Origin of the sequence: Kitasatospora sp. NPDC098663 (assembly GCF_044760075.1) — a bacterium.
Lineage (GTDB): Bacteria > Actinomycetota > Actinomycetes > Streptomycetales > Streptomycetaceae > Kitasatospora.
In genome coordinates this window covers 1-56696 of the sequence record NZ_JBIWAP010000028.1, presented here as the reverse complement: position 1 = coordinate 56696, position 56696 = coordinate 1, and the positions used below count along the sequence as shown (strand labels likewise).

46 protein-coding genes and 5 pseudogenes (1 of these 51 running past the window's edge) are annotated in these 56696 nt (G+C 72.4%); 29 read left to right on the top strand and 22 right to left on the bottom strand.

Translation table 11 applies throughout. The annotated features are described in order from the left end of the window. Positions 1-2381, bottom strand: partial view of a LamG-like jellyroll fold domain-containing protein gene (locus tag ACIQVZ_RS27495; RefSeq protein ID WP_402453449.1) — the 5' portion only. 4543 nt of this gene lie to the left of the window's left edge; only the first 2381 of its 6924 coding nucleotides appear in the window; it begins with the start codon at positions 2379-2381; its stop codon lies off the left edge, out of view. A 439-nt stretch (positions 2382-2820) separates the two neighbouring features. Beyond that, positions 2821-3855 carry a winged helix-turn-helix domain-containing protein gene (locus tag ACIQVZ_RS27490; RefSeq protein WP_402453448.1) on the bottom strand — a complete coding sequence of 345 codons (1035 nt, stop codon included), beginning with the start codon at positions 3853-3855 and terminating at the stop codon, positions 2821-2823. A gap of 224 nt (positions 3856-4079) precedes the next feature. Here ACIQVZ_RS27490 and ACIQVZ_RS27485 point away from each other — a divergent pair, with 224 nt between their 5' ends. Beyond that, positions 4080-4511: a hypothetical protein gene (locus ACIQVZ_RS27485; protein WP_350878683.1), complete on the top strand. Its 432-nt coding sequence runs from the start codon at positions 4080-4082 to the stop codon at positions 4509-4511. A 43-nt stretch (positions 4512-4554) separates the two neighbouring features. Further along, entirely contained in the window at positions 4555-5019 is a 465-nt protein-coding gene (locus ACIQVZ_RS27480; RefSeq protein WP_402453445.1) for a hypothetical protein, read from the top strand. A 301-nt stretch (positions 5020-5320) separates the two neighbouring features. On the opposite strand, the gene ACIQVZ_RS27475 is transcribed toward ACIQVZ_RS27480, so the two are convergent. Both ACIQVZ_RS27475 and ACIQVZ_RS27470 read right to left on the bottom strand, forming a co-directional pair. Then, the gene (locus ACIQVZ_RS27475; protein ID WP_402453444.1) at positions 5321-7195 is read right to left on the bottom strand and encodes an ATP-binding cassette domain-containing protein; all 1875 of its coding nucleotides are present in this window, start codon (positions 7193-7195) and stop codon (positions 5321-5323) included. Positions 7196-7883: 688 nt separating this feature from the next. After that, positions 7884-8921, bottom strand: a complete 1038-nt coding sequence (locus ACIQVZ_RS27470; RefSeq protein ID WP_402453442.1) for an NAD(P)-dependent alcohol dehydrogenase — start codon at positions 8919-8921, stop codon at positions 7884-7886. Between the two features lie 115 nt (positions 8922-9036). Between ACIQVZ_RS27470 and ACIQVZ_RS27465 the strand changes: the two genes are divergently transcribed. From ACIQVZ_RS27465 to ACIQVZ_RS27435, 7 genes are all read left to right on the top strand, one after another. Next, positions 9037-9744: a TetR/AcrR family transcriptional regulator gene (locus ACIQVZ_RS27465; RefSeq protein ID WP_402453441.1), complete on the top strand. Its 708-nt coding sequence runs from the start codon at positions 9037-9039 to the stop codon at positions 9742-9744. Positions 9745-9931: 187 nt separating this feature from the next. After that, a complete protein-coding gene (locus ACIQVZ_RS27460; protein ID WP_402453440.1) occupies positions 9932-10678 on the top strand; it encodes a tRNA-dependent cyclodipeptide synthase in 747 nt (248 codons plus the stop codon). Between the two features lie 134 nt (positions 10679-10812). Then, entirely contained in the window at positions 10813-12993 is a 2181-nt protein-coding gene (locus ACIQVZ_RS27455) for a glycoside hydrolase (RefSeq protein ID WP_402453438.1), read from the top strand. Between the two features lie 226 nt (positions 12994-13219). Continuing rightward, the gene (locus ACIQVZ_RS27450; RefSeq protein WP_402453436.1) at positions 13220-14521 is read left to right on the top strand and encodes a glycosyltransferase; all 1302 of its coding nucleotides are present in this window, start codon (positions 13220-13222) and stop codon (positions 14519-14521) included. 295 nt (positions 14522-14816) lie between these two features. Continuing rightward, entirely contained in the window at positions 14817-16751 is a 1935-nt protein-coding gene (locus ACIQVZ_RS27445; RefSeq protein WP_402453435.1) for a PIG-L family deacetylase, read from the top strand. A gap of 217 nt (positions 16752-16968) precedes the next feature. Beyond that, positions 16969-17607 (top strand): ATP-dependent Clp protease proteolytic subunit, encoded by a 639-nt coding sequence (locus ACIQVZ_RS27440; protein WP_350878667.1) that lies wholly within the window; start codon positions 16969-16971, stop codon positions 17605-17607. 1 nt (position 17608) lies between these two features. Next, on the top strand, positions 17609-18211 hold the full coding sequence (locus ACIQVZ_RS27435) for a ClpP family protease (RefSeq protein ID WP_402453433.1): 603 nt from the start codon (positions 17609-17611) through the stop codon (positions 18209-18211). 91 nt (positions 18212-18302) lie between these two features. On the opposite strand, the gene ACIQVZ_RS27430 is transcribed toward ACIQVZ_RS27435, so the two are convergent. The 3 genes from ACIQVZ_RS27430 to ACIQVZ_RS27420 all read right to left on the bottom strand — a co-directional run bounded on the left by ACIQVZ_RS27430 (position 18303) and on the right by ACIQVZ_RS27420 (position 22444). Next, complete coding sequence (locus tag ACIQVZ_RS27430) at positions 18303-18812, bottom strand: helix-turn-helix domain-containing protein (RefSeq protein WP_402453432.1); 510 nt, start codon at positions 18810-18812, stop codon at positions 18303-18305. 124 nt (positions 18813-18936) lie between these two features. Then, complete coding sequence (locus ACIQVZ_RS27425) at positions 18937-21753, bottom strand: SdrD B-like domain-containing protein (RefSeq protein WP_402453430.1); 2817 nt, start codon at positions 21751-21753, stop codon at positions 18937-18939. Positions 21754-22003: 250 nt separating this feature from the next. Next, complete coding sequence (locus ACIQVZ_RS27420) at positions 22004-22444, bottom strand: hypothetical protein (protein WP_402453429.1); 441 nt, start codon at positions 22442-22444, stop codon at positions 22004-22006. Between ACIQVZ_RS27420 and ACIQVZ_RS27415 the strand changes: the two are divergent. Then, positions 22400-22693 (top strand): annotated as a pseudogene (locus tag ACIQVZ_RS27415) (TetR family transcriptional regulator); the annotation flags it as partial. The gene ACIQVZ_RS27420 and the pseudogene ACIQVZ_RS27415 overlap by 45 nt on opposite strands. Before the next feature lie 133 nt (positions 22694-22826). Here the strand turns inward: ACIQVZ_RS27415 and ACIQVZ_RS27410 are convergent. The 3 genes and pseudogenes from ACIQVZ_RS27410 to ACIQVZ_RS27400 all read right to left on the bottom strand — a co-directional run. Beyond that, positions 22827-23126: pseudogene (locus ACIQVZ_RS27410) on the bottom strand (DUF4291 family protein); the annotation flags it as partial. 242 nt (positions 23127-23368) lie between these two features. After that, on the bottom strand, positions 23369-23854 hold the full coding sequence (locus ACIQVZ_RS27405) for a hypothetical protein (RefSeq protein WP_402453428.1): 486 nt from the start codon (positions 23852-23854) through the stop codon (positions 23369-23371). Between the two features lie 215 nt (positions 23855-24069). Beyond that, complete coding sequence (locus tag ACIQVZ_RS27400; protein ID WP_350878659.1) at positions 24070-24444, bottom strand: hypothetical protein; 375 nt, start codon at positions 24442-24444, stop codon at positions 24070-24072. Positions 24445-24528: 84 nt separating this feature from the next. Between ACIQVZ_RS27400 and ACIQVZ_RS27395 the strand changes: the two are divergent. The 3 genes and pseudogenes from ACIQVZ_RS27395 to ACIQVZ_RS27385 form a co-directional block, all read left to right on the top strand. Next, a pseudogene (locus ACIQVZ_RS27395) lies at positions 24529-24737 on the top strand (XRE family transcriptional regulator); the annotation flags it as partial. Next, positions 24733-24969, top strand: a pseudogene (locus tag ACIQVZ_RS27390) (GNAT family N-acetyltransferase); the annotation flags it as partial. The pseudogenes ACIQVZ_RS27395 and ACIQVZ_RS27390, both read left to right, overlap by 5 nt. Before the next feature lie 174 nt (positions 24970-25143). Further along, positions 25144-26190 (top strand): glycosyltransferase, encoded by a 1047-nt coding sequence (locus ACIQVZ_RS27385; RefSeq protein ID WP_402453426.1) that lies wholly within the window; start codon positions 25144-25146, stop codon positions 26188-26190. Positions 26191-26410: 220 nt separating this feature from the next. On the opposite strand, the gene ACIQVZ_RS27380 is transcribed toward ACIQVZ_RS27385, so the two are convergent. Together ACIQVZ_RS27380 and ACIQVZ_RS27375 are read right to left on the bottom strand one after the other, a co-directional pair. Beyond that, positions 26411-27016, bottom strand: a complete 606-nt coding sequence (locus tag ACIQVZ_RS27380) for an NIPSNAP family protein (protein ID WP_402453424.1) — start codon at positions 27014-27016, stop codon at positions 26411-26413. Further along, the gene (locus ACIQVZ_RS27375; protein WP_402453423.1) at positions 27013-27186 is read right to left on the bottom strand and encodes a hypothetical protein; all 174 of its coding nucleotides are present in this window, start codon (positions 27184-27186) and stop codon (positions 27013-27015) included. Before ACIQVZ_RS27375 ends, ACIQVZ_RS27380 begins: the two co-directional genes overlap by 4 nt. 55 nt (positions 27187-27241) lie before the next feature. Between ACIQVZ_RS27375 and ACIQVZ_RS27370 the strand changes: the two genes are divergently transcribed. The 7 genes from ACIQVZ_RS27370 (at position 27242) to ACIQVZ_RS27340 (ending at position 33937) form a co-directional block, all read left to right on the top strand. After that, the gene (locus ACIQVZ_RS27370) at positions 27242-28216 is read left to right on the top strand and encodes a helix-turn-helix transcriptional regulator (protein WP_402453421.1); all 975 of its coding nucleotides are present in this window, start codon (positions 27242-27244) and stop codon (positions 28214-28216) included. Between the two features lie 189 nt (positions 28217-28405). Further along, positions 28406-29653 (top strand): acyltransferase family protein, encoded by a 1248-nt coding sequence (locus ACIQVZ_RS27365; protein WP_402453420.1) that lies wholly within the window; start codon positions 28406-28408, stop codon positions 29651-29653. Next, positions 29634-30896 (top strand): cytochrome P450, encoded by a 1263-nt coding sequence (locus ACIQVZ_RS27360; protein ID WP_402453418.1) that lies wholly within the window; start codon positions 29634-29636, stop codon positions 30894-30896. Before ACIQVZ_RS27365 ends, ACIQVZ_RS27360 begins: the two co-directional genes overlap by 20 nt. A 295-nt stretch (positions 30897-31191) precedes the next feature. Continuing rightward, the gene (locus tag ACIQVZ_RS27355; protein ID WP_350878647.1) at positions 31192-31332 is read left to right on the top strand and encodes a lasso RiPP family leader peptide-containing protein; all 141 of its coding nucleotides are present in this window, start codon (positions 31192-31194) and stop codon (positions 31330-31332) included. Between the two features lie 11 nt (positions 31333-31343). Further along, complete coding sequence (locus tag ACIQVZ_RS27350; protein WP_402453417.1) at positions 31344-33176, top strand: asparagine synthase-related protein; 1833 nt, start codon at positions 31344-31346, stop codon at positions 33174-33176. Then, a complete protein-coding gene (locus ACIQVZ_RS27345) occupies positions 33177-33434 on the top strand; it encodes a lasso peptide biosynthesis PqqD family chaperone (RefSeq protein WP_350878644.1) in 258 nt (85 codons plus the stop codon). After that, complete coding sequence (locus ACIQVZ_RS27340) at positions 33431-33937, top strand: lasso peptide biosynthesis B2 protein (RefSeq protein ID WP_402453416.1); 507 nt, start codon at positions 33431-33433, stop codon at positions 33935-33937. Before ACIQVZ_RS27345 ends, ACIQVZ_RS27340 begins: the two co-directional genes overlap by 4 nt. On the opposite strand, the gene ACIQVZ_RS27335 is transcribed toward ACIQVZ_RS27340, so the two are convergent. After that, positions 33909-34643 carry a DUF4232 domain-containing protein gene (locus ACIQVZ_RS27335; protein WP_402453415.1) on the bottom strand — a complete coding sequence of 245 codons (735 nt, stop codon included), beginning with the start codon at positions 34641-34643 and terminating at the stop codon, positions 33909-33911. The two genes, ACIQVZ_RS27340 and ACIQVZ_RS27335, sit on opposite strands and share 29 nt — an antisense overlap. 501 nt (positions 34644-35144) lie before the next feature. After that, a complete protein-coding gene (locus ACIQVZ_RS27330; RefSeq protein ID WP_402453414.1) occupies positions 35145-36827 on the bottom strand; it encodes an FAD-dependent monooxygenase in 1683 nt (560 codons plus the stop codon). 93 nt (positions 36828-36920) lie between these two features. Between ACIQVZ_RS27330 and ACIQVZ_RS27325 the strand changes: the two genes are divergently transcribed. Together ACIQVZ_RS27325 and ACIQVZ_RS27320 are read left to right on the top strand one after the other, a co-directional pair. After that, positions 36921-37529 (top strand): TetR/AcrR family transcriptional regulator, encoded by a 609-nt coding sequence (locus ACIQVZ_RS27325; RefSeq protein WP_402453412.1) that lies wholly within the window; start codon positions 36921-36923, stop codon positions 37527-37529. A gap of 257 nt (positions 37530-37786) precedes the next feature. After that, positions 37787-38341, top strand: a complete 555-nt coding sequence (locus ACIQVZ_RS27320) for a hypothetical protein (RefSeq protein ID WP_402453410.1) — start codon at positions 37787-37789, stop codon at positions 38339-38341. Between the two features lie 146 nt (positions 38342-38487). On the opposite strand, the gene ACIQVZ_RS27315 is transcribed toward ACIQVZ_RS27320, so the two are convergent. Both ACIQVZ_RS27315 and ACIQVZ_RS27310 read right to left on the bottom strand, forming a co-directional pair. Further along, on the bottom strand, positions 38488-39207 hold the full coding sequence (locus ACIQVZ_RS27315) for a hypothetical protein (RefSeq protein WP_402453408.1): 720 nt from the start codon (positions 39205-39207) through the stop codon (positions 38488-38490). A 197-nt stretch (positions 39208-39404) separates the two neighbouring features. Continuing rightward, a complete protein-coding gene (locus ACIQVZ_RS27310; RefSeq protein WP_402453406.1) occupies positions 39405-39920 on the bottom strand; it encodes an AAA family ATPase in 516 nt (171 codons plus the stop codon). A gap of 315 nt (positions 39921-40235) precedes the next feature. Here ACIQVZ_RS27310 and ACIQVZ_RS27305 point away from each other — a divergent pair, with 315 nt between their 5' ends. The 3 genes from ACIQVZ_RS27305 (at position 40236) to ACIQVZ_RS27295 (ending at position 44197) form a co-directional block, all read left to right on the top strand. Continuing rightward, the gene (locus tag ACIQVZ_RS27305) at positions 40236-41456 is read left to right on the top strand and encodes a hypothetical protein (protein ID WP_402453405.1); all 1221 of its coding nucleotides are present in this window, start codon (positions 40236-40238) and stop codon (positions 41454-41456) included. A gap of 178 nt (positions 41457-41634) precedes the next feature. Further along, a complete protein-coding gene (locus ACIQVZ_RS27300; RefSeq protein ID WP_402453404.1) occupies positions 41635-43392 on the top strand; it encodes an amidohydrolase in 1758 nt (585 codons plus the stop codon). A 28-nt stretch (positions 43393-43420) separates the two neighbouring features. Next, positions 43421-44197 (top strand): LuxR C-terminal-related transcriptional regulator, encoded by a 777-nt coding sequence (locus ACIQVZ_RS27295; RefSeq protein WP_350878631.1) that lies wholly within the window; start codon positions 43421-43423, stop codon positions 44195-44197. Between the two features lie 157 nt (positions 44198-44354). Here the strand turns inward: ACIQVZ_RS27295 and ACIQVZ_RS27290 are convergent, their stop codons facing one another. Together ACIQVZ_RS27290 and ACIQVZ_RS27285 are read right to left on the bottom strand one after the other, a co-directional pair. After that, positions 44355-45302 (bottom strand): amidohydrolase family protein, encoded by a 948-nt coding sequence (locus ACIQVZ_RS27290; protein WP_402453401.1) that lies wholly within the window; start codon positions 45300-45302, stop codon positions 44355-44357. Positions 45303-45492: 190 nt separating this feature from the next. Continuing rightward, on the bottom strand, positions 45493-46110 hold the full coding sequence (locus ACIQVZ_RS27285) for a TetR/AcrR family transcriptional regulator C-terminal domain-containing protein (RefSeq protein ID WP_402453400.1): 618 nt from the start codon (positions 46108-46110) through the stop codon (positions 45493-45495). A gap of 66 nt (positions 46111-46176) precedes the next feature. Here ACIQVZ_RS27285 and ACIQVZ_RS27280 point away from each other — a divergent pair, with 66 nt between their 5' ends. Then, entirely contained in the window at positions 46177-47439 is a 1263-nt protein-coding gene (locus ACIQVZ_RS27280; RefSeq protein WP_402453398.1) for a beta-ketoacyl-[acyl-carrier-protein] synthase family protein, read from the top strand. A 331-nt stretch (positions 47440-47770) separates the two neighbouring features. On the opposite strand, the pseudogene ACIQVZ_RS27275 reads toward ACIQVZ_RS27280, so the two are convergent. Continuing rightward, positions 47771-47935 (bottom strand): annotated as a pseudogene (locus tag ACIQVZ_RS27275) (methyltransferase); the annotation flags it as partial. Between the two features lie 229 nt (positions 47936-48164). Next, entirely contained in the window at positions 48165-48368 is a 204-nt protein-coding gene (locus tag ACIQVZ_RS27270) for a cold-shock protein (protein WP_184941582.1), read from the bottom strand. A gap of 982 nt (positions 48369-49350) precedes the next feature. Here ACIQVZ_RS27270 and ACIQVZ_RS27265 point away from each other — a divergent pair. Then, the gene (locus tag ACIQVZ_RS27265) at positions 49351-51453 is read left to right on the top strand and encodes a tetratricopeptide repeat protein (protein ID WP_402453397.1); all 2103 of its coding nucleotides are present in this window, start codon (positions 49351-49353) and stop codon (positions 51451-51453) included. 170 nt (positions 51454-51623) lie between these two features. Continuing rightward, entirely contained in the window at positions 51624-52661 is a 1038-nt protein-coding gene (locus tag ACIQVZ_RS27260; protein WP_402453396.1) for an NAD-dependent epimerase/dehydratase family protein, read from the top strand. Positions 52662-52811: 150 nt separating this feature from the next. On the opposite strand, the gene ACIQVZ_RS27255 is transcribed toward ACIQVZ_RS27260, so the two are convergent. Continuing rightward, the gene (locus ACIQVZ_RS27255; protein ID WP_402453394.1) at positions 52812-54488 is read right to left on the bottom strand and encodes a phospholipase; all 1677 of its coding nucleotides are present in this window, start codon (positions 54486-54488) and stop codon (positions 52812-52814) included. A 392-nt stretch (positions 54489-54880) separates the two neighbouring features. Here ACIQVZ_RS27255 and ACIQVZ_RS27250 point away from each other — a divergent pair, with 392 nt between their 5' ends. After that, positions 54881-56350 carry an ISL3 family transposase gene (locus ACIQVZ_RS27250; RefSeq protein WP_402453393.1) on the top strand — a complete coding sequence of 490 codons (1470 nt, stop codon included), beginning with the start codon at positions 54881-54883 and terminating at the stop codon, positions 56348-56350. A 107-nt stretch (positions 56351-56457) separates the two neighbouring features. Here the strand turns inward: ACIQVZ_RS27250 and ACIQVZ_RS27245 are convergent, their stop codons facing one another. Next, positions 56458-56622 (bottom strand): ATP-binding protein, encoded by a 165-nt coding sequence (locus tag ACIQVZ_RS27245; RefSeq protein ID WP_402453392.1) that lies wholly within the window; start codon positions 56620-56622, stop codon positions 56458-56460. Positions 56623-56696 lie beyond the last annotated feature (74 nt).

The window sequence follows — 56696 nt, the reverse complement described above, 5'->3', positions numbered from 1 at the left end:
TGACCGGTCAGGCTCTTGCCGGCCTTGACGCTCTTCAGCGTCTTGCCGTTGAACACCCACTGCGTGGCGGTGTTCCCGGCCGCCGGCGCGCCCTTCGACAGCGAGGGGCGGTAGCCGCCCTTCCCGTCGGGCACGACGGTCAGCACCGACACGACGTCACTGCGCCTGCTGGCGGTGTACTCGCGGCCGACGTAGGCGTAGGCGTAGGCGTAGGCGTCGGCGTCGGCGTAGGCGTAGGCGTAGGCGTCGGCGTAGGCGGTGGCGAAGTAGGTGGCGTAGAGCACGCAGGTGGTTCCCTGCGGGTCGGCGGTTTTCCCCGTCACCGCGGCCCTGCGCAGGGCGGCGGACAACGCCTTCTCCGCGTTATCCGGGTTGGCCCGGTCCTTCTTCAGCTGGGCCTTGCCCTGCCGGGCCGCCTTCAGCAGCGCCTTGTCGCGGAGGATGTCCGCCTTCAGCTGGTTCTGCCGGGCCGGATCGACCGCCTCGACGCTCGTGCCGATCACCGGCAGGTCGACCACATCGGTCAGCTGGGCCAGGCGGCCGTCCCGGCCGACCGCCACGTCCAGGGCCGCGATCCGCCCCTTGGTGTCACCGGCCGTGCTCGCGGTCCAGGTCAGCAGCACCCGGGCCTGGCGCTTGAGGGGCCGCACCGAACCGCTGCCGACGAGCCCCTCCTCCTGCTGGTGGTGCAGCACCGCCGACAGTCCGCCCACGACGGTACGCCCGGTGACCCGGAACGCGTCACGCCGGATGCCGGGGTGGTCGGCGACCGGGGCGTCGGAGGCCACCCAGCTGGTGGTGCCCTTCAGCGCGGCGTGGGCGGCACTGGGACTCTGGTCGTACGCGGTGCTCCCGAGGCCCTCGTCGAAGCGGTAGTACGCCACGAGCTCGGGCTCGTCGCCGACCAGACGCTCGCCGCGGGTCTGCGCCACGCGCGGCAGGCGCCGGGCCCGGGACCACACCCTGACCTCGTCCAGCACGCCCGCGAAGTGCCCGGCCGTCGTACTCGTCGTACTCGGCTCGCTCGCCGCGTCCGCCTCGCTCGCCGCATCCACCTCACTCGCCTCGCTCGCCGCATCCGTCGCGCCGAGCAGCAGCCTGCCGTCCTGGCCGGGCGTGGCGGCGACGGCCAGATCGCCGGTGGCGACGCGCGCGCCGTCGACGAGCAGGGTGGCCCGGGTGCCGTCGTACACGGCGGCGACATGGGTGAACACGCCGGCGCCGACCAGTCCGTCGTCCGTGTCCAGCGTGTCGGTGCCGTGCGCGAGGACCAGTGCCCCCTCGGCGCTCACCGACAGCGTCACACCGTCGGCACCGGTCGACAGGACCGTCCCGCCGGCCGCCTGCGGCTCGACCCACGCCTCGACCGTGTACGCAGCGGCGCCGAACCCGCTCGGTGCGGCGGCCTCGCCGTAACCCTGCCCGGACGCGCCCGGCAGGCCGAGCGCCGATTCGGCGAACTCCGTCCTCGGCGCGACGGGCACGAGCGGCTGCTGCGTGAACGGGCAGGTGCCCGGGGCGCGTTCGAGGACCGAATCGCGGTACTGCGGGTCCGGGCTGGTCCACAGCCGGCTGCCCTGCGTGTGGAAGAGGCCGTCCTCGCCCTGCTCGACGTTGATCGCCTCGATGCTCCGCGACTGCGCGTTGTGGACGAACAACTGCCAGCGGCTCGTCCCCGCGATCCCGGTCGGCACGAGCAGCACCGCGAACCGGCCCGCCTCGGGGCGGCCCGCGAAGCCCAGTTCCAGTGTCGGCTCGTGGAACGGGACGCCGTTCATGTCCTTGATGCCGAGGCCGTCCTTGGCCGAGTCCGGCCGGGTCCGGTGCCGGCTGCGCCGGTAGCGCACCTCGACGACCGGCCGCAGCTCCCCGCCCGCGAGGACGAACCGGTCGCACAGCAGCGCCCCCGGCGCGACGGCGGTGACCTCGCCGGACGCGCCGGCTCCGGTCAGCGCGCCCGCACGGGTGCGGACCAGCGCGTCGGGGTCCCCTGCGGCGACGGCCTGACGGAAGACGAAGACGTGCTTGCCGTCCGACACGGCCTGGAACGGCACCGCGGCGGTGAGCCGGGCCGTGCTCGACAGGAACGGGTCGATCTCGTCGCCCCGGAAGACGTCGTCGGGGCCCTCCTCGGCCCGCGCGCCCTGCCGCACCCGGGGCAGCCGGTCCGCGCCCAGCAGCGCGAACCCGGCGCGCGTCAGCTCGCGCGGGAAGGCCAGCTCCTTGGGGTCCTCGGACCAGTGCTGCACATCGAGGTCGGCCGCACCGCCCTCCGTGCCGCGCTGCGACGCGGTGACAGCGGAGTTCAGGTCGAGGACGCTGTAGAAGATGCGGCGGGTGTCGTCGAGCGCGAGGGCGACCGTGGTGCCCTGGTGCCGCACGAGGGTGGTGTGCAGGTAGGTGCGGTCGCTGTAGGTCTTGAGCCTGCCGCCGGCCGGGCGTTCTGCGGACTCGTGGGAGTCTTCCTTCCGGCGAGGGCGCCTTCGGCCCGTCGCGCCCGGTTCACTCCCCGACGGGTCCGCCCCGAACCCCCGAAGTGATCATATTGGCGGGATGTGGATCACGACGTGGGCCACTCCCCGTGAAGAAGGAGCAGGCGGGGAGGTTCGCGGACGACGGGACGCGGGAAACCGTCCGCTCACCTCTCGGCCGAAACACCCGTCACCCGAAAGAGTGAACGGTGAGCGTCGGCGCGCCCGTCGGCCTCCGCCAGGTACCGCGCCGCCGGGCCCAGGGCCGGCATTCCGCCGTGCCACCGCCTGCCGTGCCACCACCTCGTGCCACCGCCTGCCGCACCACCGAACCGCGCACCAGCCGGCGTCAGAGCGGGTTGGCTGTGAGCAGCCCGGTCCCGAGGGAGGTGAGGGCGTGGGCGACGCGTTGGCCGTCGCGGATCGAGGTGATCATTCCGGCCGCGCGCAGACTGGAGGCGTGCTGAGAAGCGGCAGGGGCGCTCACCCCGAGGCGGAGGGCGAGTTCGGTGGTGGTGCATCCCGTGCCGATCGCCCGCAGCGCGGCGGCCTTTCCTCTGCCGATGAGCGCGGTCAGGCCGTCGACGTCGGCGGGCGGCGGCAGGAGGGTCTCGGAAGCGGTGTAGGCGAAGAGGGGCTGCTGCCACGGGCTGGCGATCGCGGGGGAGAGCATGCCGCCGAGGAACAGGTTGGGGGACAGGACGAGCCCGGCGTCGGCGGTGCGTTCCAGATGCTCCGGAACGGTTGGGGCGAGGCCCAAGAGGGTGAGTTCGAAGCGGGTGGGGTCGCTGAAGGCCCTGTGGATGCCGGCCAGCATCCTGCCTGTGCCCTGGTCCCCCAGGATGGTTCGGCGCATGCTGATGTCGGCGTAGAGCAGCTTGGCCATGCCGGGCCAGTCGTCGGCCAGGCAGGTGCTGTAGAGGGCGTGGACTGCGTCTAACAGGCGGTTCATCTGCACGGTGCCGCCGTCGAGCAGCTGTGCCACAGGCTTCGGTAGGGGGCCCAACTCGGCGTACCGGGCCAGCTCTCCCTGGACCTGCTCGGTGCTGACCGCGCTGATGGCGTCCAGTTCGTCGGCGATCGACACGCCGCCCGGGACCAGCGGTATCGGGGGAGTGAGGAAGTCCGGGATGCAGAGCCGGTTGGCCGTGACCAGTTCGATCAGGGGCAGGGCACGGGCCGGTACGCGGGAGCGGACCGCGCGCCACCACCGGCGGGCCGGCAGCGGAGCCGCGCCGTCCTGGTGGAGCCCGATCAGCCACCGACAGGCCGGCAGTGGAGCCCCGTTGTCCTGCTGGAGCCCGACCAGCAGGTGCTGAATCGGTGAGATCGCGAACCGTACGTTGGCCAAGTCCCGTGCCCCGAACGCCACAGCCACGCGCATGCTTCCCGATCCCCTCGGTCCGCTTAAGGCCAGGGCTTAATAGCTGTCCGTCCAGGCAAGCGTCAAACAGCATCTATCACAGACGCCACCGAGGCGGACGCCCGCAGGTTTCGCGGGCGAGCGGTGGCGCTCGCACGTTCGCACCGGGCCGCCACCCGGTGCCGCGGGCGCCGCTGCGCGGACAGGCCCGGGAGCCCGTGTGCCCCGGCCGGAGAGGAAGAGAAATGCGGAAGATGAACGCCAGGTCGAAAGCGGCCGCCGCCGTGCTCGCGATCGGAGTCACGGTCGGGGGCGTCGCGATGGCCGCGCCGGCGAACGCGGTCACCAGCGGCACCTACTGCGGGGCCACACAGCAATACGCCGGGGACGTCTACGCCCAGGCCTGCCTCATCGTGAGCGGGTACTCCGTGTACCCGTCGATCCATGTCACCAACCACGGCAACCACACGGTCACCGGGACGACTTGGATCAACCACCTCGGCGCCTACGAGGACTACGCCACCTGTAGCGGCATGACGGCGAGCGACCCCGGAGCCTGGTGCAACGCGGGGTGGGACTGGATCGGCAGCAACGGCTACGCCCAGGCCCAGGGCTCGCTCGTCATCGACGGCGTCACGTACGGCAAGGTGTTCTCTCCGTCCGAGTACATCAACTAGCCAGGAGCTGTCCGGCCGATCGTGCGGTCCGTACTCTTGCCTCGTGATTGATCACGGCATCGCTCTGCCCTACTACCGTCTCCATGTCGTGCCCGCGGTTGTGGCGCTGGCCAGCCCGACATGGCAGCGAGAGGTGTGGCTCGATCCGGATCAGTTCGAGAACCTTGACTACGCCGTGCATGTGCTCTTCGACGACTTCTGCGATGCGAGCAGTCCGCGGCCCTGGCTGGGGCAGTGCCTTCGCAGCGAGGAGGAAGTCGAGCTGATGGCGCGTCTTGGTGCGGCCTACAGCGCGGTACAGGACTCGGTCGGCGCCGCTGCCGGCGACGAGGTCTATCTGGACTCACCAGGCTGGTCTGCCGTAGTCGCCGCGGCAGACCGGTTGGCCCAGGTGCTGGTGTCCAATGATCACTCGGCGTCGAGCAAGCTGCATGACGCCGGCTATCGCTGGCCGCTCGACACCGAGCCAGTTTCGTCCGGAACGGAAGACGTGCACGTCGATTCATGACCGCAGCCAGATGACCAGGGCAGCGGCGGTGACCGTGCCGAGGAAGACGTACACGCGCCTGCCATACCTGGTCGGTGCGCCACGAGGCGTCATGGAGTCGAGTGAGGTGAGAGACCATCACCGCCGGGTTGTCGCAGCGACCTGGTTGAAGCTGGGGGCAGTTCGTCTCGGGGGATGCCGGGACGGGCGGTAAGCAGCCCTGACAACGTCGGGACGGACTGGCACTGCCAGACGGTTCGGGTTCGGCTATGAGCTTTGCAGACAGCTCAGAGCCGTAGCCGGCCAGGTGCGGGACGGCGGGTCAGCACTCCTCTTGGAGTTTCAGAAGGTCGTGAAACAGGCCCGGGTTGGTGGAGAGTTCGTTCCAGGATCCGACCTGTACCACTTGACCGTCCTGGAGGACGACGATCAGGTCCGCGGCGCGCGCGTTCGACAGCCGGTGCGTGACGAACACGGTGGTCCGGCCCGCCGCGAGGGATTTGAGGCGGTCGAACACCCTGCGCTCTGCCCTGGCGTCCATGGCGGCTGTCGGCTCGTCCAGGACGAGTACCGGGGCGTCGCGGTGGAAGGCGCGGGCGACCGCAAGGCGCTGCCACTGGCCGCCCGAGAGGTCGTGCCCGCCCCACCAGGAGCGGGCGAGGGAGGTGTCCAGGCCGTGGGGGAGCCGGGCGAGGACTTCGTCCGCCCCGGCGGCTTCGGCGGCGGCGAGGACCGCGGCGTCTCCGGTGGACATCGCCTGGCCGAGGGTGATGTTCTCCCGCGCGGCCAGCGGCCAGCGGGTGTAGTCCTGTGGGACAACGGCGAGTTGGCCGAACACGGTATCAGGGGTGACCCCGGCGAGGTCCTGGCCGTCCCAGGTGACGGTGCCCGCCGTCGGCAGGTACAGGCCGGTGAGGACCTTCGCGAGGGTGGTCTTCCCGGAACCGTTCTCGCCGATCAAGGCGACCATCTCGCCCCGGTGGACGGTGAGGTCGATGCCGTCGAGGGCGGGGCGACCTGTGCCGGGGTAGGTGAACTGGACGTTGGTGGCGGTGATGGCCGCCGGGGCTGCGGTGATCCGGGCGGCGCCGCGCCGGTTCGCCCAGGCAGCGGCGATCCGCAGGAAGGTGACCCAGTCGTCCAAGGCCAGGCAGGTGCGGAACAGCCCGGCCCCGGCGGCGAGCAGACCGGCGGAGGCCGCCGAGGCGGTGCGCAGGGCGAGCGCGGCGGCGCCGACGGCGGCCGGGCCGGTGCGACCGGTGGTGGCCAGCCACAGCAGCACGACCCAGGTCGCGAGAGTGGCCGCCGCAGTGAGTGTGTCACCAGCTCCCCTGGCCAGCAGGGCCCGGCGGGCTCCGGCGAGCTGTTCGGCCTCCAGCCGTGCGGAGACGGTGCGGTACTGCTCGGTGAGGTAGGGGCCCATTCCGTTGGCCCGGACCTCGTCGGCGGTGTTCCGGTCGGTGGTGTAGCCGCGGAAGACGCCGCGCAGCCGCGCATCGGCGAGGGTGCGGTGGTGCGCGGCGTGTTCGACCCGGGCGGCCCGCACTGCGCCCCACGCCGCGGGCAGAGAGGATACGAGCAGCAGCGGCAGCAGCGCGGCGTGCAGGTAGGCGATGAACGCGGCGCCGGCGGCCAGACGGGCGGCGGCCGCAGTGAGACGCTGGGCGTCGATGATCAGGTCGCGGGCGCGGTCGGTGCTGTCGGCGGCGGCCTCGTACGCGTTCGAGAACGCCGGGTCCTCGTAGGCGATCAGCTCCGCGCGGGTGGCGGCGGCGATCACCTGGAGGTCGGCTTCGCGGACGACCTTCGGGGCAAGGCGGGCGGCGGCGCCTTGGGCGGCGGCGTCCGCGAGGTAGCGCCCGCCAGTGGCCGTGCCGAGCAAGGCCAGCGGCCAGACGTTCGCGGCCAGCGCGGCGCCGAGGCCGCCGACGGCGAACAGGGCGGACAGGAGGCGGGTGGTGGCGCCGAGGGCGGTGACGGTCAGGGCGGCCGTCACCGCCTGTGCGGTGAGCAGCAGCAGAACGGCGGGGCGGTCGGTGCGCCAGCCCAGGACCAGGGCCTGGCGCAGGGCGGCCGGCAGGCGGCGGACGATGGAGCCGGTGCTGACGGTGCGCGCGACGGCGTCGTGGCAGTCGGCCTCCAGCGCCATGTGCGGGACCTGGCCGGTCGGGGCCAGCGGGAGAGCGGGAGCGGTCACCCGCCCATCAGGGCCCGGAACCAGGCAAGCGGGCAACTGAATTCCCCAAGAGGCTAGGGAAACAAGCGAGTTCAGCGCACACCCGCGTCAGCTCTGCTATATGGGATTCACTCGATCGGGGAATCGCGCGACGGGTGTCCACGGCCGGTCGCCCGCGTCCCCGGTGTCCCGGCCCGCTGCTCCTCCCGGAACCTCGGCCCAGGCGTGCGCGGCGTCGGGGAGGAACCGGGCGCCGTAGACCAGGTCGGCTCGGGCTTGCGGCCTTCCTTCACCCGGGCCGGCTCACCTTCCTCAGATGGCCCGTGCGTAGGCAGCCCGGCTGCGAGGAAGGCGCGGTGGTCGTCAGCGAACTCGAATCCGTATTCTTTTTCGATGCGCCGAGACTCGGCGTCGCTCATGCCGGGCTCAACCTCGCAACAGTCAGCGGTGGCGAGCAGATGCGCGGCCTCCGCCCCGAGTTCTGTTCCCTCAAGTGCCGTCACACCTCGAACAGCAGCTTTCCGAGGTCTTGGCGGTCAGGTGAATATCGAGGGCCTGTCACCTGGCACGATGCCGACTCGGTGCGGCTCTGCGCCGTAGGTGGGCGAATGTCCGGCTCCGGGACCGCCTGCGGTCGGGACTGCGACACCTGGCCGGCAAGCGTCGGCTCGGCCGGTGGGTGGTGCGTCGGGGGCGGCGGTCGGGGGTGTCAGTCGTCGGGGAGGGTGAGTGCCAGTTTGCCGGTGGTGCGGGCGTCGAGGAGGTGGCGGACGGCTGTGGCGGTCTCGGTGAGGGGGTAGACGCGGGCCACGACGGGGCTGAGGGTGCCCGCGTCGATGAGTGCGGTCAGGTCGCGGAGGCCGTCGGCGTGTTCGGAGGCGATGAAGGTGCCCAGGCGCTGGCCGGTGAACGGGGAGAGGATCTGCGCGCGGAGCTGCCGGTCGGTGCCGCCGAGCCAGCGGCCGTTCGTCTCGCCGCCGGTGATGACCAGCCTTCCCCGGGGGGTGAGGGCGCGGCGCAGGTCGCGCAGGCTGCGGTTGCCCGCGATGTCGATGATGGTGTCGTAGCGTCGCGGGCCGGCGAGGAAGTCCTCGCGGGTGTAGTCGATCACGTGGTCGGCGCCCAGGGCTCGTACGGCGTCGAGCTTGGGGGTGCTCGCGACGGCCGTGACCAGGGCGCCGAGGGCGTGGGCGAGTTGGACGGCGAAGGTGCCCACGCCGCCGGCGGCTCCCGTGATCAGGACCTGCCGGCCCGGCTGGATCTCGCCCTTGTCGCGTACCGCCTGGAGTGCGGTGAGCGCGCTGACGGGCACCGTCGCCGCTTGCTCGAAGGTGAGCGCGGCCGGCTTGGGGGCGATCCGGTCGGGGCGGGCGACGGCGTATTCGGCGAACGCGGCGGCCGCCGTCCCGTACACCTCGTCGCCGGGGGCGAACCCGGTCACGCCGTGGCCGACCGCCTCGACGACACCGGCGAGATTGCGGCCGGGATTGGGGAGCTTCGGCCTGCGCAGCCCGCTGACGGGCCGGACCGCGTACGGCAGTCCGGCCATCAGGTGCCAGGTGCCCCGGTCGATGCTGGAGGCGCGCACCCGGACCAGTACCTCGCCGGGGCCGGGGCCGGGCCGGGGGAGGCGAGCCGCGCGCAGCACGGCTTCCGGCTGGGCGCCGTAGCGCTCCTGGACGACGGCCGCCATCGTCCCGGCCCCGCTGCCGCCGCCGCTGGTGGTGGTCGCGGCCGGCTCACCCATGTCCCGCATCGTCGCTGCTCCTGGTCTCCGCTGGCACCCACTTACGCTGTAAGTACAGCACTTACGGCGTAAGCTCGCAACGATGGCAGGCCACCAGAGGAAGCGACCGTCCACCGTGCCCCGACGTACCGACCCGAAGCCGACCCCGACTCCGACCCCGACTCCGCCGTCGACTCCGCCGCCGATCCGCCCGACCCTCACCCGCCAGCGGGTGCTCCGGGCCGCCATCGAACTGGCCGACGCCGGCGGCCTGGAGACGCTCAGCATGCGCAAGCTCGGCGAGGCCGTCGGAGTCGAGGCGATGTCCCTCTACAACCACGTGGCCAACAAGGAGGACCTGCTCGACGGCATGGTCGACCTGGTCTTCGGCGAGGTCGAACCGCCCGCGCCCGGCGACGACTGGCGACAGGCGATGCGGCAGCGGGCGATCTCGCTGCGCCTCGCGCTGTCCCGCCACCGCTGGGCCATCGGGCTGATGGAGTCACGCTCCACTCCGGGCCCGGCCACCCTGCGCCACCACGACGCCGTCCTCGGCTGCCTGCGTCACGGCGGGTTCTCCCTCGCTCTGACCGCCCACGCCGTCTCGGTGCTCGACAGCTACATCTACGGGTTCGCCTTGCAGGAGAAGACCCTGCCCTTCGACTCCCCGGAGGAGACCGCCGAACTGGCGGAGTCCATCGTGAGCGGCTTCGGCGCCGGCGAATACCCGTACCTGGCCGAGATCGCGACCGCCCACGTCATGCGCCCCGGATACTCCTACGGCGACGAGTTCACCTTCGGACTGGACCTCATTCTCGACGGCCTTGGGCAAGCAGCACGCTGACGGGCCGACCGGCGACGCACGTCCTGCGCGCCCTCGCCGCGCGCCGCCCGCACCCTCTGCCGCGCACGCCCCACCACCTCTGTGCCATCGGCGAGTTGACGCGGTTTGACGGTTGGTCAGACGAGATCTAACTTCGATCTCGCACCGATCATCGCTCACTCGTTCGATGGCCCGGAGGGGTTTTCGCATGCCTCCTTATGAGCAGACTTTTGCCGGTATATCGGGAATTTCCGAGAATCAGCCGAAAACCTCCTACAAGGCGGGTGTCGACTCGGTCTCCCCTCCGGACCGGCGGGCCGGACTGGCGGATCAGGGGCAGTGCTTCCTCGGCATCAGCCTGGAGAACGGCAACTTCGCTCCGGGCAAACTCGCCGCGATGCTCCGCTGGATAGCCGGTCGGTTCCCCCGCTGCACGGTGCTGGTCGGGGACAGCATCCACCGGATCACCCTGGCGTCCACCCGGGGCCTGTCGGAGGACGAGGCGCGCTCCCGGGCGTTGGCCCTGGGTGACCGTTTCATCGCCGACACCCGGGCCCTGTTCGCGGCCGAACGCGAGCAGGCCGAATTCACGTTCCTGCGCTGCTCCGAAGTGCAGCGATGGGATTCCTACGCAAAGCACCATCGAAGCCTCACCGACTACCACCGGGCCGACCGGAACTTCCGGGAGTCCGTCGATGCGTTCGGGCGGCGCTTTCACGCCAGGCATTCCGGTCGGCGCGCCGAGGTCGACCTGGAGAGGCGGGTCGAAATGTCCGCACAGTACTTTCTGGAGGAGTCCGCGATATTCGCGTGTCTTGTCCAGCAAGGCCTTTCTGTCATGGTCTACCCCGGTTCGTTCGGCACCCTTTCGGAGATCACCGACGGGAGGCACCCGGACGCGCCGGAGGAGCTGCGCCGGCTGACCGTCGTCTCGCTCGGTCTGCGGAGGCGTTGACGGCGTCCCTCGCCCCGCCGAGCGCTCCGCCGGACCGCCGGACCGGCACGTCCAGGCCCGGGTGCCGTCGGCGTGACCGGTGGTCAATGGCCGGTTCTTAAGGACTTCTTAGGAGTCCTCCGTATCACTGTGTCATGCACACCGGTACTCATACGTCTTCCCTTGCGGGCCCCGCCCGCCGGTACGCTCCGCGCGCCGTTCTCGTCCTCGCCGTGGCCACCGCGCTGGTGTCCGCAACCGTGGCGAGCGCCACCGGCAGCTCCGCCTCGCCGATGCCGATGCCGATGCCGATGAAGGTGCGGGTCCACGACGGGCGCGTCGACGTGCCGGTACGCGGCGGCACCGCCACCGTCGACGCGGCCACGCTGCGGGCCGAGGCCCGGACCGAGGACGGGCGGGTGGTCCTGCTGTCCGCTCCGGCCGACCAGGCGCTGGGCAGGGCGAGCGCCCCGGTCAGGACGGCGAGCGGCGCCGCCTGGTCGTATCCGGAGAAGGGCCTGCGGGCCGAAGTCCGCGCCGACCACGGCCGGTTGCTGGTCACCCTCACCGGGACCGCCCCCACCGGGACCGCCCCCACCGGGACCGCCCCCGCCGGGAGCGGCGACACCTCGGTGCGGTGGCCGGTGACCGCCACCGATCCGGCCGCCGCCGAGGTCCAGCTCCCGCGCGGCGAGGGGCTGTCCCTTCCCGTCGACGACCCGTTCTGGAACTCCTCCGACGGGGCGCTGGTCGGCGAGGAACAGGAGCTCGGCTCGCAGCTGTCCATGCCGATGTGGGGCTACACGCTCCGCTCCGGCCGGACAGGCGTCAGCTACATCGTCCCCACCGACATCGGCACGTCGCTGACGTTCGCCTCCCAGGACGGCCGGCTGCGGGCCACGGCCGAGCACGGATTCGCCGCCGGGAACGGCACCGGCGCGTACACCGTGGCCTTCTCCCTGACCGACGGCTCCCCGGTGGCCCCGGCCGTGGACTACCGCAACTGGCTCTCGGAGCACGGGCAGTTGGGCAGCCTGAGCGAGAAGATCAAGCAGAACCCGCAGACCGCGAAGCTGCTCGGCGCCTTCCACGCCTACGCCTGGGGCGGCGCCCGCCGGCCCGCCTACCTCGACCGTCTCAAGGAACTGGGCGTCTCCCGGCTCTGGCTCGGCTACGACTCCGACGACTCCCCGATGACGGGCCAGGATGTCAAGGCCGCCGAGGCCGCCGGCTACCTGGTCGGGCCGTACGACTCCTTCGCCAACGGCCAGCAGAAGACGGACGACTCGTCCCCCAACTCCGTCTGGCCGGACGACGTCTACCCCCGGTTCTGCGTCCTCAGGGCCGACGGGACGCCGCAACCCGGCTTCCACAAGAAGGGCTGCTACCTCAGCTCGCAGGCGTTCGAGCAGGCCGAGCCGCAGCAGCACTACCTCGCCGACCGCACCCGCTCGCTGGTCGCCAACGGGGCCGACAGCTACTTCCTGGACGTGGACGCGGCGGGCGAGCTCTTCCGGGACTACGACCCCGGCCACGCGATGACCATGGACGAGGACCGCGCCAACCGGCTCGCCCGGATGCGGCGCCTGACGGACGGCTCGTACGACGCCTCCACGGGCCGGCCCGCCCCGCTGGTCCTGGGCTCGGAGTCCGCTGGCGCCTGGGCCAACCAGGTGCTGGCCTTCGACCACGGCTCGGGCACCCCGGTGGACGGGCGGCTGTGGGCGATGGAGTCCGGGCACTTCGACAACGGGCCGCAGGACCCCAAGGACGACGGCGCCTGGGGCGGCTACGCCCCGGAACAGGCCGCCGCCACCTTCTTCAAGCCGGTGCGCACCACGGACTTCAAGCCCGAGCACCAGGCCCGGGTGGCCGCCGCCCTGAAGGCGATGTACGACCCGCGGTACCGGGTGCCGCTGTACGAGACGGCGCTGCACGGTTCGCTGGTCAACGTCGAACGCTGGGAACTGCCCTTCGGCAAGCTGCCGGAGCAGAAGACCACGCGTGCGCTGCTGGCGATGCTCGACAACACCCCGCTCAACTTCGTGCTCAGCGACAAGGACCCGCACGACGGGCAGAACATGCGCGAACTGGCCGCGCTGCAGCAGTACTTCGCGCCGCTGCACCAGGCGGCCGGCACCCGGCAGCTGACCTCCTTCCGCTGGCTGACCGGCGACCACCTGGTGCAGCGGACCGTCTTCGGCGACGGCACGCTGACCGTCACCGCCAACTTCGGCACCACCGTCCACGACGGCCTGCCGGGCGGCTGTGTGGACGCCACCGTGCGCGGACGCCCGGGCACCCAGCGGCTCTGCCCGGCTGACGTGGTCTCCTGACGACCGCGGCTGACGAGCTGACGGGCTGACGGGCCGGTGCGGGCGGGGCGATCCGGCCCGTCCGGCCCGCCGGCCCGCCCGTCCCGCCTGGCCCCGCCGCGCCGCCTCGCCGCCGGTGTCGGGCGGACGCGGCGTGGTGGGTTAGCCTGCGCGGTGGGCCGGGTGCACGGGGGACGACCACGGGGTGTGCACGGACCGGCCGACGAACGACTACGGGGGGTTTCACATGTCCAGGATCATCACTGCCGCCATGCCCGCGCACGGGCACACCGCGCCGATGCTGGCGATCACCGCCGACCTGGTGGCGCGCGGGCACGAGGTGGTCTTCCTCGGCGGGGCGAGGTTCGCCGGGGCCGCCGAGGAGACCGGGGCACGTTTCGTCGCCCTGCCGCCGGAGGCGGATTTCGACGACCGCCGGATCAACGACTCCTTCCCGGGGCGGGCCGAACTGCCGCCCGGGCCACAGCGGTTGGCCTTCGACGCCCGGAACATCTTCATCGATCCGGTGCCCGCGCAGTACCGGGCGCTGCGCGCGTTGCTGGCGGAGTTCCCCGCCACGGTGGTGCTCGGTGACTGCTTCTTCCACGGCGCGGTGGCTCTGGCGCTGGCCCATCCGCGCGGCGAGCGGCCGGCCGTGGTGGGCATCGGGGTGTCCCCGCCGATGCTGCAGAGTGTCGACACCGCGCCCTTCGGTCTCGCGCTGGCGCCCCAGGCGGGACCGGAAGGGCTGGCCCGCAACCGGGAGTTGAATGCCGAGGCGGCGCTGCGCGGCGAGCCGCTGCGGCGGTACGCGGCCGAGGTCTTCGCCGGGGTCGGGGCCGAACTGCCGCCGGGGCCGCGGGCGAACGCCGCCGTCACCGGGCCCGACCACTACCTGCAGCTGACCGTCCCGGGGTTCGAGTACCCGCGCAGCGACGCGCCGGCCTCGCTGCGCTACATCGGCGCGCTGGCGCCGCAGAACCATGGCGAGTCGGAACTGCCCCAGTGGTGGCCGGAGTTGGAGTCCAGCCGCCCGGTCGTGGTGGTCACCCAGGGCACCCTGGCCAATGACGACCTGACCGAGCTGCTGGTCCCCGCGGTGCGGGCGCTGGCCGACCGCCCCGACCTGCTGGTGGTCGCGGCCACGGTCCGCCCGGACGGGCCCGAGCTGCTGGCGCGGGCGCTCGGCGGCCTGCCGGACAACGTGCGGGCCGCCGGTTACCTGCCGTTCGACCGGCTCCTGCCGCACGCCGACGTGCTGATCAGCAACGGCGGCTACGGAGGTGTCCACACCGCGCTGGCCTTCGGGGTGCCGCTGGTGGTCGCGGGCGGCAGCGAGGACAAGCCCGAGGTGGCCGCCCGGGTGGCCTGGCGCGGTGTCGGCATCGACCTGCGCACCGGCCGCCCGGGCGAGCCGGAGCTGCGCGAGGCCGTCGACCGCGTCCTGGCCGACCCGGCCTACCGCGCCAACGCCGCCGACCTGGCCGCCGAACTCGCGGCCCACCGGCCGCTGACGGCGATCGCCGAACTGGTGGACTCGCTCGGCTGACCGCCGCGGGCTGCGGGGCTCAGCGGATGCGACGGCCACGGCGAGCGCGAAGCCGATTTCCTTGATCTCCGGCTTGTCGTCCTATCGCCTGCCGGGTCGATTCCACCTCGGAAAGGAACGGGCTCGTCCGGAAACGGGCCCGATGAGCGGGAAGTGGACGAAGTGGCTTGATCATGCGTCAATTATCTTTCCCCACTGGCAATTTACGCGATGCAGCCCAGGGCATTTCCTGCCCGGCCATGCGCTAACCTCCTCCTGGCGTGCTCACATGCCGATCCCGAATTGGGGGAATCACATGGCAATCGGACGACGGCAACTCCTCACCTCCGTCGCGCTCACCGCCCTCGCCGCGCCCGTCCTGGCCAAGGGGACCGCGATCCGCGCGGCCGCGGCCGTGGGGGCGGCCCCGGCCGCCGACTCCGGGCCGCTGTTCATGCAGGTCGTCGCGCACGAGGACGACGACATCCTGTTCATGAACCCGGACCTGTCCAACGCGCTCGCCAACGGCACCCCGTCCGTCACGGTGTTCGTCACCGCGGGCAACGCGACCGGCGATCCGTGCGCCACGGTCTGTTGGGACACCGCCGGCGAGCCGCTGCGTACCTGGAACCGCCAGATGGGCGCCATCAACGCCTATTCCCGGATGACCGGGGTCGGCGACACCGATCCGGCGACCGACGAGGTCGGGCACTGGACGGCCGAGGCGTGGACGGTCGGGGGCAAGCAGGTCGAACGGTACGTCCTCAAGGGCCGCCCGGTGCACCTGATCTTCCTCAACCTGCACGACGCCGGGCTCGGCGGCGTCCTGGCCGGCGGCACCGACACCACGGTCGTCCCGGTCGGCAGCCCGCTGTCCGGGCCGTCGACCTACACGGCGGCGGACGTCGTCGAGGTGCTGCGGCAACTCATGGTGACGTACCAGCCGACCGTGCTCCGGGCCCAGGACGAACTCCCGGACAGCCGCTACTCGGGCGACCACTCGGACCACGTCTGCGCCGCGAAGTTCGCCGGCCAGGCGGCCCTGCTCTACGGCGGCCCGCTGATCCAGGTGAACTACCGGGACTACAACATCAGCGACTCCCCGGTGAACCTCGACCCGGCGACGACCGGCGCCAAGGGCGTGTTCGTCTCCGAGTACGCCGGCCACGACCACTCGGGGAACTACTCCGACGCCTGGTTCTCCCGGATGTACTACCGCTGGTCGCGGGGCACCTCCTGGGCCGGGCTGAACCAGGACGGCCGGCCGCAGGTCTTCGTCGTCCGAGCCGGCGCCCTCTACACGTACTGGCGTCAGGGGGACGGCAGTTGGGGCGGTCCGGTGCGGATGGCGGACCCGGGCGGGCGACTGGCGCCGGGCATCGCGGTCGGGACCAACGCCGACGGCCGGCTGGAGGTCTTCGCCCGCCGCCTGACCGATCACCATATCATCTCCCTGCCCCAGGGCGCGCCCAACGGCTGGTGGTGGAACAGCTGGGCCGACCACGGCAACCCCAACGCCGGGCTCGGCAACGAGGACCAGGTCGGCGTGCCCGTGGTGGCCGGCAACCAGGACGGGCGGCTGCAACTGTTCGTCAAGAACGGCGGGGGCGGCCTCAGCAGCATCTGGCAGACCACCCCGGGCGGGGTGTGGACGGGCACCTGGACGGATCTGGGCGGCACCGACCTCCAGGACCCGGTCACCGCGATCCGCAACGGCGTCGGGAGGATCGAGGTGTTCGCCAGCACCCGCACCGGGATCGTCAACTGGTGGCAGAGCGCTCCGAACGGCGCCATCGCCGGCCCCGCCCCGATCCCGGGCGCCCAGCCGGCCAGTCCGCCCAAGGCCGCGCTCGACCAGGACGGCCGCATCGAACTCGCCTACCGCGAGGTCGGCACCGGCGCGATGCTGGTCAGCTACCAGACCCGGCCCGGCGGGCCGTGGAGCCAGTCCCCGGGCAACCTCGGCGGCCACGCGGGAGTGGGCGAGCCGGCGGCGGCCACCGTCGGCGGACGGGTCGTCCTGTTCGAGCGCAACCGCGGCGGCGGCGTGAGCACCACCGCCCAGACCGCCCCGAACGCCGGCTACGGCACCTGGCAGGACCTCGGCGGCACCGTCCTGGACCACCCGGCCGCGCTCGTCGACGGCGGCGGCGTCCTCCACGTGTTCGCGATCGGTACGGACGCCCGCGTCTACTACCGCACGGGCACGACGCCCACCACCTTCGGCGGCTGGCAGGGCCTGCCGCGCTGACCGTCCTGCTCGGGGCCCGGCTCCGGCTGGGCCCCGAGCAGGCCGCAGCCGGGCCCGAGCCGTCGCCTCTGCCCGTGGCGAATCTGCGGCGGGCAGAGAAAACGCATCCGGAAGTCTCCCGGGGTCGAGAGTGGAGTCGAGGGCAAGCCCGCCTCAGCACCTCGACACCTCAGCACCTCGACACCTCGACACCTCGGTGTCTCGACAAGGAGACCGGATGAATCCCCTCACCACCCTCGCGCCCCGCGCGGAGGAGGGCGGCACGCCGCCCAGCCGCTTCGACGACCACCTCGCGGCGCAGCTGCTCGCCCAGCGGATCGTCCTCCTCGGCACCCAGGTCGACGACGTGTCGGCCAACCGGGTGTGCGCGCAGCTGCTCCTGCTGTCGGCGGAGGACCCGCGTACCGACATCAGCCTGTACGTCAACAGCCCCGGCGGGTCGGTCACCGCGGGGCTCGCCATCTACGACACCATGCGGCTCATCCCGAACGACGTCTCGACGCTGGTGATGGGGTTCGCCGCCAGCATGGGCCAGTTCCTGGTCACCGTGGGGGCGCCCGGCAAGCGGCTCGCGCTGCCGAACGCGCGGATCATGATGCACCAGCCCTCGGCGGGCATCGGCGGCACCGCCGCCGACATCGAGATCCAGGCGGAGAACCTCCAGTTCACCAAGAAGGCCATCGAGCGGATCACCGCCGAGCACACCGGCCAGAGCGAGGAGACGATCGCGCGGGACGGCGACCGGGACCGCTGGTTCACGGCCGAGCAGGCCAGGGAGTACGGGATCGTGGACCGGGTGGTGGAGTCGGTCGCCGACATCCGCCCGGCCGCGTCGCGCCGACGGATGGGGCTGTGACATGGGGTCGTACACGGTTCCCTACGTGATCGAGCGGACCGCGCAGGGCGAGCGCTCCTACGACGTCTTCAGCCGGCTGCTGAACGAGCGGATCATCTTCCTCGGCACCGAGATCGACGACGGGGTCGCCAACGTGGTCATCGCGCAGCTCCTGCACCTGGAATCGGAGAGCCCGGAACGCGAGATCGCGATCTACCTCAACTCGCCCGGTGGATCGTTCACTTCGCTGATGGCGATCTACGACACGATGACGTTCGTGCAGGCGCCGATCTCCACGTTCTGCGTCGGTCAGGCGGCGTCGACGGCGGCGGTGCTGCTGGCCGGCGGAGACCCCGGGCGGCGGTTCGTGCTCCAGCACGCGCGGGTGCTGCTCGGCCAGCCGGCCAGCGGCGGCCGGCAGGGGACGGTGTCCGACCTCAGCCTCGCGGCGAAGGAGATGGTCCGCACCCGCTCGCAGGTGGAGGAGGTGCTGTCCCGGCACACCCGGCACGACGTGGCGACGTTGCGTGCGGACATGGACCGGGACAAGGTGTTCACCGCCGAGGAGGCGGTCGCCTACGGGCTCGCCGACGAGGTGCTGAGCCGACGGCTCGCGTTCGGCTGACTCCGCGCGGCCGTGGCCGGTACGGCGGGGCACACCACCGTCGTACCGGCCTTCGGCCGGGCCGGGTCAGGTCAGGTCCGATCGGGCCAGGTCAGGCGGCGAGGCAGAGCCCGTCGTACCGCGCCGTGGGCGACGTGCGGCTCCGGCCCACCCCACCCCGGCCCACCCCACCCCGGCCCACCCCACCCCGGCCCATCCCACCCCGGCCCACCTGGCTCCGGGTGTGCCGGGTCAGCTCGTCCTGGGCGAGCGAGAGCAGGTCGGCGAGGCCGAGTCCGAGGGCCCGGGCGGCGGCCGCGAGGACCTCGGAGGAGGCCTCCTTGCGCCCGCGCTCCAGCTCCGACAGGTACGGGATCGAGATCCGGGCCGCCTCCGCCACGTCCTTCAACGTCCGTTCCTGGGCGAGCCGTTCGCGGCGCAGCGCGTCGCCGACCAGGTCGCGCCACAGGGGTTCCCTCGGCGCGGGCGCGGGCGCGGGCGCGGGCGCCGGTGGCGCTCCCGCCGGCCGCTGCGGGGCGCGGGTCGCCCCGCCGGAACCGGGCGACGAGGTGTGCGGGCGCAGGGGGATGACGCGGGCTTCGTTCGGCGCATGAGTGCTCACCCCTCCAGCCTAGGGATCCGGGGCACCGGGGGAAGGGAGTGGCGTTCTGCCCTGGGTGAAGCCGTACGGGCCGCCCGGCCGGGCCCGTGGCCGTCGGACTCGCCACGGGCCCGGCCGGGTTCCGCTACGCGTGCCGCGCCCCGCGCCTGCGCGCGACCACGACCAGCACGCCGCCCGCACCCAGCAGCGCCGCCGCACCGGTCACGCCGAGCGGCAGCACGCTGCCCGCGCCGGTGGTCGGCAGCGTGCCGCCGGGCCGCTCATCGGGCCGGGACGGCCTCGCGCCCGGCGGCGGCGGGGATGCCACCGCCGCCACCGCGACCGCCGAGGACGACGACGGGCTCGGCGACGGTGCCGGGGTCGGAGTCGGGGTCGAGACCGCATCCGGCGACGACGGGCCCGCGCCCGAACCGACCGACGGGAGCAGCCGGTTGACGACCGTCACCGTGATCCCGTCGTCCAGGGTCTCGCAGGTGAGCACCAGCGGCCCGAAGACCGCGATGGCCGGCGCCGCGTAGCCGTCGGGCGGGCTCACCTCCACCCAGTAGTACGTGCCCGGCCCGACGACGATCCGGCAGATCCCGTCCGCCCCGGTGACGCAGGGATCACCGACCGGCGAGTCCTTGTGCCCGCCGGTGGTCTGCGGCCAGCTGGGCCCGCCGTTCCAGCGCCACAGCTGGAACGTCGCCCCGGCCAGCGGTCTGCCGTCCTGGTCGTGCTTGACCAGGGTCAGCGTGCCGTCCTGCGGCCGGAAGCCGAAGTCGAAGGTGTGGTCGTCCTGGCCCGGCCCGCCGGTGGTCAGTTCCCGCTCGGCGTACGTTGCGCCCGGCGGGACGACGCCCTTGGAGTTGATGAACGGGTTGTCGCCGACGTCGTGCCGGGTGGGCACCCACTGGTACAGCGGGCCGCCCTGGGCGAAGTCGGCGGGGTTGTCCAGCCGGATCGTGTACTTGGTGTGCGGCTTGAGCCCGCCGTCCACGTTCGAGTCGTCGAAGTAGTACTCGCCGCGCGCCGTCGTCCGCGCCGTGCCGACGAGCTTCCCCGGCCCGTCGTACAGGTGGACGGTGGCGCCCTCCACCGGGCGCTGGCCCGGCTTCTGGATGCCCTTGTGCTCGGCGTCGTACCAGACCCGGTTGCCGATCTGCAGCGGCGCCTGGTCGCAGAGCACCTCCAGGTCGCCCATCGAGGCGCCCTTGCCGAACGGCGCGGGCACGTTCGCCGGGTTGAGCCGCAGGCCGAACGCCGGGTCCTGCCTGCCGTCGCGCTGGACGAACGACGTGCCGTAGCCGAAGGCCGTGCTGTTGGGGTCGAACCCGGAGGTCCCGATGGTGTTCTCGACCTTGGACAGCGCCATCCCGGCGTAGGCCGCGTTGTGGTGGACGCCCATCCGGCTGGTGTCGAAGAAGCGGGTGCCCCGGGGCGAGAGCCCGCAGCCGGTGTTGGCGTCCAGCACGTAGGTGCCGCCGCTCAGGCAGGCCTTGTTCAGGTCACCGCCGGACAGCACCTCGCCCACCGCTGCGCCCGACGCCGACTGGCCCGTCGCCCGGTCGGCCATGCGGTCGCGGAAGGCCAGCAGCATCGAGCCGTCCGTCTCGAAGCCGACCTCGCCCAGCTCCGGCTCCGGCTGGGCGCGGTAACCGGCGCAGGTCTGGCCGTTCTGCGTGGTCGGGTAGGTGTTCGTCCACGGGAACCAGCCCGCGCCGTCGCACGGGCCCGAGCCGACGGTCGACTGGCGCGGGTAGTCCAGCGGCTGGTCCAGCACGGCCGCGCGGAACCGGCCGGTGGCCAGGTCGAAGGGCAGCACGACCGCCCGCAGGTCCGAGGCCTTGCCCGTCGACTCGCCCGAGCAGACTCCGCCGAGGTAGCCGACGCCGTCCTGGAGGCCCAGGCCGAACGGCCGCCAGTCCCCGGCCGAGGCGCAGCCCGGGTCCGGGATCGGGTAGACGCCCTTCGGCTGCGCGGCCGTCGGCGCGGTCGCGTCGTAGCGGTACAGCGTGCGGGTGTTGAGGTTGACGACGAACAGGTCCCGGCCGTCGTTCGTCACCTTGAGCCCGCCGAGGCTCTCCTTGCCCGGCGCGACGAGGAACGCGTCGTCCGTCCCCGGTCCGTGCGCCGTGCTGCCGGCGTCCGGGACGGTGGTGAACAGCGTGGTCCGCCCCTGCGCCGGGTCCGTCACGTAGATGCCGCCGGCGCCGCCGGGGCCGTAGTCCGTGGTGCGCTTGGCCGACGCCGAGGAGAAGATCCGCCGGTCGGCCTTGTTCCACGCGATGCCGTAGAGCGTGCCCGTCTGCGCGTCGGTGGCGAGGTTCGTGACGTTGACGTCCACGCCGTCCTGGCCGCGCGCGCGGTACGGGAACGACACCAGCGTGCGCTGCGCGCCGCCTCCCCAGGTGGTGTTCTGGCAGGTCGTCACCAGCGGCGCGTTCTGCTGGCAGTAGTCCCCCGGGTACCACAGCCCGGTGGTGTACGAGACGTTCTTGCCGCCGGAGAGGTCGACGAACTCCTCGTTGGAGCTGAGCTGGTTCGGCGCGCCGTCCAGCCCCTGCCGCGAGGCGAACGCCGGGAACAGCACGCCCGGCTTCGGATTCACCACCTGTACCCGGTACGCGCCGCCGCCGCCGTGCTCCCGGCTCCGCGGCGGCGCCAGCGTCACCGTCCCGTCGGCCCCGGTGGTGCCCTCGACGTAGGCCCGCGCGTCACCGGTGAGCGTCACCTTCACGCCCGCCAGCCCCGGCTCCAGCGCGGGCGTCCACATCCCGGAGGAGTCCACGGCCCGGATCACCCGGACCGTCACCGTCCCGTCCTCCGTCTGCGAGAACGCCGTCGGTGCCGTCAGCGCCCCGCCGCCGCACAACGCGGCGGCGAGCACCGCGGCCCGCGCGACGCCCTTCCTTCTCCTTCTCGTCCCCACCTGATCCCCACTCTCATGGTCGGCGGACATCTGCCCGATCCGGGCAGGACCTCAGGAGAGCGACAACCGGTCGTCCACGTCCTGGTTTCGGGACGCATTCACCGGTGTGTGTGACAGGTGAAGGGCTGGAAATCGCATCAAGTTCGGATACGACCGCATAAGTTCGCATACCGCAGGAGAAATCCCGACGCCCGAAGCGCCCGGACCCTTGCGGCGCCGACGTTCCGGCACCCGGGCGCCGTCCTGCCCGGGGGGCCTTCAGGTCGGCGCCGTTGGTGGATCAGCTTTCGGACAGGTGCTCGCGCAGCACCGTGCGCAGGGTGACGGGTTCGCGGCCGAGCAGGTCGGCCAGGGTGGGGTCGGTGGTGGCGAACTCGCCGGCGCGGCTGGCGGCGAAGATGCCGAGCAGTTGGTCGGCGGTTTCCGCGGGGACGCCTTGGCCTGTCAGCTGCGTGCGGAACCGGTCGTCGGGGGCGGTGGCCCGGGTGACGGTGCGGCCGGTGAGCTCGGTGGCGATGGCGGCGATGTCGTCGAAGGTGAGCGCCTGTCGGCCCGTGAGCGGCGGCGTGGGGCCGTCGAAGCGGCCCTCGTCGGCCAGGACGGCGGCGGTCGCGTCCGCGAGGTCGGCGTGCGCGGTCCAGGCGACCGGCCCGTCCGCGGGGAGCGCGAGCCGGCCGGACTGCGCCGCGTCGACGAGGAACTCGCGGCCCAGATCATCCACGCCACGGCGCGCGGCGCCGTGCTCACCTGGCTGTCCCTGCCCCAGGACCGGCGCGACCCGGCCCTGTTGACCACCCTCCGGGAGTGCATGGTCGCCGCCGTCACCAACGATCAGCCGGCCGTGAACGAACCGGGCCCGGCCGGCGCCGCCCGCGCCCTGCGTGCCGCGCTGCCCGAACAGACGAAGCTCAGCAGCGCCGAGCAGCACTTGCTGGGGGAGTGGCTGAACCGCCTCGCCGCCGACGGCTGACCACCGGCGGCTCGTGTCAGCCCGCCCGGGTGAGGCGCCCGCGCAGATTCCGGGGCACGGTCGCCGGCGTGCACGCGCCGGTCGCGACGAGGACGGGACGAGCAGCCCGTGGCCCCGAACGCTCGGGACCGTCTCAGCCGCGCAGGTGGTTCAGCAGCGCGTCGCCCGCCGGATAGGGGCGCTCGGCGGGAAGGAGCTGCCGGGCGGCCTCCAGGGCCCCGTCCCTCACCTGGGCCTGGATCGTCTGCGCGAGTGCGGTGACGTCGTCGATCGAGACGATCCACTGCTCCGCGTAGCGCTCGGCGGCCTCGCCGGCGAGGCCGAGTTGGAGGGAGCGGTGGGGGAGCGGCTGTAGGTGCAGATCGCGTTCGGGATCCCACTGCACCCGGGCCGGGGCCCGCTTCAGCCGGCGCTTCCAGGTGAAGGTGTTCCCGGGTTCCTCCGCTTCCCGGCGGTGCCGGCCGGCGGGTGCCGAACGGCCCGGGCCGTTCGGCACCCAGTGGTGGGGCACCGTCTTTTCATGTTCTTCATGCTTGTCATGCGGCGGCGTGCGGCGAGCGGCGCGGCGGTACAGGCGCCGGGTCACCCGACACAGGCGCCGGGGGGCGGGCGCCGGACAGATCCTTGACTATCTGGCGGCGCTTGCCCGACCCCGGCGGTGCCCGACGGCCGGGATCAGTTCTTCCACACGCCCCAGTAGACGTCGGCGTTGTCGCCGGAGCCGCTCTCACGGGTGGTGCGGAAGACGCTGCTGGTGCCGTTCTCGTCGTAGCTGTTGGAACCGGTGTAGGGGTTGGCCCAGTGCAGCGCGACGGTGTTGTTGTTGCGCCAGCCTTCCTCGCAGCCGTACGTGCTGAACGTCGCCCAGCCCTCGGTGCCGGTCAGGAACCCGTTGCTCTCCGACTGGAAGGTGGTGTCGCCGGTGTTCCCCAGGATCTGCGGCGGCTCCTGGCCCTGCGTCCAGATGCCGTGGGCCAGAGCGTAGCCGGTCCGGTAGAGCGAGCAGCCGGTCCCGTTGTGCAGGTGGACCGTGGTGCTCCGGGCGGCCTGGGTGGTGGCCTGGGCGGTGGCCGGGGCGGCCTGGGCGGTGCCGGTGGCGATGGTGCCGAGCCCGATGGCGCTGACCGCTGCCAGCGCCGCGAAGCGTGCGGAGGTACGCATGGTTCCCTCGATTCCGTGTGCCTTCGGTGGGTGGCGCGGGCGGTGTCCCGCGCCGTGGTGAACGATGCGCCGCACCGACAGACAAACGATGGACGAGGCTGCCCGCGCCGTTCACCGCACCGTTCGCCACGCCTGGCCATCGTCTGTCTGCTGGCGTGGTGTACGAGCACCCGGGCGGCCGCCCGTCCCGGCGAAGACCTCGGAGACGTCCTCCCTCACAGTGGAGTGAGGATGTCCTGGTCCGCCCCGTCGAGGACGAAGCCGTTGTCCAGCCGGACCCGGACCGTCACCCGGCTCCCCCGTTCCCGGTGCGCGGTCCACTGCGGCTCCAGCGCGGCGATCTCCGCCTCCAGGCGTTCGCGGCTCGCCGCCGGCATGGTGTGCCCGTAGTCCTCGAACAGCGCCTTGAGCCGCTGGTACTCGCGAACCTCATGGCTCTCCGGGAGTTCCCCGTCCACCCGCTCGACGGTGCCCTCCATCCCGGATCCCAGCGAGAGGAACCCGACGACGGCCCCGGGCTCCCCGGCGACCGCCTCACCGATCCCGAGATCCTCGGCCAACCTGACGCGCCGGCCTTCCTTCAGGGTCATCCGTCCGCTGCCTCTCCATCGATCGAGGCCGCCGGCGCCGCCGGCCTGCGGCCACGGCCATTATCCGCGGTTGCGTCATGGTGCACCCTCTCCCGCCTGGAGGGCGGCACCCGCAAGTCCATCCCGGAACCGCTGCGGCCCCTCGCCGAGATCCACGCTAGGCCCCTCGGCGACCTCGTGGGCGCGCCCCGCACCGGGGACCCGCGCATTCACCTGCGCCCGGGTGGTCCGGGACGGGATGACCTACGTGCCGCTCAGCCACCCCCGGCGGCGTCCAGGCCCACAAACTCCTCGGAGACAGCAACCGCCGTGCTGCGGTGGGCATTCGACGCACTGGACCTGAATCGGGTTCAGGCCGAGACCGATACGCGCAACGTGGCATCGGCCCGGGTCCTGGAGAAGGTCGGATTCGTGCGTGAAGGGACGTTGCGGGAAGACTGCGTCGTGAACGGCGAGGTGTCCGACTCGTGGGTGTTCGGGTTGATCAGGCGGGAGTGGCGGCCGTCGACCGCTTCGGGCCGGTGACATCCAAGGGCATTGGTGCCACCCTGGGCGTATGAGTACGGGCCAGACCCGGCCGCTGTGCACGGACGTTGCTCCACGGCCCCGGGAGGGCGACGCCGCCTCCCTGGCCCAACTGCCCACGCCCGTAACCTCCGTGGTCCGGTCCCGCCGATCGTTGTTTCTCCGGGAGGTGCGGTGACCGGCCGGGTGATCTACGCGTCGTTCGAGTTCCAGTTCCCGCTGGGCGGCATTCGGGTGCTGAACCAGCAGGTCGCGCTGCTGCGGGCCGTCGGCGTCGAGGCGTTCCGCTGGACGCCCACGCCGGGATTCCGTTACACGTGGTTCGACGACGACGTGCCGACGCTGTCCGGCATGACCTTGGACCTCGGGCCCGAGGACGTGCTCGTGCTGCACGAGGTCAGCGTCGTCCCGGGCCGTGACCCGGCGCCCGGCGGCCACAAGGTGATCTACTCGCAGGGGCACTACGTCAACTTCCTGACCTGCCCCGACCCCGGCCCGTATCCGGGCTGGTCGGACCGGCCGGCTCTGTGGACGATCTCGAAGGCGGGCGTCGACATGTTCCGCCGCGCCCTGCCCGAGTTCGAACCGCACCTGGTGCCGAACGTCATCGACACCGAAGTGTTCCGACCGGCGTCGACCGGGCGGGTTCGGCGCATCGCGTGGATGTCCCGCAAGCGCCCGATCGAGACCACGCTGCTCCGCCGTCTGCTGCACGCCGACCCGCGGTCCGAGGGTGTGGACCTGTACGACATCCACGCGGTCCCCCACGAGGAGGTCGCTCGCGTCCTGTCCGACACGTCGGTGTTCATCGCGTTGGGAGCGCCCGAGGGCGAGGGCTTCGGATTGCCGCCGGCCGAGGCGATGGCCAGCGGCTGTCTGGTGACGGGTTACGCCGCCGGCGGCGGAGCGGAGCTGTTCGACTCGCCGTCCGCGTGGCGGATCCCGGAGCTCGAAACGGATCGGTTGGCGGACAAGGCCCTTGAGCTGCTCGACCTGCCCGGCCAGGATGAGGTGCGGCGGGCGGGCCGTCAGTGGGTCGCCGACCGGTATACCGCGGAGGCCGCCGTCGAGGCGCTGATCGAGGGCATCCGCAAAGCGCGTGCCCTCCCCGGTGGCGCGGCCACGGCCACCCATCCGGCCGCCTGGATGGAGGAGTTGTTGAGGCGCTTCCCGGTGCCGCCGGAGACACACGCCCGGGTGGAACCACCGGCCGCTTCGTAGTGCTCCGGCCGGACTGCTCCATTCCCGCCGGCCACCGCACCGAAGGGCCCGAAAGATCTGAAAAGCCCGAAAGGCCCGAAAGACCCGAAAACGGGGAGCGACGGCCCGCACCAGCGTGGTGCAGGCCGTCGCCACCTCGCACGAACCCGTCCCCGGCGGGTGGGAGCAGCAGGTCGGGCCGGACGTCGGCCTGCTCACCCACGGCCCGCTGCGACAGGCTTCAGCGGGAGTGTTGCGGCACGGGCGAGAGGTGCAGTTGCTGCGGGGCGGAGTGCAGGTGTGTCGAGAGGTCCGGTAGGGGGGCGGTGTCGCCGGTGGTGAACCACACCAGGACGTCCTCGCCGACCCGTACGGGCAGGGCGGGGAAGTCGTTCTCCGCGTGTTCGGTGCGGTGAACCGCCAACGGCGGGGTCCGGGCGGCCAGTTCCGGGCGCAGATGCCGCTCGAAGTGGTCGCTGAAGGCGGCGGGGTCCAGGGGGTGGCAGATGGTCGCGACGACCCGCCCGGCGTCGGCCGGGGCGGTGAAGCCCGGGCCGCGCAGCAGCAGGACGTCGTCCGAGTCCACCATCGTCGCGTTGGCGGCGTCCCGGTGCTCCTGCCAGACCGGCCCGTAGTAGAAGGCGTGCAGTGCTCGTGCCCGCGACGCCATGTCAGGGAAGCTGCGCAGCCAGACGAAGCGGTCCGGGTCGTCCAGGTCCCGGAACCGGCCGCCGACGGTGATGCCCACCGCCTGCTGTCCGGTCACGAACTCCCGCTCGAAGAGGGCGATCAGTGTGTCGCGGGTGCCCGGGTGCAGGGTGTACTGGCGCAGTTCGACGATGTTCACGAGGCGCCCTGCGACTGGACACGGCTGAGCTCCGCGACCCGGTCGAGCGCCCGGCTGCGTCCGCCGTTCACGGGGAACTCCTGCCCCCGGCCGTCACCGTCGGCCGGAACCCCGGTGAGTCTGCGGACGGCCATGCCCCGGGAACGGTGGAGGAAGTCGGAATCGATCATGGCCGCAGGCTAGAACCGGTCCACTGACACCTCCTGTCAGTGGATACTGGCAGCCGTGCGCGCCAGCCGACTGATCTCACTGCTCCTGCTCCTCCAGAACCGGGGAAGGATGACGGCCCGGCAGCTCGCCGACGAGCTGGAGGTGTCGGTCCGCACGGTCTACCGGGACCTCGAAGCGCTCGGCGCCGCCGGGATCCCGCTGTTCGGCGAGGCCGGTCACGGCGGCGGCTACCAGTTGCTCGACGGGTACCGCACCCGGCTGACGGGCCTGACCGCCGACGAGTCGCAGACCCTGTTCCTGGCCGGGCTGCCCGGCCAGGCGGCCGAGTTGGGCCTGGGCGAGGTACTGGCGGCCGCCCAGCTCAAGCTGCGGGCCGCCCTGCCGGCGGAGCTCCGCGAGCGGGCCGGGCGGATCCAGGAGCGCTTCCACCTCGATGCGCCCGGCTGGTACGGGGACGTGGACGAGACGCCGCACCTGGCGGCCGTCGCGGCCGCGCTCTGGGACCGGCGCAGGGTGTGGGTCCGCTACCGGCGGTGGAAGGCGCCCACCGAGGTGGAACGGCGACTGGAGCCGTACGGACTGGTCCTCAAGGCCGGCCGCTGGTATCTGGTCGCCGCCGCGGACGGTGCCACCCCGCGTACGTACCGGGTCGACCAGATCCTCGAACTGCGGGAGCTGGGAGAGGAGTTCGAGATGCCCGCGGGCTTCGACCTGGTCGCACACTGGCGGGACGGGCTCGCCGACTTCCATGCCCGACTGCACACCGCGGAGGCGACGGTGCGACTGTCGTCGCGCGGTGTCGCCCGGGGCCGAGAGCAGTTCGGCCGCGCGTTCGACCGCGCGGTCGCGGATTCGGGGGTGGCCGAGGCGGACGGCTGGACCAGGGCGTCCGTGCCCATCGAGTCCCTCGGCCACGCCCACGACGGGTTCCTGGGACTGGGCACCGACGTGGAGGTCCTCGAACCACCGGAGCTGCGTGCCCGGCTGGCCGCGACCGCCCGCGCACTCGCCGACCGGTACGGGGCCTGACGTGGGTGAAGTCCCGTCCCTGCATTCCGACCTGACGGGACCGCACGGTGCGATGTAGTGCATCGAGAAAATCCGCTTGACCGTCCCGACGGGTCCATTCGATAGTGGCTTGAACAGTCTGCGCACGTGCTCGGATTCCTCACGGGAAGCCTTGGTGGCGTGGATGTCGTCATCGACAGGGAAGCGGTGATGCAGTCGCCGGAACCGTCCGCTCGTCCGAGTCGCCTGCCGTCGCTGACCGGTATGCGCTTCATCGCGGCGTTCGCCGTGCTGGTATCCCACCTGGCCGGTCAGATCGTCGGATCGATACACCCCGGGCTGCCGTACCTGATCACGACCCTCGGACCGGTCGGGGTGGCGTTCTTCTTCGTGCTCAGCGGCTTCATCCTCACCTGGGTCGCCGACCCGAACGACACCGCCCTACTGTTCTGGCGCCGACGCCTGGTGAAGATCCTTCCGAATCACCTGACGACCTTCACGGCCACCGTGGCGCTGATGGCCGCCGCGGGCGTGCCGATCATGCTGATCAACACGATTCCGCCGCTGCTGTTGATCGAGCCCTGGATTCCCGACTTCGACGCCCTCGGCGGGCTGACCGGGATCAACGTGCCGAGTTGGACCCTCGGCTGCGAGTTGGTCTTCTATCTCGCGTTCCCCTGGCTCATCCGCCTCATCGGGCGCATCCGGCCGGCGCGGCTGTGGCCGTGGGCGGCGGGCGTCGCCATCGCGATCATCGCCGTCCCGTTCGCCGCCCAGGTGCTGCCGGCGCGGCCGGCCACCTCATGGGACCCTGCGATCGCCGAGTTGCAGTCCTGGTTCGCCTACAGCCTGCCCTTCACCAGGATGCTCGAATTCGTCCTCGGCATCCTGATGGCGCGCATCGTGATCTCGGGGAGGTGGATCCGCCTGGGCATGACGCCGGCGTTCCTCCTGACGACCGCCTGCGTGGTGCTCCAGTCCAACCTGCCCGGCGTGTTCCGGCTCTGCGCCGGACCGACCGCGTCCGCACTCGCCCTGCTGATCGCGGCGGGTGCCGCCGCCGACGTGCGCACCGCACGCACGCCCTTCAGCGGCAGGACCATGGTGTGGCTCGGCGAGATCTCGTTCGCCCTCTACCTCGTGCACTACCTCGTCATCCAGTACGGCCCGATCGACGGCGTGCACGCCACGGGCGAAGCGGCGACCGCCACCCCGTCGACGAGGCTGGTGCACATCCTGCTCACCGTCGCGATCAGCCTCGCCCTGGCAGCGGCCCTCTACACGCTGGTCGAACGCCCGGCGGTCCGACGCTTCAGCCGGCCGCGCGGCCGCCGTGCCGGACCCACCCCGGTCCGCGAGGACGGCCTGCCCCCTACGGGCTGGCCCCGTACGCGTCGGCGCGATGCGCGCGCCCTCCGTCATCCTGGAGCCGTCACCCATGACGAAACCCGGCCCTGACCCGGCCTCCGAACCGCCCGAAGCCCCCGAATTCCCCGAAGCCCCCGAACCGCCCGAAGCCCCTGAATTCCCGGTCACCCGGCCGGATTCCCGCCCCTTCGACCCCGACGAGATCTACGCCCGGCTGCGCGCCCACGCGCCCGTGTCACCGGTGCGCTGCCCGGCCGGGATGGACGCATGGCTGGTCAGCCGCCACGAGGACATCCGGAGCGTGCTCACGGATCCCCGGCTGAGCTCCCGCGGCGCGGGATCGATGCACATGCTGCCCTCCTACGACCGGAGCGACCCGACCCCTGGCTCGATGATCCAGCTGGACGGCGAAGAGCACGCACGGCTGCGACGGCTGCTGATCGGCGAGTTCACCATGCGGCGGATGGAGGCGCTGCGTCCGTCCGTCCAGCGGATCACCGACCGGCACGTCGATGCGATGCTCGCCGGGTCGAGCGCCGACCTGGTACGGGACTTCGCGCTGCCGATCCCGTCGCTGGTGATCTGCGAGCTGCTCGGCGTGCCCTACGGCGACCACGAGTCCTTCCAGCGCGACAGCGAGGTGCTGATCGGCTTCGAGGCCGACGCGGACACCCGCGACGCGGCCACCCGACGACTGGTGGACTACCTGGGCGAGCTGATCGTTCGGCGCCGGGCCGAGCCGCAGGACGACCTGCTGAGCAGGCTGATCATCCGCGGCGAGGCGACCGAACGACCGCCGACCGCAACGGAGTTGGCCACGCTCGGGGTACTGCTGCTGGTCGCCGGGCACGAGTCGACCGCCAACATGATCGCGCTCAGCGCCCTGGTGCTGATGGCGGACGGGGAGCTGGCGGCCGCGCTACGGGCCGCCCCGGACACCATCGGCACCGCCGTGGAGGAACTGCTGCGCTACCTGTCCGTGATCCAGTTCGGGCTGCTGCGGTACGCCACCGAGGACGTCACCGTCGGCGGTGTCGAGGTGGAGGCGGGGAGCTGGCTGGTCGCCGCGATTCCGTCCGGCAACCGGGACGAGGAGGTGTTCCCGGCCCCGGACACCGTCGACCTGCGCCGACCGCCCCGCGCGCACCTGGCGTTCGGGTTCGGTCCGCACCAGTGCATCGGCCAGCAGCTGGCCCGGATCGAGCTGCAGGTCGCGCTGACCACCCTGCTGCGCCGCGTGCCGGGGCTACGGCTGGCCGAGCCGTTGGCGCAGTCCGCGTTCAAGCACAACGACATCGTCTTCGGCCTGCGGAGCATGCCGGTCCTCTGGTGACGTCCGCGGCTCCGAGGGCCTGGCAGCGCGCCCGCCGGCGGCCACGACAGCGGCGGGCGCGCCGTTCTCCCGCCTTCCCCACTGGCCGGATCCAGCCCCTCCGCCCTCCGTGCGCGCGGACCGGCACTCACGTGCGCGGCAGCCCCGGGAGCGGCACCGGCCCCCCAGCTGGGGGACCGTCAGGTTCCGGCCGAAGCCTCCGGCACCGCTTGTCCATCGGGGAGTCGGCAGAGAAGAGTTGTACTCGACCGGCCGGTGATCGCGTCCCATTCCTTGTGAACGAGAGGACATCGTCATGACCGACGTGTACGAGCCCCCGACGCTGGACGTGTACGAGCCCCCGATGCTGATCGAACTCGGCGACTTCGCGGACCTCACCCGGGGCTTCGACATCGGCAACCAGTCCGATGTCCACGGCTACTACCTCGCCCCCTGAGGAACCGGTCGATGAGCGGTCACCCGCGGACCTGGTTCGTGGTCCTTCCGGACACCGAAGCCGGGGCCGCGACGGCCGCGGTGTGGGGCACGGCCGAGTGCCGTGCCCTGCACCACCCCGGCGGGCGTCCCTGGATCCTCGGCCACTGGCCGGGCGACGAGCCGGTCACCGTCCAGGCCGGACCGGTCGCGCTGGCCGTGTTCGGCACCTCCGACGCCGACCCGCACCGCCTGCGCCGCCACGCCGAACGCGTTCGCGACCCGCGGGACGTGCTCGCCCTCGGGGGCGACCTCGCGGGCAGCTTCCACCTCCTTGCCACCGTGCACGGCACCGTGGCCGCGCGCGGCTCGCTGTCCGGACTGCGCCGTCTCCACCTGGCCGAGGTCGACGGCGTCCCCGTGCTGTCCGACCGGGCTGACGTCCTGGCCGCCGCGGCCGGCCTCAGCCCGTCCCCCGACCGGCTCGCCCTCAGGCTCGCCGACCCGCTGCCGCACCCCGTCGACGCGCTGCCCCTGTGGCCGGGAGTCACCGCCGTGCCGCCGAACCACGCGGCCGTGCTCGCCCCCGGGCGCCCCGCCCGCACCCTCGCCCACTGGCACCCGCCCGCCCCGCGGCGAACCCCGCCCGAAGCCGCGACGGTGCTCGGCCAGGCCCTGCACCGGGCTGTCGACACCCGGACCAGGGACGGCGGGCTGATCGCCGCCGACCTCTCCGGCGGGCTGGACTCCACACCCCTGTGCTTCCTGGCCGCCACCGGCCCGGCCGAACTGCTCACCGTCACCATCGGCTCCGTCGACCCCCACCACGAGGACGCCGCCTGGGCGCAGCGAGCCGCGCGCCACCTGCCCGGCCGGCGACTCGTGCTGCCGGCCGAGGACATCCCCGCGATGTTCGCGGACATCGACACACCCGGACCGCAGGGCGACGAACCGTTCGCCTGGACCCGGACCAGGGCCCGCGACGAAGCCGTCGCCCGGCTGCTCGCGACGCACGGCGCCCGGCTGCGGATCAGCGGCGAGGGCGGCGACGAGGTGCTGCAGGCCCTGCCCGCCTACCTGCGCACCGTCCTGCCACGGCACCCGGCCACCGCCGCCCGCCACCTGCGCGGACACCGGGCCCGTCTGCGCTGGACGCTGTCCGACGCCCTGAGCGCCCTCACCGACCCCCGGCCGTACCCGGCCTGGCTCGCCCGCGCCGCCGACCGCCTCACCCACCCCGACCCGCCGCGCACCACCCAACTGCTCGGCTGGGGGCTGGCACCCCGGCTGCCGCCCTGGGCCACCGCCAAGACCGCCGAACTGGTGCGCGAACAGCTGCGGGCCGCCCAGGGCTCCGAACCGCTGGCGCCGGAGCACTCCCAGCACCAGGCGCTGCGCATGGTCCGGCACAGCGCGGCGGCCATGCGGCAGCTGATCGACGCCACCGCCCGCGCGGGAACGCCGTACAGCGTGCCCTTCCTGGACGACCAGGTCCTGGACGCCTGCCTGGCGGCCGACCCCGCCACCCGCGGAACGCCCTTCGCGTACAAGCCGCTGCTCACCGCGGCCGTCGCGCCCGACGTGCCGGCCGACCTCCTCCGGCGTACCGGCAAGGGCGACTTCAGCCCGGACACCCACCAGGGGCTCGCCCGCCACCGCGCCGAACTCACCGCGCTCATCGACGACAGCGCTCTGGCCCGCGCCGGACTCGTCGACCCCGACGCCCTCCGGCAGGCCTGCCTCGGGCTGTACCCGCCCGGCACCTCCTACGCGGCCCTGGACGCGACGCTCGCCTGCGAGCACTGGCTGCGCGCCCACGGGACGAGCCCCCACCCCGCTTCCCCGACCACCGCCCAAGGAGCCTGAATGGCCACCCGGTTGCGCCCCGACGTGACGCTCACCGCGACCGACGACGGCGCCGTCGTCCTGGACGAACGCTCCGGCCGCTACTTCCAGTTGAACCGCACCGGGCTGCTCATCCTGCGGTCCCTGCTGGAGGGTCGGACCGCCGACGAGATCGCCGCCGACCTCGGCGGCCGGTTCCCGGTGACGGCGGCCCGGGCACGTTCCGACGTCGACCGGCTGCACGAGAGCCTGCGCACCGCCGGGCTGGTCACCGGATGAGCCTGCACGCGCACGCCTACCACGCGGGCCGGCCGCCCTGGCACCTGCGGCCGGCCGTGCTCGCGGCGATCGGCGCGGCGCGGCTGGTCGAACGGCTCCCGCCGGCCCGGATCCGTCGGCTGATGAGCGCACTGCGGCGCGGCGCCCGCCCCGCCGGTCGGGCCGAGGCGCTGGCCGCCCGGCAGGCCGTGGTGGCCCTCAGCATGCGCTGCGCCGGCCAGGGGTGTCTCCAACGCTCGATCGCCGCAGCGCTGTTGTGCCGCGCGCGCGGTACCTGGCCGACCTGGCGCACGGGCGTTCGAACCGCCCCGTTCCGCGCCCACGCGTGGATCGAGGCCGACGGCGAACCCGTCGACGAGCCCGCCGAACTCGCCCACTTCCACCCGCTGATCACCGTCGCACCGGAACACTGTCGCACCGGAACACCGACCGGGCCCGTGAGCGACGGGCACCCCCGTGGTGGTGGTGCCGGGGTTACTTGCCGGCGGCTGCCATGGAGGTGACGGCCTCGGCGATGGTGGCGCGGTAGTTGCCCATGTGGGGGTTGAGGACGCGGGTGTCGGGGGTGAGCGGGAAGTTGTGGGTGGCGGCGAGGGGCATGTTGGTGTCGTCCTGGTCGGCGAGGACGTTGATCTCGTTGATGTCGGGGGTGGTGCCGGTGGTGGCGTTGGTGGGGTTGAGGTCGATGACGACGTAGGCGTTCTGGCCTGCGGGGACGGGGAAGCGCAGGGTGCCGCTGGCGAGTACGGGCCGGATGTTGTTGCTCTGGTCGCGGGCGGTGGAGTTGCCGAGGTTGACGCCGGGGGAGGAGCTGAGGCTGCAGGCCTTGGCGCCGGTGTTCTGGACGTCGATGACGCGTTGGCCGGGTGCTCCGGGGCGGGTGGTGACGTGGATGGAGAGGTTGCCGATGTCGCAGGGGGCGGCGTCGGTGGGGGCGTTGCCGGCGCTGGGCCGGGTGCTGGTGGAGGCGGACGACGTGTGGGGTGCGCTCGTGGGGGCGTGTGACGCGGCCGCGGTGGCGGGTGCGGTCGGTGACCCCGCCGCGGGGGCCGCGCCCGTGGGGGCGGGTGCGACGGCCGCGGTGGTGGAGGAGGTCTTCGGGCCGGCGGCCTGGTCGGCGTTGTCGGGCCCGCAGGCGGTCAGGACGAGTCCGGCGCCGACGGCGAGGACGGTGGTGACGAGCAGCGGGCGACGGCGGCGGACGGACATGGTGGCTCCTCGATGGCGGTGCGTGCTGGCTTGCCGGACACCCACCATGACGGTCGGTCAGTGACTTTTGGTGGCACGCGCGGCGTCACAATCACCAGGACATCGCGAGGACCGGACTGTGACAATCCATCGGGGAGCTGCGGGTTGACACGGCGCGCCTCGGGCCGGTCAGAGCCAGCCGTTCTGGGCGGCCTTGATGCCGGCCTGGCGGCCCACACCACCTTCTCGTACTACTCCTTCGGGTCCACCCCGGTGAAGCACGTCACCGGCGCCTCCATCAACGGCACCCTCGACTCGCACCCCAACAGCGAGTACAAGGCCCTGCGCTACAAGAACATCGTCGACGACGTCCAGACCCGGGCCACGAAGGCCGGCGTGTACCACCCGTCCCCGCAGACCTTCTACGAAGGCGACAACTCGGGTTCCACGCTGGGCTCGGCGAAGTTCGGCAATCCGGGCTGGACCCCGCTGGTCGGCGACTGCCCGAGAACCTACGGAGCGTCACCATTCCGCAGGAGCTCCAGGAGCTGGACCAGAACCGGTTCTTTTGTGAACAAATCCACCCAACGCCCGTCGCGTGGCGGTGGCGAGGACCGTGACGGGGTCCGGGGCGGCGTGGGCGGTGCGCCAGGCGATCACGTGGTCGGGGCGGACCAGCAGGGCGCCGTGGTCGCCGGTGCCGCAGGTGTCGGCGGGCCGTTCCGTTGCCGGGGTGTTCCGGCGGGGCAGGAGTGCCGTGTCGAGGAAGGCGTTGTGCGGATCCAGCTCGCGTGCGGCCCGGATCCAGGGGTGTCCTTCGGGTCCGGCGAGGACCAGGTAGCGGCCGTCGCGGACCAGGTCGAGCGTGGAGCGGGGCCGGTCCGCGCCGGGGAGGGGCAGGTGCGGCAGCCGGGTGCCGGGCTCGCCGTGCCAGCGTTCCGGCTCGTCGGCCGCCGGGAGGGCGGCGGCCGGGTCGTCGCCGGGCATGGGGTAGCGGTAGCCGATGGCCACGGCCGCCTCGCTGAGCAGCGGGCGGTCCTCGATCGGGGCCCGGGCGCGGTCGCGGGCGCGCAGGAGTGCCTGGTCCACGGTGATCCGGCCCACTGCGCGGCGCTCGGTTTCGTAGTCGTCCAGCAGCCGCGCGTCGGCGTGGCCGCGCAGGACCGAGACGAGTTTGGTGGTGAGGTTCCAGGCGTCCTGGATGCCGGTGTTGGCGCCGAATCCGCCGGTCGGCGGGGTGACGTGGGCCGCGTCGCCGAGCAGGAAGACGCGGCCGGCGCGGTAGGAGTCGGCCAGCCAGCCGCCCATCTGCCAGGGCCGGTGTCCGGTGAGCGTGAAGTGCGACGGCGCCAGGCCGAGCGCGCGCGAGACGATGGCGCGGCAGCGCTGGACGTCGAACGCGGCTGGATCCGTGGTGTCGGGGTCGTAGGTCACCGACACCGTCCCGCGGTCCTGTGCCGTGTTCCAGCTCAGGAACGCGTGCTCGGGCGGGCCGGTGAAGGCCAGGGCGAGCCGGCGGCCGTCGAGCACCTGGCGCAGGTCGGCTTCGAAGCCGATCTCCATGACGTGCGCGACCACCTCGGTGCCGCTGCGGCCGATGCCCAGGTGCTCGCGGACGCCGCTGCCGTTCCCGTCCGCGGCCAGCAGGTAGTCGGCGGTGATGGTGTAGGTGGCGCCGTCGGCGCCGCGGATCCGGGCCACGGTGTGGTCGTCGTGGTGGCGCAGTTCGAGAAGGCGGTGGCCGAGGCGCAGGTCGGCGCCGGCCGCAAGGGCGTGAGCGCGGACGACCTCCTCCAGGTCGGCCTGTTTGACGAAGGCGCTGGGGCAGGGCGAGAGGCGGCTGAAGTCCGCCGCGGCCGGTAGCCGCCAGCGCCGCAGCTCGGGGCCGTTGAGCGAGGCGACCACCGCGGCGTGGTCGGCCGGTGGGAGTCCGTGCTGGACGGCGTAGACGTCCTGGTCGGCCCCGACCGAGCGGTAGGCCTCCATTGTTCGCGGATAGAACAGCTTGGCGCGCAGCCTGGTCGAGACCGCGGAGTGCTTCTCGACGAGGACGGGGGTGATGCCCCGGGCCGCGAGGAACAGGGCGGCCGACGCCCCGACGATGCTGCCGCCCACGATCAGGACGGGGACGCGTGCGGGCGGTGGCGTCGGGGCGGCAGCGGACTGGCTGCCGGCCTCGGTGGCGGGAGCGATGGGACCGGGCATGGACATGGACCCCTCCAAAGGAAACAGAACAGCTCTGTTCCATTATTGCCAGCTGCCGACCCTCTAACGCAACAGGGCTGTATCGTTACCGGCGTGACCACGGAACTCCCCGGCCGCCGCGGCGGCCGGCAGCGCGACCCCGCCACCGACACGGCCATCATCGAGGCGGTCCTCGGCATGGTCGCCTCGGGCGCCACCCTCACCGGCCTGTCGCTGGTGACCATCGCCAAGCAGGCCGGGGTCTCGCGCAACAGCGTCTACCGGCGCTGGAAGACCAAGGACGAGCTCTACCTCGACGTGCTGGAGGCGATCAACGAACCGCGGCCCCTGCCGGCTGGCGCGGACACACGCGCCGACCTCGCGGTCCTTCTCCAGGCCCTGGCCGAGCGCGTCGTCGACGAGCGGGCCAGCAGCATGCTGCGCGCTCTCAACGCCGAGGCCGCAACCTTTCCGCGGCTGCACAGCCGTTACTTCGAGGAGATCGTCACTCCCCGCCGCAGCGCCATGAACCAGGTCCTGCGACGCGGCGTGGAGCGAGGAGAGATCCGCCCCGACATCGACCTCGACCTGGTCTCCGAACTCCTCGTCTCCCCCCTCCTCGCCCGCATGGCATCGGGCAGCACCGACCGGCTGGACCCGGAACAGGTAAGCCGGAGGATCATTGACCTCGTCCTCGACGGTGCGGCGCCCGCGCCGAGCTGAGGAGAGGAGCGGACTGGGCCGCGGCCTCCGTCGCGCCGGCACCGCCAGCACGCCGGCACCGCCACCACGCGCGCATGGGCGCGCCCGTCCGGCACCGCGCCGCTCACCGGCATCGGGTGCCGCCGGGCCCGGGCGAGGCATTGCGCGCCAACTGCCTTGCTGACATCCTCAGTTGGCCGCGCCGGTCCCGGCGGTCGGGCAGACCCTGCACCACGGGCGCGGCTCGTGCGGCTCGTACGGCAACTACGGGAGGCGGCGTGTGGGGTGTGACGGCGCGGGTGGCGGTGCGTGTGGTGGCGGGGATGCTGGCGGTGGTGCTCCTGACCGGGGCGGTGTGGCTGGCCTGGTGGCTGAGCGCGGAGCGGATGGGCGCGGCCATGGGGCTGGGCCCGCCGGACGGCGTGGTGCTGGTGGACCGCTGTTACGAGGTGTCCGACAGCGAGGGCAACAGCGACGGCACCGACTGCCAGGGGCGGTTCACGCCGGCCGGCGCCTCCGCGGACGAGGCCCGCCCGATCGTGGTGAACGGCACGAACGGCAAGCACCGGGCCGGCACCCGGCTTGCGGTGCGGCTGGTGCGGGGAGTGGCCTACGAGCCGTCGTCGGCGCCCGCCGTGAAGTACGGCATCGGCGCGGGCATGGTCCTTGTCATGGGCGCGGTGCCGGCGGGCTGGCTGCTGGTCGGAGTCCGGCGTGGCCAGGCCCCGGAGTTCATGACCCTGCTGGTCGGCCTCCTCATCGGGCTCACGACCGTGGCGGTCCTGGGTATCGCCGTCAGCTTGCTCGCAGGCCTTGTCGAACTGGTCCTCTGAGTGGGGCCGGCGGGTGCCCCGTGCCGCCGGAGGCCGGGCCCGCGCCCCGGTGATCGGTGCCCCGTCGGCTCGTTCTCCTCGGAGGCCATGGCGCGCGGGCGGTGGTCATTCCCCTCGCGTACGGGGCCGGGCCGTCGCCGCGGTGCTCACCTGATGATGTCGCCGTCCGGCACGTCCCGGACGGTGACCTCCTTGGCCTGCCGGCCCAGGATCTTGGCCACGACGTCACCGATCCCCTTCGCGTCGCCCGTCGGCTCGGGGACCGACCCGTCGGTGTACCGCTCGATGGCCTTCCGAAGGTACGAGGGGTTCCAGGCCCCGACGGCCCCGCTGACGTCGACGGCCGCCACCCGTCGGCTCCCGACGGCACGCCTGATGGCCGGCAGGACCTCGTCCGAGTAGTACTTCCCCGGGACCTGGAACAGGCTGACATGGCCGCCGACCTTGCCGCCGTCCCGCAGGTAGACGGTGACGACCAGGCAGCTGGTCACCGAGGGGTAGGTGATCGTCCCGTGCGGACCCACCTCGCCGACCTCGCCCTCCGTGATCGAGAGGGTGGTGGCGGGCGCACCGGCCTGCCGGACCACGGCCACCGGGCCGGCCGCAGCGCCGAACCCGGTGAGGTCCTCGGTCCCGACAGCCCCGCCGAACGCGGCCCTGACGGCCCTGGCGGAGTCAACGGAGTCAACGGAGTCGACGGAGTCGATCGCCTCGGTGGGGGCCGGGCCGTGCGCCGGCCCGCCGGCACTCGACCAACCGGCCGGCCCTCCGTCGCCCCCGCCTGCCGCGCAGGCCGCCAACACCAGTGCCGCGCCGACGGCCAGCCCGATCCTTCCCACGCACCGCTCGGACACCACGAACCTCATGACCCCACACCCCACGAATCCGGTCTGCACACACCCGCGCACGCACGCGGCGACACATGCTCCCGAGTACGAACGATCTCGTCAACCCAACCCAACTCCAACCCCAAGACCCGACGGCCGCCGGAAGGGGGCCACTGGTGCCGGTCGCCGTGGTCGACCCGTCCGGGGAAGGGGAGCCGGCTCCGATCGTCGCCAGGTCAGGTGTTGGCCGAGTCGGTGATCCACCGCAGGACGTCCTCGGCGACCTCCATCGGGGCGCGGCCGGAGCTGGTGAAGGCCGTGGGGACGAGTTCGCGCAGTTCGTCGGCGTCCCGGAGGGCTTCCTCGACCTGCTCCGCGCTCCAGCCGCGGGCGGCCAAACGCACGCGGCGGTCGTGGTCCGCGCAGTCCAGCCGTGCCCAGACGACCTCCGGGGCGTCCGGCACATCGGCCGCGGCAGCCTCCCACTCGGCCGGGGTGAGGGGGCAGGACACCAGGACGGGTCCGCCTCCCCGCGCGAGCATGCCTGCGATCCGCACCCACAGGCGGTTGTAGTCGGGCCAGCTGCCGGACGCGTCCGGGGAGGTGATGTCGATACCGAGCAACCGGCCGTCGTCGTCGGGCAGTTCGTCGAAGTCGACCACCGTGACGGACCGTTCCCGCAGTCGGCCCAGAAGTGTCGACTTGCCCGCCCCCGGTGCCCCGGTGATCAACCGCACCACAGACCTGACCATGACGATTCCGGCCCCGCTTCCGTCGATGACCGGCACCCCGGATCCCGAGTGCCCAGCCGACCATAGCGGGACACCTGCCCTTCGTCCCCCAGGATCCGGCCGGGCGCGCCGCCCTTCGGTGCCGCAACATCCGTGTTCTGTCGGCGAGTTCGCGTCGATCCGGCGACGAACCGGTCGGGGGCAAATCGCCGATCGGGCTGCGCCTCCCGGCCGGGCTGACGGAGACTGGTGCGCGGCACGGGGGCGGGGAAGCGGCGTGCCATCGGCTCGGCGGTGCCTCCGTGACGTCAACGAGAGACAGGAGCTGCACATCCCATGAGCAAGCGCACCTCTCGCACAGTCGCGGCGGCCGTCGCCGCCGCCACGGCCGCGGCCCTGGCCGTGGGTTCGGCACCGGCTGCGGTCGCCAACCCCTACCCCGGGGGTATCTCGGTGGGGTCGCCGCCCATCGAGCCCGGCACCTACTCCAGTGAGCTCAAGGCCGCCAACGGCAACGGGGACAGCGTCTCCTTCGTCATCGTGGGGGACCTCACCCGTGGCGAGAACATCAGGACGTACATGCTCCTCTGGAGGGCGGACTGGTCGACGGAATCACTCGCGCTGCTGCCGGGGGATGCCGGCGGTAGTCCGGTCGGGATCAACAACGCCCGTACCGTGGTGGGGACTTCCGCCGCACAGGTCGGGGGCCGGCAGCACGCGGTGCGATGGACTTCCCCGTCCACGCCGACCGAAATGCCTCCGCTGCCCGGCGACACGACGGCGGCCCCTGCCGCGATCGGTGACAACGGCACCGCGGTGGGGTCCTCCTGGGGCGAGGCGGGCGAGGCGGCCGCGAAACACGCCGTCGCGTGGCCGGCGAGCGGTGCACCCGTCGTCCTGCCGCCGTTGCCGGGTGACACCGAGAGCGAGGCCGTCGCCGTCAACAGTTCGGGTACGGCGGTCGGCTACTCGTACCCGGCCGGCGGTCCCGCCTCCCGTCGGGCGGTGGCGTGGAGCCCCGATGGGACCGTCACCGCGCTCGACGTGCCGGCGGGCTACGTGACCAGCAGCGCGGCCCGCATCACCGACTCCGGTGTCGTGATCGGGGCCGGCCGGCCGGGCGGTGAGCCGAGCGTGGACCACGCCCTCGTCTGGAACGCCGCCGGCGCCGTCTCCGACCTGGGGGCGGGCAGCCAGGCGACGGCCGTGAACAACGCGGGCACGGTGGTGGGCGGCGTGGGAGGACAGGCAGCGCGCTGGGCCGTCGACGGCACGCCTCTGCCGCTCGCGCCGACCACGCTCACGAGCGTCGCCACCGGTATCAACGACCAGGGCGTCATCGTCGGGTACACCAGCGACCCTTGGCCGGCCCGCGCCCAGCTCCGCGCGCGGCGCTGGAACCCCGACGGGTCCGTCATCGCGCTTCCCGAGTGGTCGAAGGACTTCCCGTACGCCATGCCGCTCTTCGTCACCGACAGCGGAATCGTCCTGGGTGAACTCCTCCTTCGAGGCCTCGCGGGCTACGGCAAGCCGTTGACCATGCGCTGGACCATGTAGCTTGCACGGCCCGGTGCCGTCCTGACCTGACCCGACCGCGGTGGGGCGTCACCCCGCTACCGGGGGAGCGCGTATCGGTGGGATGACCGATGTGCGAGGGGCGGGTGCGCGGACATAGTCCTCGGGAGAGCATTCCCGGGCGGCCGTGATGCGCCCGGTCTTCGAAAGGGGCCATTCTGTGCACACGTATGCGGACCTGGTGTTTCTCGACGGGCAGGTGGTCACGGTCGACGCGGAGTTCTCCGTCGCCTCGGCCCTGGCGGTGACCGGCGGGCTCATCAGTGCCGTCGGCGGGCGCGACGACGTCGCACCGCTCATCGGACCGGGCACCCGGGTCGTCGATCTGCGGAGGGCGACGCTGCTTCCCGGTATCAACGACTCGCATCTGCACGGATGTGCCTTCGGCATGGCGTCGCCGCCGCTCTCCCTCCACCTCGGCCACCCCACCGTGTCCTCTCTCGCGGACGTGGCCGAGGCGGTGCGGGAGGCCGTCGGCCGAGCCCCGGGCGGGCAGTGGATCACGGGGCACGGCTGGGACACCGGCTACCTCGACGAGTGCGTCGCCGATCCGGCGCGGATGCCCTCGCGGCGCGACCTCGACGCCGTGAGCCCGGACCACCCGGTCGTCCTGTACTCCTTCTCCGGGCACGCCACCTGGGTCAACTCCAAGGCGCTGGAGCTGATCGGGATCGACCGGCACACCGCCGCGCCGCCCGGCGGGGCCATCGTCGTGGACGAGGCGGGGGAGCCCACCGGACTGCTCCACGAGGGCGCCCAGGACCTCGTCCAGAACGCGCTGCCGGCGCTCAGCCGACAGGAACGGACCGACGCGGTCAGGTCGGCCCTCGCCACGCTCGCCCGGCTCGGCGTGACCAGCTACACCGAGCCCGGGCTCGGCCCCGGCGGCGACGGCATCATGCGGGGCGCGCTCGGCACGGAGACCCTCGACGTCTACCGCCGGCTGCTGGCCGACGGTGAACTGACCGCCCGCGTCGGCGTCCTGCTCCTGCCCACCGGAATGGCCAGTACCACCGAGGAGTTCACCCGCGGCCTCGCCGTGCTCACGGCCCTCGGCGAACCCGGCGAACCCCTCGAACCTGCCGCCCCTGCCGCCCCCGCCGCCCCCATCGGCGCCGATCCACGCCGCCTCGCGATCCACGGCGTCAAGGTCTTCGCCGACGGTGTCGTGCCCAACAAGACGGCCTGGATGCACGAGCCGTACGTCGGCGGCGGCTGCGGTTCGCTGTGCGTCGGCGGCCGCAGCGACACCGAGCGCAGCGCCGAGATCGCCGCCATCATCCGCCACGCCCACGCCGCCGGGCACCAGTTGGGCGTCCACGTCACCGGTGACCGGGCCATCGACACCGTCGCGGACGCCTTCGCCGCGGCCATGGCCGAGCACCCGCGGCCCGACGCCCGCCACTACGTCATCCACGGCGACTTCCTCACCGCGTACAGCATGAAGGCGCTGGCCGCGCACGGCTTCGGCGTCAACATGAACCCCACCATCAAGTGGACCGTCGCCGACATGGAGGAGGACTTCGTCGGCGCCGAGCGGGCCGCCTACGCCTGGCCCTACCGGGACGCCATCGACGCCGGGGTGCGGGTCGCGAGCGGGTCGGACGCCCCGGTCACGTTCCCGGACTGGCGCCAGGGCGTGGCGACCATGGTGCTGCGCGAGTCGAAGGCCGACGGCCGGGTCAGCGGTCCCGAGCAGCGCATCGGCCTGGCCGAGGCGATCCGCACCTACACCATCGACGCGGCCTGGCAGGACTTCGCCGACGACTGGAAGGGCTCCCTGGAGGTGGGCAAGGTCGCCGACCTCTGTGTGCTGGACGGGGACCTGCTCGCCGCCGATGCCCACGACATCCCGGCGATGCCCGTCGTCCTGACCGTCGTGGACGGGCGGATCGTGCACGACACCCTGCGCGATTGACGCGACCCGGGCACATGATCATCCTTGGATGATGGCAACACGGCGCGGCGGTGCGGACATCCTGGAGGCGGCCCTGCGCGTGCGCGAGGCCGCCAGGAGCGCCACGAGCGGTGCGGGCGGCGTCGACGCGGTCCTGGCGGCGCTGTCGGAGGTGGTGGAGTACGACCACGCCTCCCTGACCGGGTGGGATCCGCTGCGCCGGCGCCACACCACCCTGGCCGGGAGCTACCCGGACGACGCCACGGCCTACATCGAGACCCGTCTGCACCGCGACCCGGTGTTCCCGGTGCTCCGCAGGCCGGCCCGGGGCGCCCTGTGGCTCGGGGACGTTCCCGGGCAACTCCTGGCGGCATCCCCGGGCTTCCGGGAGGTGCTGCGTCCCCTCGGCATCGAGGACGGCGTGGCCCAGTGCCTCTTCGCCGCCGACGGCCGGTACGTCGGCATGCTGAACGTCAGCACCCGCCGGCCTCGGCGCGCGCCCGATCCGGCGCGCGCCGTGGTCACCCTCCTCACCGAGGCCCTCGCCGCCGCCGTCACCGCCCACGCGGGCCCGCCGCCCGAGGCGTTCGCCGCGTCCGGCCCGGCCGCGAACGCACCCCGGCCCGGCGGGCTCTCGCCGCGCGAACTCCAGGTGCTGGCCGAACTGACCGCCGGCCGCACCAACCGGCAGATCGCCGGGCGCCTGCACATCACGCCCCGCACCGTCGGAACCCACATCGAGCACATCCTCGCCAAGCTCGACGTGCCCAACCGCGCGGCCGCGGCCGCCCGGGCCGCCGCCTGGGGCATCGGCCCCGCCCGCTGACCCGGACCCACCGGGTGAAGACCGCCCCGACCAGCGCCACGAAGCCGAGAGCCGCCATCGCCTGGATCGCGGTGCTGGTCTTCGGCGAAGGGGATGGGTGGAGAACCCGTGCTGGCGCCGCGTCAGCCACCGCCACCTGGAAGGGCGACGTCAAGTCTCAGATGTTGAATAGGCGTTCAGCGTTGGTGTGCGCGATCTTGTCGCGGTCCTCGGGGCTGAGCGGAGCGGTTTGCAGGAACGTGGCGTGTTGGACGGGGTCTCCGAAGGGATAGTCCGTGGAGAACATCAGCCGGTCGGCTCCGAACACCGTCAGCGCACATTGCAGGGGAGCGACGGTGGTGTATCCGCTGATCGTGAGGTGGACGTGGGAGCGCACCGTGTCGGCGACGGACTCGCGCCCCGGCCGCAGACGGCTGAGGACCTCGTCGGCACGCAGCAGGGAGAACGGCAGGTTCTCCCCCATGTGCCCGACAACGACCTGCAGACGCGGGTGCCGGTCGAACACACCGCCCAGCACCATGCGCAGGACGTGCATCCCGGTCTCGGCGTGCCAGCCCCACCCTGCTGTCATCAACAACGCAGCGACAGCCGGGTCGAGACCTGCTCCATATGCCTTGATGACAGCAGCCGGCGGATATGTCGGGTGCAGGTATACGGGGACCCCGAGCTCCTCCGCCGCCGCGAGGACCGGTTCGAACTCGGCGCTGTCGAGGAATCGGCCACTGGTATGGCCATTGATGATGACTCCGCAGAACCCCAGATCGCGCACCGCACGGAAGGCTTCGGCTGCGGCGGCTTCAGGGACGGGCATGGGCAGACTCGCCAGCGCGCGGAATCGCCCCGGGTACTGCCGGATCGCCTCTGCCGCCCGGTCGTTCAGCGCCCGCGCCAGGTCAACCGCACGCGGACGAGGTACTTCCTGAGCGGCCGGAGCGACCACCGACAGCACCTGGACATCGATGCCGGCCGCATCCATGACCGCTATCCGACCCGCGCCGAGATCCGCCAACGGGCCCGCCGCGGCGGGTGGCAGGCCATACCCGGCCATCACCTCCTTTCCGTGCTCGGACGGCAGGAAGTGCTCTTCAACGGCGATCAGTCGCATGCGTTCCTCGTTTCCTCGACGGCGGCGGCCGCGCAGGCCCGCGCAGGCCGGCGCCGGTTCGCGCACCGAGTATCCGGATCGGCCCGGATCGGTCGCAACAAGTCCGCGGGCGCGTGCCGGATACCGCGCGAGAGAGAGTCGGGATGCATGGAATCCATCGACTCCGTCGCCACAGGCCCGTTCGACCGGGCTAGCCGTGCTCGGGTTCGTCGTGGATGGTCAGTGCTCCGGCGAGGTCGAGGTCGGCGACGGTGCCGTGTGCCCCGGCGCGGACGAGCAGCACTGCGCCGAGCGCGGTGCTCCAGAACGTCCTGGCTTCCACGTCGAGCGGTCGACGGACGCTCCAGCCGCGACCGTCGATGAGCTGGCTCACGAAGCGCTCGGATTGCCGGAACAGCAACTGGAGGTGCCGGTCGACGACGGGGGAGAGTTCGGGCTTGGAGATCCCGGCGGCGAGTGCCCGCGCGACCGACGGGAGCGAGGGCATGGCCAGGACGGCGCGGGCGATGTTGCGCCGAAAGGTCGTCGCATCGGGGGCCTGGCGGCCGATGCGCTCGATCCGTCGGGCGTCGTGCAGCAAGCCGAGAAAGGCGGCGTGCACGAGCAGCGAGTCCTTGGAGCCGAAGTAGTAGGTGACCTGGTTGGGGAAGGCGCTTGCCGCGTTCGCGATCTCCGCGACGCTCACCTCGGCCCCGGGCCGCTCCTTGCACAGCCGTGCGGTTGCCTCGATCAGCTGGCGTCTCGTCGCGCGACCGCGGTCACGCGACCGGGCCGGCGTTGGTCGGGCTTCGGTTCGCTTCTTCTCCACACCGTAATTGTATGTGATACAACTTGGACCGTTCGCTTGTATCGCATACAAGAAAGGTTGAAGGGCATGCACAGGACCGAAGTCGTCATCACCGGACTCGGCGCGATCACCCCACTCGGCGCAGACGTGGAGTCCACTTGGAAAGCCCTGCTCGCCGGCCGGTCGGGCATCCGCGGCGGCGCCCTGCGCGGCCACGAGGACACCGGCCTTCCCGACACCGCCGCAGGAACGATGGCGATCGACCCCGCCGAGTCGCTGCCGCCGGTGCAGGCCAGGCGGCTCGACCGCTCGCAGCAGGCAGCCTTCATCGCAGCGGCCGAAGCCTGGGCCGACGCCGGCGCCCCGCAGGTGGACCAGGACCGGCTCGCGTCAGCGATCGGCACGGGCATCGGGGGCGTACGGACACTGCTGAAGGAAGACGACGTACTGGAGACGGCCGGGACGCGGCGCGTCTCGCCACGCACGGTACCGATGCTCATGCCCAACGCGGCAGCGGCGCTGATCAGCATCGAATACGGCGCACGGGCCGGGGCCTACACCCCTGTCTCGGCATGCTCCTCCGGCGCCGAGGCGATCGCCCTGGGGGCCAGACTCATCCGCGCCGGCGAAGCCGACGTGGTCATCGCGGGCGGCACCGAGGCCGCGATCACCCCGATCACCGTCGCCGGCTTCGCCCAGGCACAAGCACTCTCACGGCACACCGCCGACCCCGCCTCAGCCTCCCGCCCCTTCGCCGCGGACCGCAGCGGATTCGTCCTCAGCGAAGGCGCCGCCGTCCTGGTACTCGAAAGCGCCGAGCACGCCGGCCGCCGACACGCACACGTCCACGCCGTACTCGCAGGAGCCGGCATCGCCGCCGACGCCCACCACATCACGGCACCCGCCCCCGACGGCTTCGGCCAGGTCGCCGCCATGCGCAAGGCCCTCACCCAAGCCGGTTTGACTCCCGAACAGATCAGCCACCTCAACGCCCACGCCACCGGGACTCCGGCCGGCGACATCGCCGAGGCACACGCGATCAGGGAGGTCTTCGGCCGCGCCACCGTGACAGCCCCCAAGGCGGCACTCGGTCATCTCTTCGGCGCGGCCGGTGCGATCGAGGCGCTCATCGCCGTCCTCAGCGTGGAGCACGGCGTCATCCCGCCGACCCGCAACCTCACCGGGGTTGGCGTCGGACCCGACATCGATCTCGATGTCGTCACAGCGCGACGAGATGTCCCCCAGGAGGCCGTGCTCAGCAATTCATTCGGTTTCGGCGGACAGAACGTCTCACTCATCGTCACCCGCGCACGACCCCGAACGTCCCGTACGGCCTCGACGACACCATGACCACGCGGGCCCACCACTGTCCGTTAGAGGGCCGCCACCGATTGATCGAACGTCGAAGGACTCGTCCGATCGCGCATGTCACCGCAGAGCTGGGGATTTCCCGAGCAACGGCGCCGAAGCGGGTGAACCGGCCCCGGCGACACGGCGAACACCATCAGCCGAGCACGACGCCAGCCGACGTGGTCCGGACATCCTGGCAGCGTGACGGTCACGGATGAGCGGCCCGCCTCTCTTCCCCGGCCGGGGGCCTGGCCTGCAAGCAGCAGGGGCGGGCACAGTGATATCAACGCAACTGGGCCAAACGGGTCACGTGCGACAAGCGCAAGCTGTGGACCACGTTGTCGCCGACGATCAGGCTGCCCGGCCGGGTCAGCCGCAGGGCCCACTCCGGGTACTCCGGATCGGACGGCTTGTCGGCGTCGATGAAGACCAGATCGAACGGCTCCCGGCCCTCCTCCTGCATCTCCTTCGCCAGCAGCGGCAGGGTCCGCGCCGCCAGGCAGGCCCTCGCGCACCTGGACGACGCCGTCGAGCCTGGCGCGGGCACGCCTACGCTCCCGCGCGGCCCTGGCCCCGACCGCGCGGATCGTGGCCGTGCGTGGCCGCGTATGTGAGGACCGACATCACCCGTTGCGTGCCGCCGCCGGCGGTGATGTCGGAGTACGGTCATCCGAGCATGACGAGCGCCCCGCACCAGACCGGTACGGGGCGTCGTGCTGAGAAAGTCAGGCGGGGCGGATGTGCTCGGCCTGGGGGCCCTTCTGGCCCTGGGTGACGTCGAAGGTCACCTTCTGGCCCTCCTGGAGCTCACGGAAGCCCTGCGCGTCGATGTTGGAGTAGTGGGCGAAGACGTCGGCGCCGCCGCCGTCCTGCTCGATGAAACCGAAGCCCTTTTCGGCGTTGAACCACTTCACGGTGCCGGTGGCCATGTGCTGCTCCCTGGTCGGGGACGGGATACGCGCTGGTGCGTACCCCTGGGGTTGAGGTGATCGCCCTGGTCCTCCGACTGCTGGTGTTGCTGCACTTCGGATCCACGACTGCTTACTCAGACCGTACCCACGACAGCAGAGATCATGCAGCCGCTCGCCCGGGCCGGCGAGGGGGAGCGGTTTCCCGGCGCGTCCCCGTTCAACGGACTGACCGGCCTCGGTGGCCGCCCGTCGCGGGGGACGGACAGCGCGGCACCCTGACGACCGCCACCCGGGCCCGCGACCTCGGCCGCGTCCGATCCGTCTGGTACCGCAGCCCCTCCACGTACGGGCCCCGGCCGGGATGGACGGGCAGGACGCGGCGTTCTGCCGGGCCCGGGCCCACTGGGGAGTCGGCGCCGTCTACAAGCCGCTGTGGCACAGCCCGTACCGGGGAGAGGACGGCCGAGCCGCGCAGGCGTGGGTGTCCGAGGTGGGGCCGCAGAAGATCACCGGGGCGGTCGCGGCCTGCCCCCACCTGTTCCAGGCCAGCGTGGACAAGGCGTACGACGTGCGCCTCACCGCCGTCGGGACCCAGGTGTTCGCGGTCCGGATCGACAGCCCCGACCTCGACTGGCGCCGCCGGCAGAACCGCTCTTTGATTAGCGGAGTCCCCAATTCCTTGACAGTTCATGCGAATTATCACCACCATTGGCGGTGGTCGCCGCGAGTCCCGGCCGACCGCCCCCACACGCACCGAAGGAGACAGACATGCGGAAGATGACGACCCGTAAGTCCGGCACCGTCGCACTGACCGGCAACGCCCGCCGGCTCTGGTTGGAGTGGTGCTGGTAACTCCGGCGCACCACTGACACCGGTGGTGCGCCAGGGCGCTCGGAGTGCCCTGGCGCGCCACCGGTCAGCCGAGGTCCCGGAGCGACGGCCCGCACGGGCCCGTCGACACGGGAAGGACCCGTCGACACGAGAAGGGGATGAGTCGAGCATGCGGCACGTCTGGCTGGAAGCACCGCTGCCCCGGGACCGGTGCGCGGCGGCCGCCGGAGCCGACGGGCTCCTGGGCTCCTTCGACTGCCGGGTCTGGCAGCGCGGACCCTACGGCGGGGTCGGCGAGTTCGTCCGCCGTCTCGTCCTCGACCAGGGGCAATCCCCGCTGGTGGTCCGGCATCAGGTCGAACTCATATGCGCAGTGAGGGACTTGAGGCCGACGATGCCGTGGGCCGCCGAGGCGGTCGCGGCCCTGGACGCCGCGGACGTCCAGATCAGGTTCCATCCGGCCCGGCGCACCCGCTGTCTCGCCTACGGGATAGCCGAGTTCGTCGCGGCCTGGTCGGAGGGGCTCCGGTCGCCGGCCGCCGTCGTGCTCGACCGGGTGGACCAGGCGGACGCCACCACCGTCGAACTCGTCGACACCCTGCTACGACGCGTCGACCCGTCTCGGCTGAGGCTGTACGTCGGCGGCGCCTCGCTGCCCGCCGCGCTCAAGGAGGCCGTCGCCGAGTGCTCCCGGCCCCTCACCACCGGCCCGCCCCGACCGGCCACCGAGCACGTCACCGCGCTCCACGATCCCACCGCGGTCCACGACCCGACCGCGGTCCACGATCCCACCGCGCACCACGGCCCGACCGCGCACCACGACCCCGCCTGGCACGACGAGCGCGCCGACGAACTGGCCGCGACCGGCGAGTGGTCCTGGCAGCTGGGCGCGATCCCCTACCACCGCGAGCGCGGCACCCGCCCGGCCACCGACGGCGTCGAAGCGTTGCGCACCGCGCTCGGCCTGGCCCTGCACAGCGGCTTCTACGAGCACGCCGTCCGGCTCGCCGGGCGCGGCCTGCCGCTGGTCACCCCGGCGGGGGACACGCGGAACTGGTGGGCCTTCACCACCATGCTGGCCACCGCTCTGACCGCCCTGGACCGCCCGGCCGAGGCGCTCGCGCTCTACGACCACGCCCGGCAGGTCACCGACGAGCCGAGGATCCACCTGTCCGCGGCCTACTCCACCGCCATGCTCCACGCCCGCCACCTGCCGTCGCCCGACCGGGACCTCACGGTCGCCCGCACCTGGCTGGACCGCGCCCTCACACTCGCCGGACAGCTCGACGACCCGCGCGAACGCACCGTCACCACCGTCTTCCACCGCCAGGGCCTGGCCCTGCTGGACAGCCGTGCCGGCGACCACCCGGCGGCGCTGCGGACGGTCGAGGACGGTATCGCGAAGCTCGCCGAGACCCTGGCACCCGGCGAACGCCCCCAGGACCGCGCCCGGCTGGTGCACAACCGGGCCCAGCTGCACCTCGCGCTGGGCGATCCGGCCCGGGCGCTCGCCGACCTCGACACGGTGATCGCGCAGGACCCGCAGAACGCGGAGTACTACGTCGACCGGGCCACCCTCCACCGGGCCACCGGACGGCCGGACGACGCGATCGCCGACTACGACACCGCGATCCGCCTCGGCCCGCATCTCCCCGAGGCGTACTACAACCGCGCCGAGACCCACACCGACCTGGGCCGGCCGGAGGCGGCCCTGGCCGACCTGGACCGGACCCTGCGCATTGACCCCGGCCACCTCGACGCACTGGTCAACCGGGCCGGCCTGTACCTGGACGACGGTGAACTCGACCTCGCCGAACGCGACGCACACGCGGGCCTGGGCCGGTCGCCCGGCCAGCCGCACCTGCTCTGCGTGCTCGGTCTGGTCGAGTCCGAACGCGGGCGGCTCCCCGAGGCCGAGGCCCTGCTCACCCGGGCCGTCGAGCACGCCCCCGACCTGCCGACCGCCTGGGCCAACCGCGCGACGATCCGCTTCGAGCGCGGCGACACCCCCGGTGCCATCGCCGATCTGGACCGCGCCATCGCCCTGGACCCCGATCCCGTCGCCCTCTACAACCGGGGGCTGGCCCACCGCGGGCTCGGCAACCGGGCCGCCGCCGCCGAGGACTTCACCCGCGCACTCGCCGCCGACCCCGGCCCGGACCTCGAACTGCGCGCCGAGCTGCTCCGGGAACTGGCCTCCTGCACCTCGCCCGCGCCGGGCTCTCCTCTCCCCGCCCCCGGACCGTCCCCAAGCGATCCCCCCTGCCGCTGACCACCCCCCCGCAGTGCGGCGACGAGTTCGCCCACGGACACGGCACGCGTCACCGCCGCTGCCACGGCTACGGCCCGGCCCGGTCCGGGACTCGGCCACTCAGCGGGACCGGGAGAACCCGCCGGATGCCGCACGGTTCTGCGGCACGGCCTCCGGGGCACGATCGTCACATGCGAATCCTCGTTCTCGGCGGGTCGGTGTTCCTCGGCCGCGCCTTCGTCACGGAGGCCCTGGCCCGGGGCCACGAGGTCACCGTGTTCAACCGAGGCCGTTCCGGACCCGACCTGCCGGGCACCGTGACGGTGCGCGGCGACCGCCACAATGCCGGTGACCTGGCCGTGCTGGTCGAGCGGGCGCCGGGCCCCGACCGGGCCTGGGAGGCGGTGATCGACACCAGCGGCCAGCAGCCGCACGCCGTCGCCACCTCGGCCCGGTTGCTGCGCGAGCACGCGAGCCACTACGTCTTCGTCTCCTCGGTCCACGCCTTCGCCCGATGGCCCGACCGGCCGGTCGACGAGGGCTCGCCGCTGCACGACTGCCCGGCCGACTCGCCGCCCGGCCTGCCGTTCAGCACCGCGCTCAAGGCGGGCTGCGAGCGGGCGGTGCTCGAACAGTTCGGCGCCGAGCGATCGACCGTCCTCAACTGCGGTCTGCTGATCGGCCCGCACGAGAGCATCGGGCGGCTGCCCTGGTGGTTGGAGCGGACGGCGCGCGGCGGGCGCGTGCTGGCCCCCGGCAGGCCGGACCTGCCGATCCAACTGGTCGATGCCCGGGACTTCGCCGCCTTCGGGCTGGACCTGGGGGCACGCGGCGTCGGCGGCCGGTTCGTGACCACCTCGCTGCCGGGGTCGAGCACCTACGGCGAACTGCTCACGGCCTGTGCGGCGGCCAGCGGTTCGAACGCCGAACTCGTCTGGGTTGAGGACCAGCGGCTGCGCGCGGCCGGCGTCCGGCCGTGGAGCGAACTCCCACTCTGGTACCCGGAGTTCGATGACAACGGGAGCGCCGGCGCGATCTGGCGGGCGGACTCCCGGGCGGCCGCGGCGGCCGGGCTGCGCTGTCGCCCGCTCGCCGAGACGGTGCATGACACCTGGGCCTGGCTGCAGGAACGCGGCCCGCGCGAGGAGCCCTACACCCAGGGCCTACAGGGCGACGTGCTCGGTATCGATCCCCAGAAGGAGCGCCGGATCCTGGCGGGCGAACTCTGACGGCGAACTCTGACGGCGAACCCGAGAACGGGCACCCGGTGCCGAGAACGGACACCGGGCACCTCGCTACGACGTCGGCAGGACCGCCCGGCGCCCCGAGGTGCTGAGACGCCGGCGGCCCCGGAAGATCCTGACGGACGGAGAACGCGCTCAGTTCGGGCAGATGCCGCGGGTGTAGTCGACCGTGGCGGCGGCCTGCGAGTAGCGCCACTCGGGGGCCAGCAGGTTCGCGTCGAGCTGGGCGGCCGCGTCCGGGCTCTCCACCAGGTAGCCGAAGTCCTGCAGCCAGGCGGGGTAGAGGTTCTTCGAGCCGACGAAGAACGCCGAGCCGTCGACCGCGACGACCTTGTGGTGCAGTGCGTACGGGTGACCGTCGGCCCAGGTCGCGGTCGGCGCCGCGCGGAAGGAGGCGAGCTGGAGGTTCCGGCACATGGTGGCCTTCGCACCGGACGCGTCGCCGGTCCGGGCCGCCAGCCGGGCCTGGAGCGCGTCGCTGATCTCGGAGAGGGATTTGATCTGCGAGTAGCCGCCGCTGCCGACCGTGCCGCGGTTGGCCGGGTCGCTCACCACGATGCGCACCTTCACGCCGGCGGTGAGCTTGGCGGCGAGCAGGTCGTAGAGGCGCAGGTCGTAGCGCGGCAGCGGCGGGCAGGTGCCGTTCAGGTCCTGCTGGGAGATCTCGATGTGGCTGGTGGCGCCGGCCACCAGGGCCCGGAGCGCGCTCTCCTCGGGGTTGACCGTCTCGTAGTCGCGGTCGCCGTTGGTGTTGTCGTGCAGGGCGACCAGGCCGCACTTGGCGTCGGCGGCGGCCGGCAGGTCCGGCTGGTAGGTGGAGGCCGGGTCTGCGCTTCGGATGCCGACGCCGAGGCCGCCGATCGCGATCACCGGCAGGTTGCCGGTGGCCGGCACGGGGCCGGGGTTGGCGTCCTTCTCCAGGTTCGGCAGGCAGGGCGCGCCGTTGCTGGAGGCGAACCAGGCACTCGACAGCACTCCGGTGTTCTTGCAGGTCCAGCCCCACAGGGTGTCGAGGTAGGAGCCGGCCGAGGCGGCGGCGGGGCCGGTCAGCGCGAGGTCGACGTCGGACACCGGGTGGGTGGTGTCGATGTAGTCGTCCTTCCAGTTGTTGATGCCGCCGGTGATCACGCTGCGGCCGTCCACCACCAGCAGCTTGGAGTGGTTCCAGGACAGGGCGGTTTTCGAGGTGGTCATCGAGGCGACGTTCAGCGTGACGCCGGCGGCCGCCGGGCCGAGCCGGGCCAGCAGGTCGTCCCGGTAACCGGTCGGCAGCGCGGTGATGTTGTAGAGGGGGGCAGCCCCCACCAGGACCCGCACGGTCAGCTTGTTGCCCGCCGCCACCGAGGCCTTCAGGCCCGAGACGATCGCGTCCTGGAACGCGCCGTTGGGGAACGGCGCGAGGGTGGAGATGTCGACGGTGCGGGTCGCGCCGGCGATGTTCGCCGTCATCTTGGCCAGCAGCTTGTCGGTGCCGGCCCGGTCGGTGCAGTTCGGGTCGCCCCAGCAGTTCGGGGTCTGCAGCAGCCAGCCGGCCGGGTCACCGGCGGGGGCGTCCAGGTTGTTGCCGCCGGTGCGCTGCCAGACCGTCCCCTCCAGGCCGGGCGATACCTGACGCAGCATCTGCTCGACGGGGTCCAGGTGCGGGGTGCCGGTGGCGGCAGGCGCCGCCGGGGCGGGTATCCGCGTGTCGGCGGAGGCGGAGGCGAAGGCGGGTGCGGCGGGCAGTGCTGTCAGCGCTGTGCCGAGGGTGAGGGCGGCGGTGAGCGTGGTGCGGGCGGAGCGGCTGAGGCGGGGGGACGGGCGACGGGGCACGGGCAATCCTTCAAGAAGTGGCAATGTTCACCTGAAAGGCCCCTTAAAAATACCTGATAGTAACTTGAAGATGTGTCAGGGGCCTGTCGGGATCAGCCCGCTGGGGCTACCGGCCCGGCTGCGCCGAGATCGCTCGTCGTCGGCAGGTGTCCGGAGACGGGGAGGAATTCGGTTCTGGCCCAAGTTGTGGGCTCTGTCGCTGATTGAGGGGTGCGTGCCGACCGTGCTCGGGTGGTGGGCATGACCTGGGCGTGATGGATGCGGTGCGTGTGGCAGACCTTCTCTTCCCGGGGATCGGGGTGGAGGTTGAGGAGATGGTTCTCGGGGAAGACGAGGTTCGTCTCGCGGTGCGGTCGGTGGCGGCGTCGGCCGTCTGTCCGGGGTGAGGGCGGATGTCGTCGCGGCTGCACTGCTACTACCGGCGGCGTCTTGCGGACCGTCCGGTGGCGGGTCTGCGGGTGCGGCTGGACCTGAGGGCGCGTCGTCTCGTGTGCGGGAACGACCGGTGCGGGCGGCGGACGTTCGCCGAGCAGATCCCGGCCCTGACGTCCCGCCACGCGCGTCGCACGACCGCGCTCACCGCTCAGCTCACCGACATCGCCCTCTTTCTGGGCGGACGGGCCGGAGCCCGGATCTCCGGTCGTCTGGCCATGACTACGTGCCGGGACACCCTACTCCGTCTCATCCGCGCACTGCCCGTCCCGTCGTCGGGCCTCGTCCCGCGTCTGGGAGTGGACGAGTTCGCCGTTCGCCGTGGTCGCACCTACGCGACGGTCCTCGTGGACATGGACACCCACCGCCCGATCGACGTCCTGGCCGATCGCACCGCGAACACCTTCGCCACCTGGCTGCGCGACCACCCCGAAGTGCGGACGATCTGCCGAGACCGAGCCGGATCCTTCCGCGACGGTGCCCGAACAGGCGCGCCACAGGCCCAACAGGTCGCCGACGCCTGGCACCTGCTGCACAACCTCGCCGAGGCCGTGGAGCGCGTCGTCGGCCGCCACCGCGCCGACCTGCGCGAACCCCTCGCCCTCGCAGAAGAGCAGGACGACATGCCCCGTTCCGGGGCTGCCGGCTCGAACGAGCTGGACGCCCACGGCCAGGCACGTCCCCTGGTCGCCCGCACCCGCGAGCGTCACCAGCAGATCCACGAACGCATCGAGCGCGGCGACAGCCTGCGTGCCATCGCCCGGGAACTCCACCTCAGCCGCGGCACCGTCCTGCGCTTCGCCCGAGCCGCCGACGTGGAGCAACTCCTCGTCGCAGCGACCAACCGCCCCAGCGTGATCGACGACTACCGGCGCTACTTGCACCACCGATGGATGGAAGGCTGCACCAACGCCTCCGCACTCACCCGCGAGATCCAGCAACTGGGCTACCGCGGTGACGTCAACACCGTTCAGCGCCATCTGCGGCTCTACCGAACCGGAGCGATCCCGGTACAGGCCCCGCTGCCCCACCTGACCGTCCGCCGCGTCACCGACTGGATCATGCGCCGACCCGAGCGGCTCGACGACACCGAACGCAAGTGCCTCGACGAGCTGTGCGAACGCAACCCGGCCCTGGCCACGACCACCCAGTACGCCCGGCGTCTGGCCACCATGGTCCGCGAACGCCGCAGCGAGCACCTGGCCCTCGACGTCTGGCTCGCCGACGTCCGCCTCGACGGACAACCAGAACTCCGCACCCTGGCCGGCGGCACCCGACGCGACCACGCAGCCGTTCTCGCAGCCCTGAACACCACGCTCACCTCGGGAGCAGTCGAGGGCAACGTGACCAGGATCAAGCTCCTGAAGAGGCAGATGTACGGCCGGGCCAACTTCGACCTCCTACGCCGCCGCATCCTCCTATCACCATGACCAACCAACCAAGACCCCTCAATCAGCGACAGAGCCCGGAAAGTGATCCAGAATCTGAAATCGGGCTGGTCTGATCGGTTCAATCGTGGGCCATCGTGCGGTCTTGTTCAGTCGTTGTCGGTGGTGCGGGTGCGGCCGAGTTCGCGGCCTCGCATGCGGTAGGACTCGCCCTTGAGGGAGTGGACCTCGGCGTGGTGGACGAGTCGGTCGATCATGGCGGCGGCGACGGTCTCGTCGCCGAAGGTTTCTCCCCAGCGATCTGGGGCTGGCACATGTTCCTTTTCGTGGATCGCCGCTGCCACCGGCCCGTATCCATCTTCCGTGGTCCTCGTTGGTCTTCGTGGTG

What these genes read in the sequence shown, in the direction of transcription:
- ACIQVZ_RS27490 (WP_402453448.1), bottom strand. Translation starts at nt 3,855, where the DNA reads ATGCGCGTGGCTGTGGCGTTCGGGGCACGGGACTTGGCCAACGTACGG.
- ACIQVZ_RS27485 (WP_350878683.1), top strand. Translation starts at nt 4,080, where the DNA reads ATGCGGAAGATGAACGCCAGGTCGAAAGCGGCCGCCGCCGTGCTCGCG.
- ACIQVZ_RS27470 (WP_402453442.1), bottom strand. Translation starts at nt 8,921, where the DNA reads ATGGGTGAGCCGGCCGCGACCACCACCAGCGGCGGCGGCAGCGGGGCC.
- ACIQVZ_RS27460 (WP_402453440.1), top strand. Translation starts at nt 9,932, where the DNA reads ATGCCTCCTTATGAGCAGACTTTTGCCGGTATATCGGGAATTTCCGAG.
- ACIQVZ_RS27455 (WP_402453438.1), top strand. Translation starts at nt 10,813, where the DNA reads ATGCACACCGGTACTCATACGTCTTCCCTTGCGGGCCCCGCCCGCCGG.
- ACIQVZ_RS27450 (WP_402453436.1), top strand. Translation starts at nt 13,220, where the DNA reads ATGTCCAGGATCATCACTGCCGCCATGCCCGCGCACGGGCACACCGCG.
- ACIQVZ_RS27445 (WP_402453435.1), top strand. Translation starts at nt 14,817, where the DNA reads ATGGCAATCGGACGACGGCAACTCCTCACCTCCGTCGCGCTCACCGCC.
- ACIQVZ_RS27440 (WP_350878667.1), top strand. Translation starts at nt 16,969, where the DNA reads ATGAATCCCCTCACCACCCTCGCGCCCCGCGCGGAGGAGGGCGGCACG.
- ACIQVZ_RS27435 (WP_402453433.1), top strand. Translation starts at nt 17,609, where the DNA reads ATGGGGTCGTACACGGTTCCCTACGTGATCGAGCGGACCGCGCAGGGC.
- ACIQVZ_RS27425 (WP_402453430.1), bottom strand. Translation starts at nt 21,753, where the DNA reads ATGTCCGCCGACCATGAGAGTGGGGATCAGGTGGGGACGAGAAGGAGA.
- ACIQVZ_RS27405 (WP_402453428.1), bottom strand. Translation starts at nt 23,854, where the DNA reads ATGCGTACCTCCGCACGCTTCGCGGCGCTGGCAGCGGTCAGCGCCATC.
- ACIQVZ_RS27400 (WP_350878659.1), bottom strand. Translation starts at nt 24,444, where the DNA reads ATGACCCTGAAGGAAGGCCGGCGCGTCAGGTTGGCCGAGGATCTCGGG.
- ACIQVZ_RS27375 (WP_402453423.1), bottom strand. Translation starts at nt 27,186, where the DNA reads ATGATCGATTCCGACTTCCTCCACCGTTCCCGGGGCATGGCCGTCCGC.
- ACIQVZ_RS27365 (WP_402453420.1), top strand. Translation starts at nt 28,406, where the DNA reads ATGCAGTCGCCGGAACCGTCCGCTCGTCCGAGTCGCCTGCCGTCGCTG.
- ACIQVZ_RS27360 (WP_402453418.1), top strand. Translation starts at nt 29,634, where the DNA reads ATGACGAAACCCGGCCCTGACCCGGCCTCCGAACCGCCCGAAGCCCCC.
- ACIQVZ_RS27355 (WP_350878647.1), top strand. Translation starts at nt 31,192, where the DNA reads ATGACCGACGTGTACGAGCCCCCGACGCTGGACGTGTACGAGCCCCCG.
- ACIQVZ_RS27350 (WP_402453417.1), top strand. Translation starts at nt 31,344, where the DNA reads ATGAGCGGTCACCCGCGGACCTGGTTCGTGGTCCTTCCGGACACCGAA.
- ACIQVZ_RS27345 (WP_350878644.1), top strand. Translation starts at nt 33,177, where the DNA reads ATGGCCACCCGGTTGCGCCCCGACGTGACGCTCACCGCGACCGACGAC.
- ACIQVZ_RS27340 (WP_402453416.1), top strand. Translation starts at nt 33,431, where the DNA reads ATGAGCCTGCACGCGCACGCCTACCACGCGGGCCGGCCGCCCTGGCAC.
- ACIQVZ_RS27335 (WP_402453415.1), bottom strand. Translation starts at nt 34,643, where the DNA reads ATGTCCGTCCGCCGCCGTCGCCCGCTGCTCGTCACCACCGTCCTCGCC.
- ACIQVZ_RS27330 (WP_402453414.1), bottom strand. Translation starts at nt 36,827, where the DNA reads ATGCCCGGTCCCATCGCTCCCGCCACCGAGGCCGGCAGCCAGTCCGCT.
- ACIQVZ_RS27315 (WP_402453408.1), bottom strand. Translation starts at nt 39,207, where the DNA reads ATGAGGTTCGTGGTGTCCGAGCGGTGCGTGGGAAGGATCGGGCTGGCC.
- ACIQVZ_RS27310 (WP_402453406.1), bottom strand. Translation starts at nt 39,920, where the DNA reads ATGGTCAGGTCTGTGGTGCGGTTGATCACCGGGGCACCGGGGGCGGGC.
- ACIQVZ_RS27305 (WP_402453405.1), top strand. Translation starts at nt 40,236, where the DNA reads ATGAGCAAGCGCACCTCTCGCACAGTCGCGGCGGCCGTCGCCGCCGCC.
- ACIQVZ_RS27295 (WP_350878631.1), top strand. Translation starts at nt 43,421, where the DNA reads ATGATGGCAACACGGCGCGGCGGTGCGGACATCCTGGAGGCGGCCCTG.
- ACIQVZ_RS27290 (WP_402453401.1), bottom strand. Translation starts at nt 45,302, where the DNA reads ATGCGACTGATCGCCGTTGAAGAGCACTTCCTGCCGTCCGAGCACGGA.
- ACIQVZ_RS27280 (WP_402453398.1), top strand. Translation starts at nt 46,177, where the DNA reads ATGCACAGGACCGAAGTCGTCATCACCGGACTCGGCGCGATCACCCCA.
- ACIQVZ_RS27270 (WP_184941582.1), bottom strand. Translation starts at nt 48,368, where the DNA reads ATGGCCACCGGCACCGTGAAGTGGTTCAACGCCGAAAAGGGCTTCGGT.
- ACIQVZ_RS27265 (WP_402453397.1), top strand. Translation starts at nt 49,351, where the DNA reads ATGCGGCACGTCTGGCTGGAAGCACCGCTGCCCCGGGACCGGTGCGCG.
- ACIQVZ_RS27260 (WP_402453396.1), top strand. Translation starts at nt 51,624, where the DNA reads ATGCGAATCCTCGTTCTCGGCGGGTCGGTGTTCCTCGGCCGCGCCTTC.
- ACIQVZ_RS27250 (WP_402453393.1), top strand. Translation starts at nt 54,881, where the DNA reads ATGTCGTCGCGGCTGCACTGCTACTACCGGCGGCGTCTTGCGGACCGT.